Source organism: Shewanella septentrionalis, assembly GCF_025370265.1.
GTDB classification, from domain to species: domain Bacteria; phylum Pseudomonadota; class Gammaproteobacteria; order Enterobacterales; family Shewanellaceae; genus Shewanella; species Shewanella hafniensis.
This window is the reverse complement of record NZ_JAMTCC010000040.1, coordinates 1-42,869: the sequence shown is the minus strand read 5'-3', so window position 1 is coordinate 42,869 and position 42,869 is coordinate 1. Positions and strand designations below refer to the sequence as shown.

At 46.4% G+C, this 42,869-nt stretch carries 31 protein-coding genes; 12 read left to right on the top strand and 19 right to left on the bottom strand.

The features are described 5' to 3' along the window. Positions 1-196: 196 nt before the first annotated feature. The 4 genes from NE536_RS18870 to NE536_RS18855 all read right to left on the bottom strand — a co-directional run bounded on the left by NE536_RS18870 (position 197) and on the right by NE536_RS18855 (position 7,685). The gene (locus tag NE536_RS18870) at positions 197-2,317 is read right to left on the bottom strand and encodes a methyl-accepting chemotaxis protein (RefSeq protein WP_261273658.1); all 2,121 of its coding nucleotides are present in this window, start codon (positions 2,315-2,317) and stop codon (positions 197-199) included. A gap of 230 nt (positions 2,318-2,547) precedes the next feature. Beyond that, complete coding sequence (mak, locus tag NE536_RS18865) at positions 2,548-3,444, bottom strand: fructokinase (protein ID WP_261273657.1); 897 nt, start codon at positions 3,442-3,444, stop codon at positions 2,548-2,550. A gap of 202 nt (positions 3,445-3,646) precedes the next feature. After that, positions 3,647-6,307 (bottom strand): glycoside hydrolase family 3 protein, encoded by a 2,661-nt coding sequence (locus NE536_RS18860; RefSeq protein WP_261273656.1) that lies wholly within the window; start codon positions 6,305-6,307, stop codon positions 3,647-3,649. An 82-nt stretch (positions 6,308-6,389) separates the two neighbouring features. Continuing rightward, positions 6,390-7,685, bottom strand: a complete 1,296-nt coding sequence (locus NE536_RS18855; protein ID WP_261273655.1) for a sugar MFS transporter — start codon at positions 7,683-7,685, stop codon at positions 6,390-6,392. A 267-nt stretch (positions 7,686-7,952) separates the two neighbouring features. Here NE536_RS18855 and NE536_RS18850 point away from each other — a divergent pair, with 267 nt between their 5' ends. From NE536_RS18850 to NE536_RS18800, 11 genes are all read left to right on the top strand, one after another. Further along, positions 7,953-9,308 (top strand): GH1 family beta-glucosidase, encoded by a 1,356-nt coding sequence (locus NE536_RS18850; protein WP_261273654.1) that lies wholly within the window; start codon positions 7,953-7,955, stop codon positions 9,306-9,308. 10 nt (positions 9,309-9,318) lie between these two features. Then, on the top strand, positions 9,319-10,644 hold the full coding sequence (locus tag NE536_RS18845) for a glycoside-pentoside-hexuronide (GPH):cation symporter (protein WP_006080716.1): 1,326 nt from the start codon (positions 9,319-9,321) through the stop codon (positions 10,642-10,644). A gap of 58 nt (positions 10,645-10,702) precedes the next feature. Further along, entirely contained in the window at positions 10,703-11,707 is a 1,005-nt protein-coding gene (locus NE536_RS18840) for a LacI family DNA-binding transcriptional regulator (RefSeq protein ID WP_259504539.1), read from the top strand. A gap of 687 nt (positions 11,708-12,394) precedes the next feature. Continuing rightward, entirely contained in the window at positions 12,395-15,391 is a 2,997-nt protein-coding gene (locus NE536_RS18835) for a TonB-dependent receptor (protein ID WP_261273653.1), read from the top strand. A gap of 247 nt (positions 15,392-15,638) precedes the next feature. Beyond that, positions 15,639-17,270, top strand: coding sequence for a tryptophan halogenase family protein (locus NE536_RS18830; protein WP_261273652.1), 1,632 nt, complete (start codon positions 15,639-15,641; stop codon positions 17,268-17,270). Between the two features lie 58 nt (positions 17,271-17,328). Beyond that, positions 17,329-18,051, top strand: coding sequence for a SapC family protein (locus NE536_RS18825; RefSeq protein WP_261273651.1), 723 nt, complete (start codon positions 17,329-17,331; stop codon positions 18,049-18,051). Positions 18,052-18,064: 13 nt separating this feature from the next. Further along, on the top strand, positions 18,065-19,084 hold the full coding sequence (locus tag NE536_RS18820; protein ID WP_261273650.1) for a cupin-like domain-containing protein: 1,020 nt from the start codon (positions 18,065-18,067) through the stop codon (positions 19,082-19,084). A 20-nt stretch (positions 19,085-19,104) separates the two neighbouring features. Next, positions 19,105-20,616, top strand: a complete 1,512-nt coding sequence (locus NE536_RS18815; RefSeq protein WP_261273649.1) for a tryptophan halogenase family protein — start codon at positions 19,105-19,107, stop codon at positions 20,614-20,616. Between the two features lie 9 nt (positions 20,617-20,625). Then, positions 20,626-21,384 (top strand): DUF6445 family protein, encoded by a 759-nt coding sequence (locus NE536_RS18810; protein ID WP_261273648.1) that lies wholly within the window; start codon positions 20,626-20,628, stop codon positions 21,382-21,384. Positions 21,385-21,625: 241 nt separating this feature from the next. Further along, a complete protein-coding gene (locus NE536_RS18805; RefSeq protein ID WP_006080707.1) occupies positions 21,626-23,179 on the top strand; it encodes a peptide MFS transporter in 1,554 nt (517 codons plus the stop codon). Between the two features lie 532 nt (positions 23,180-23,711). Then, the gene (locus NE536_RS18800; RefSeq protein WP_261273647.1) at positions 23,712-24,719 is read left to right on the top strand and encodes an LLM class flavin-dependent oxidoreductase; all 1,008 of its coding nucleotides are present in this window, start codon (positions 23,712-23,714) and stop codon (positions 24,717-24,719) included. A 128-nt stretch (positions 24,720-24,847) separates the two neighbouring features. Here NE536_RS18800 and gabT read toward each other — a convergent pair whose 3' ends face one another. The 11 genes from gabT to NE536_RS18745 form a co-directional block, all read right to left on the bottom strand. Continuing rightward, entirely contained in the window at positions 24,848-26,125 is a 1,278-nt protein-coding gene (gene gabT / locus NE536_RS18795; protein WP_261273646.1) for a 4-aminobutyrate--2-oxoglutarate transaminase, read from the bottom strand. A 32-nt stretch (positions 26,126-26,157) separates the two neighbouring features. Further along, positions 26,158-27,606, bottom strand: coding sequence for an NADP-dependent succinate-semialdehyde dehydrogenase (gene gabD, locus NE536_RS18790; protein WP_261273645.1), 1,449 nt, complete (start codon positions 27,604-27,606; stop codon positions 26,158-26,160). 60 nt (positions 27,607-27,666) lie between these two features. After that, entirely contained in the window at positions 27,667-28,953 is a 1,287-nt protein-coding gene (locus tag NE536_RS18785) for an NAD(P)/FAD-dependent oxidoreductase (RefSeq protein WP_261273644.1), read from the bottom strand. 261 nt (positions 28,954-29,214) lie between these two features. After that, a complete protein-coding gene (locus tag NE536_RS18780; protein ID WP_006080702.1) occupies positions 29,215-30,030 on the bottom strand; it encodes an ABC transporter permease subunit in 816 nt (271 codons plus the stop codon). Beyond that, entirely contained in the window at positions 30,027-30,932 is a 906-nt protein-coding gene (locus tag NE536_RS18775; protein ID WP_006080701.1) for an ABC transporter permease subunit, read from the bottom strand. The genes NE536_RS18780 and NE536_RS18775 overlap by 4 nt, the downstream gene beginning before the upstream one ends. Beyond that, on the bottom strand, positions 30,929-32,065 hold the full coding sequence (potA, locus tag NE536_RS18770) for a polyamine ABC transporter ATP-binding protein (RefSeq protein ID WP_006080699.1): 1,137 nt from the start codon (positions 32,063-32,065) through the stop codon (positions 30,929-30,931). The genes NE536_RS18775 and potA overlap by 4 nt, the downstream gene beginning before the upstream one ends. Before the next feature lie 178 nt (positions 32,066-32,243). Continuing rightward, a complete protein-coding gene (locus tag NE536_RS18765) occupies positions 32,244-33,344 on the bottom strand; it encodes a polyamine ABC transporter substrate-binding protein (RefSeq protein ID WP_261273643.1) in 1,101 nt (366 codons plus the stop codon). 601 nt (positions 33,345-33,945) lie between these two features. Continuing rightward, positions 33,946-35,301: a glutamine synthetase family protein gene (locus NE536_RS18760; protein WP_006080696.1), complete on the bottom strand. Its 1,356-nt coding sequence runs from the start codon at positions 35,299-35,301 to the stop codon at positions 33,946-33,948. 2 nt (positions 35,302-35,303) lie between these two features. After that, complete coding sequence (locus tag NE536_RS18755) at positions 35,304-36,065, bottom strand: gamma-glutamyl-gamma-aminobutyrate hydrolase family protein (protein ID WP_261273642.1); 762 nt, start codon at positions 36,063-36,065, stop codon at positions 35,304-35,306. 286 nt (positions 36,066-36,351) lie between these two features. Continuing rightward, a complete protein-coding gene (locus tag NE536_RS18750; protein WP_261273659.1) occupies positions 36,352-36,564 on the bottom strand; it encodes a hypothetical protein in 213 nt (70 codons plus the stop codon). A gap of 200 nt (positions 36,565-36,764) precedes the next feature. Then, positions 36,765-37,313 carry a cupin domain-containing protein gene (locus NE536_RS18745; protein WP_006080693.1) on the bottom strand — a complete coding sequence of 183 codons (549 nt, stop codon included), beginning with the start codon at positions 37,311-37,313 and terminating at the stop codon, positions 36,765-36,767. 236 nt (positions 37,314-37,549) lie between these two features. On the opposite strand from NE536_RS18745, the gene NE536_RS18740 reads away from it, so the two are divergent. Then, positions 37,550-38,857 carry an NAD(P)/FAD-dependent oxidoreductase gene (locus tag NE536_RS18740; protein WP_261273641.1) on the top strand — a complete coding sequence of 436 codons (1,308 nt, stop codon included), beginning with the start codon at positions 37,550-37,552 and terminating at the stop codon, positions 38,855-38,857. A gap of 255 nt (positions 38,858-39,112) precedes the next feature. On the opposite strand, the gene NE536_RS18735 is transcribed toward NE536_RS18740, so the two are convergent. The 4 genes from NE536_RS18735 to NE536_RS18720 all read right to left on the bottom strand — a co-directional run. Next, entirely contained in the window at positions 39,113-39,625 is a 513-nt protein-coding gene (locus NE536_RS18735; protein WP_261273640.1) for a DUF2937 family protein, read from the bottom strand. A gap of 99 nt (positions 39,626-39,724) precedes the next feature. Continuing rightward, positions 39,725-40,582: a sulfurtransferase gene (locus tag NE536_RS18730; RefSeq protein WP_261273639.1), complete on the bottom strand. Its 858-nt coding sequence runs from the start codon at positions 40,580-40,582 to the stop codon at positions 39,725-39,727. 213 nt (positions 40,583-40,795) lie between these two features. Further along, a complete protein-coding gene (locus NE536_RS18725) occupies positions 40,796-41,209 on the bottom strand; it encodes a septal ring lytic transglycosylase RlpA family protein (protein ID WP_107946778.1) in 414 nt (137 codons plus the stop codon). A gap of 650 nt (positions 41,210-41,859) precedes the next feature. Next, positions 41,860-42,869 (bottom strand): DUF4238 domain-containing protein (locus tag NE536_RS18720; protein WP_261273638.1); only part of this gene is annotated, 1,010 nt, incomplete at its 5' end.

Genomic DNA, 42,869 nt, shown 5'->3' with positions numbered 1-42,869 from the left:
AAAAACTGTTCTCCGCTAGTTATCACACAATATCCGTGTATTTACACATTCCCCCTCGCTGAACTGTTTTAAATTTTTAGCCTATTCGATGTTATTTAAATATCCATAAAAATAGGCTCTTTGATAAGTGTTAAGCAGCAACACAATCAAAGAGCCTATTTAAAATCAATGAGCTAATTCCACAAATATCTGAGTGCTAGGTTTTTAACTTGCCTAACTGCTCATGTTGCTGCTTCACTAAGTTTGCTAAAACTACACTGCTTTGCTGTGCTTCGCCCGCAAGACGTGCAAGTTCGGAAGCCGAATCAGAAATCCCTGTGATATTACGATTAACCTCTTCAGTCACTGCGCTCTGCTCTTCTGCGGCGGCGGCAATATGGGTCACTTGACCTGAAATTTCCCCAATCTGACTCACCATTGAGTTCAATGAGTTTAACGCTTGCTCTGTTTGAGAGACGGCCATTTGTGCCCGTTCAGCGCCTTTATCTATGATGCCAGAAGCACTTTGAACTTCTTTTTGCAGTGCATCGATAAGAGTACTAATATCATTCGTCGAGCTTTGAGTCTTAGATGCCAGTGCACGGACTTCATCAGCCACCACAGCAAAGCCCCGTCCCTGCTCGCCCGCCCTTGCCGCTTCAATTGCCGCATTGAGCGCTAACAGGTTAGTTTGCGCAGCAATGGAGCTAATCACCTCAAGAATACGGCTGATGTTCATGCTGCTGTCGGCGACTTTACTCACCGCTAGCTTAGCCTCCATTGACTCCTGAGACATAGTCGCGACGAAATCCATTGCCTTTGTCAGGCTCTCTTCACTGTGACGAATATTGCGCGACATGGCTTCAGTTTCTGCAGCCGTTTGCTCTGATGCCTTAGCAACCTCAAGTGCGGTGGCACTCATTTGGTTCACAGCCGTTACTACACTCTCAATTTCACCGTACTGGCGATTCACGCTGTCACGGGTGAGCTGGGCAATTTTAGCAGAGGCTTGGCTTTCCTCCTGAGAGCGGCTCGCAAGCGTTTTCAGTTCGGCAATCAAATTTTTAAGTTTATAAATAAAGGAATTGAAACCTTTCGCTAGCGCAATCAATTCAGCATGGGAATCAACCTCAATCGATTGCGTTAAATCGCCATCGGCACTCGCAAGATGTTCCACTCGGCCTTGGATCAGCTTCAAAGGTGAGATAATGCTACGGATCACTAAGCTAATGGTAATTACAGCGGCAATCGATACCACAATCCCCACTATCAGCAGCAAACTGCCTAAGGAAGTCGCCATTTCATCCATATCATTATTAAGCTCAATCGAGCTTTTATACGCCTGTGCTGTCGGCACTTGGATAACCAAGGACCACTCGGCATTTGCTAGCGGGATCTTAATGGGGTAGGCAACAATAATTTCATCATCGTTAACCATGTAGCCGGAATTCTTGTGCAACGAGATAATTTGCGAGGCGAGAGTTGGATTTATCGACTCAGCTAATGGACGCGCCTTTTTACTGTAATGACTTGCCGCGACCACTAAACCACGGGTACTCAGCAAAGTGACTTTTGCTTGTCCATCGTAGAGGCTTTTGGATAACTTATCGATAAGGGTTTGAAACACTGGCAAGTTTACATCTACACCGACTATGCCGATAAATTGCTTATGTTTAAGCACGGGCACAGTCAACGAGGTCATTAATGCTTTGTTGCCTGGAGTGATCTCGTATAAGTACGGCTCCATTAAACAGGGCTTTAAGGTTTCTTTACCACATAAATACCATTCAGCATCACGGATCCCAAACTCATTTAAGCTAGTGAGGTACTTTTCTGCCGAATCTTCAACTTGGTTATGCTCCACAGTGCCATCGTCGTTACGGGTGTAATAGACCTCTAGCGCACCCGATGTCGCCACACTGTGACTGACATTAACATTCAAAAACTCACTGTCGAGCCCATCATAACCATTAGGTTCGAACTGGGCATACATGGAAGAGACTTGCGCATTCTTCTTCAGCACTGCCGCCACTGCGAGTTCTAAGCGGTCGCGCTTTAAAGGTAATTCGTCAGCGGTACTTTCTAGCATACCCGCAAAAGAGAAAGGAATACGGTATGCTTCATTGATAAATCCGGCGACCATTTCACCATATTCACCGGCGCGGGCTTCGAGTTTATCCCGCGTTTCCGTTTGTAGGGTATTTTGAACTTGATCCGACAATTGTGCGTTTTGAGCCGACAGCGTCCACCATAAACTGATAGATAAAATAGCCACTATCGATAAAAATAATGCTGATGTAATCCACAACAACTTAGTACTGATGGACAAATGCTTCATCTAGTAAACTCCCAAGAGAACGACAATAGCGTAATTATTATGATCTAATTCATTTTTATACTTTCTACCCAGCATTAAAAATAGCACTTAGCGTAAGAATTACCAGCACTTAAGATAAAGAGTTGCTAATGAAATGTAAAACTTTAGAATGACAAAATCAAAAAAAGGCCAAATTCAAATAAATGAATTCGGCCTTAAATATCAAACACTATTTCAAATTAAGGTTAAAGTTAGCGTCCCCACAACCAAGCGGCGCCACGCACGCCCGATGAAGCGCCATAACAGTTTTTAACAACCGGAGTTTGACACTCACGGCCAACCACATATAAGGGTAAAACTTTTGGCAATTCAGTGTAAATGGCATCGATGTTGGACACTCCGCCGCCAAGGACGATTACATCAGGATCCATCATATTGATCACATGGGCCAATGAGCGGGCTAAACGGTCAATAAAGCGATCGAATGCTTGAGTCGCCAGCGGATCGCCCGCTTGCATCATTTGAGCGATTTCAATACCGCTGTCAGCAACGCCACCTGCTGCGCGAAAATCGCGTACAAAACCCGTCCCTGAGATAAACGTCTCGATGCAGTCTCTGTTACCACAAAAACACGTCGTGGTATTAAATTCATCGGCTTTCATCCAAGGTAAAGGATTATGACCCCACTCACCGCCGATGCCATTACCACCATCATGCACTTGGCCTTTGATGGCGATACCTGCACCACATCCAGTACCAATAATGGCGCCAAAGACCACTGACTTGCCAGCAGCTGCGCCATCGACCGCTTCTGATACGGCAAAACAGTTAGCATCATTAGCGATTTTCACCTTACGGTTTAATCGAGCGCCTAGATCCACATCGAGGGGATGGCCATTGATCCACGTTGAATTAGCATTTTTAACTAGGCCAGTAAAAGGAGAAATCACCCCAGGAATACCTATGCCTATTGTGGCGGTTTGTTGCAGGCTCTCTTCGACTTCTGTCACGAGTGCGACTAATGCATCGACTGTTGCAACATATTCTCTTGGCGTTGGGATGCGTTTACGAAACACTTCTTTACCATCGTCATCCAATGCGACTAACTCGATTTTTGTGCCGCCAAGATCGATACCAATTCGTAACATCAACTTACTCCATCTCAATATATTTAACGCAAAGCGGCTCAGTGAAGCTCGGCTCTACTGCCTGATGCCATACACTGTAATTGAAAACTGCCTCAGGTCAAAAACAACATTAGCCCCTGTCAAAGTAAAGGCTGTTTATTACAACAAACAATGAAGGCGCAGTCGTCATGTAAACGAGCCAACTGCGCCTTGGGATTTTACATTACGGACACTCGACTGACGCCATACTCGCCGTTTTTGGCTTTAAGGTGATATCGCTAAAACTGATATCCACAGCGCCCGATGATGACAATATGAAAGGCGAGATAATTTTACCAAAATCAATCCCCTGCCCCTGATAGCAAGTGAGATCTATGTTTAGTTCACTCCAAGTATCAAGGCTTAACGCGCTTAGCTGAGTGCTGATGTCCACATTGGCTCGACAATCGCCTTCGCAGGTCATGCCAACATTAACAGGCGCTTTAATCGATGAACCGACTTTGACCTGCATACTCAACACTGACTCGCTCGCCAGATAAGCCCGTAAGTCTTCAGGGAAGTTCCCCTGCAAACTCACAAAACCAAGCGCCTTACCGTTGAAGCTGACATGGCGAGCATCTTCTTGTACTTGTTTATCAAAGGTTTTTATGGTCACAACCTCATTAGTCTGCACGCTACTGGCGATAGGTTCCATCGAAACCTTGTCACCATCAATACTGCCAATCAGCATTTTCCAAGGCGCCTTAACGGCACGCTCGAATAACGGCTTCTGGCTGAGTTGCACTTGTTCACTGAAATTATCTTCAGACAAACTATTCGATAATATCGCAGGCGCAGTACTATTTGCCTTATCCGCATAGCTCAGGCCATAGCCATAGGGAAGTAATGGCGAATAATCACTGTCGTGAACATTCACTTGAGTTTGCTGCGGTGTCGACGGCCATGAGAAAGACAATTTACCAGTAAAGTCATACTGAACATCACCATTAGCTTGAGTGAATAACACTTCACTAATACCTGCACCTTCTGTACCTGGCAGCCAAGCGGCGACAAAGGCGTCAGAGTCATTAAGCTCAGGATTGACCCACAAAGGTCTGCCGCTAATAAACACAGAGACCACAGGAACCCCTGCGGCTTTGAGCTTTTGTAATAAAGCTAAGTCACGCTTATTCCCCCTTTGATATTCAAGATTATCGATATCTCCATTGCCCTCGGCATAGGGCTCTTCACCAAATACCACAATCGCCACATCGGGTTTATTCGCAGTATCAAACTGACCATCAATACTCAGCACAGCGTTACCACCACTGGCAGAAACCGCTTTTGCTATGCCGGCATAAATCGATGTCGCTCCAGGGAAATCTGCATTTTGATTATCTGTACCCTGCCAAGTAATAGACCAACCACCCGATTGCTTGCCAATATTATCGGCGGCATCACCCGCGACGAGTACTTTAGCTTTGGGCGATAGCGGCAGTAAATGCTGATTATTTTTCAATAATACCAATGATTCACGCACCGCTTGGCGCGCAACGTCTCTGTGGCTAGCTTGTCCAATTAACTCGGTTTTACCCGATAAAGGACGCTTAGCTGGACTTGGCTTTTCAAATAATCCCGCCCGAATTTTAACGCGCAGGATACGACTCACGGCATCATCAATCCGCGCTTGGCTGATCAAACCCGACTTAACTTGCGCGATAGTGTTTTCATATAAGGGTTTCCATGCGGCCGTAGGCACCATAAATACATCTAAGCCCGCATTAACGGCCTGAGGACAGGATTCGTTACTGCAACCTTCAACCTGCCCATGACCATTCCAATCGCCAACGACAAAGCCATCAAAGCCCATGCGAGTCTTAAGTACATCGGTCAATAAATAAGGATTACCGTGATTTTTAGCGCCGTGCCAACTATTAAATGAGGCCATTACCGTTTGCGCGCCCGCAGTTAAGCCGCCGACATAACCTTGGGCATGAATGTCAAACAAGGCTTGTTCGGATGCGATATTATCGCCCTGATCATCCCCGCCTTCGGTCCCACCATCCCCTAAGAAATGTTTTACCGTAGCGATAACATGCTGATCTGATAAAAAGTCTTTATCATTGCCACCTTGTAATCCCTCGACAATCGCGTGCGAATAGGATTTAACGATGGCAGGATCCTCTGAATACCCCTCGTAGGTTCGTCCCCAGCGGTCATCACGCACCACAGCGACAGTCGGTGCAAATACCCAATCAATCCCCGTCACCATGACTTCTTTGGCAGTGATTGCTGCAATTTGCTGAATAAGCTCAGGATGATGGGCCGCACCTAACCCTATATTATGCGGGAACAGCGTTGCGCCAATCACATTGTTGTGACCATGAACCGCATCCGTGCCCCACATGGTTGGAATACTGATGCCATCGAGCGAGTCATCCATTGAAGCTTGAAACATAGCGTCGGCTAAGGCAATCCAGTCTGCTGGCGTCGCATGTTTATCTTGGTTCGGGTAAGAACCGCCACCATTCAAATAAGAGCCAAAACCGTATTTACGCATATCTTCGACCGTGATATCGCGGATCTCAGGTTGGATCATCTGCGCAACTTTCTGCTCTAGCGTCATTTTGCCTAATAAATCTGCAACTCGCTTTTCAACATCTGGCTGATTTTTATGGGGGATAGTTAACTGCGGCCAAATATTAATATCGGTAGACTTACCATCGATGCTGTAGCCATTGGGGCTATTGGGTGAGCTAGATGCGGCAACATCTTTGGGCTTAACTGACTGACTATCATCGGCTTTTATCTGATCTGTTTTACTGCATCCACTTAAGCTGGCGCAGGTCAGCACTGCCAATAAACTCAAGCTAAAGGTTTTGGGTTTCAATGCGATAACGCTCATAATTCTAGCCCTTAAAAATAAAATGTCTTAATACACACGCCGTGTGCGCATCCATGTGTTTAATCGTCGTGTTTTAATTGATTTAAAATCTTGGTCTTGGGGCATCACAGCCCTTGGCGCCGTAATAGGCGATAAAGCCATAACACAGCAGCGGTAAGATAAAGGCCAATTGAATACCAAAATGATCGGCTAACAAACCTTGAAATAAAGGCACAATCGCGCCGCCCACAATCGCCAAACATAAAATGCCTGAACCTTGGCTGGTGTGTTGCTCAAGATCTTGTAATGCCAAGCTGAAAATCGTCGGAAACATAATAGAGTTACACAACCCTACTAACAGTAAGGCCCACATCGCCATTGCCCCGGTACTGAACATGGCTAAGGCCACCAGCAGGCAAGCACAAATCGCATTGAAGGCTAACACTTTGCCGGCTTTGATTTTTTGCATCACAGCGGCACCAAAAAACCGCCCAACCATAGCGCCACCAAAATAATAGGCTATGTAATGCGCGGCTTCGGCATGGGTGTAACCGCCAATATCAGGCTGAACTAAAAAGCTAATCAGAAAACTGCCAATGGCGACTTCTGCGCCCACATACACAAAAATTCCCACGCTACCGAGAACAAGATGCGGAAATTGCCATGCACTGCCTAGCACTTTAGCACTGCTCGCTGGCAATTTTTGCCCCAAAAAAGGCAGCTTTAACAGCATAAAAATCACCGCCAACACAAATAAACTGGCCGCTAAAATCAAATAGGGAACTTGGACTGTGCTCGCTTGAGCCGCAGCGCTGACCATAAGGTCAGGAGCTGCCTTTCCCGTCATTTGATGTGAAGTCGATAAAATCAACCAACTGCCGAAAAACGGGGCGACTGTGGTGCCAAAGGAATTAAACGCTTGGGTCAGAGTGAGTCTCGATGACGCGGTTTTCGCGGGTCCCAGCACACTGACGTAAGGATTAGCCGCCACTTGCAGAATGGTAATGCCAGAGGCTAAAACAAAAAAAGCGCCTAGGAACATCCAATACGAAGCGAAACTCGCCGAAGGATAGAACAATAAGCAGCCTAAACACGCAATACCAAGCCCAGTGACTATGCCTTTTTGATAACCAATCTTACCCACAAGTGCACCCGCTGGGATTGAGACAATAAAGTAAGCCCCAAAAAAACAAAACTGCACCAACATGGCTTGGGCGTAATTCAGCTCAAACATGTTTTTTAAATAAGGTATTAAGATATCGTTAAGACAAGTAATGAATCCCCACATGAAAAACAACGATGTTAATGCCACTAAAGCGAACTTAAAGTTGCCACTCTGGTGCACACTCCTTGTTGCCTCACTCACCGCACTCGCCTCAGTTTCATTTGCAATAGCCATGTTTGCCCTATTCTCCCCAACCGATTATCTAGATAAAAACGTTTAATCTTCTTAGTCAAAATGGCGTGATTAATTTATCCAAATCACATATTGACCTTTTTATGATTAGTCACTAACCTCGATGTAAGCGCTTTCATTGTTAACATGTCGATAACCAAAGTCAATATTTTTAGTGACAGTCGGCAAGCATCTTTACTCTCTTTATCTTGAACTCTGTGTTTTAAATCGCAGGCATGAATTCAAAAATATAATTAAGTGACTGAATATATGAAAATATCTTTACCAAAAAACTCAAGACTCCAAAGCAAAGCGTTTACTTTTGGTGTGGCGACCGCTTCATTTCAAATCGAAGGTGGCGTGGACTCTCGCCAGACCTGTATTTGGGATACCTTTTGTGCAACACCAGATAAAATCCGTGATGCCTCCAATGGCGATGTCGCCTGCAACCACCTGAATCTATGGCAAGAAGATATCGCCTTAATCGCGTCACTCAGGGTTGATGCCTATCGTTTTTCCATCGCATGGGGACGCGTCTTAAATCAAGATGGCAGCATTAATCAGCAGGGAGTTGATTTCTACATTGGCATTCTAGACGAACTAAAACGTAGAAATATCAAAGCATTTGTCACGCTTTACCATTGGGATCTTCCTCAACATATTGAGGACCAAGGCGGCTGGTTAAACCGAGATACCGCTTACCTTTTCAAAGACTATGCCGACAAAATAAGCCAAGCCTTCGGCGACCGAGTGTATTCCTACGCCACCTTAAACGAACCCTTTTGCAGCTCATATTTAGGCTATGAGGCTGGCATTCACGCCCCCGGCTTAATGAAAAAAGCCTATGGCCGTCAATCGGCTCACCACCTGTTACTCGCCCACGGTTTAGCGATGCAAGTACTGCAAAGGAACAGCCCAAACAGCATGAATGGCATAGTGCTTAACTTCACGCCCTGCTACGCATTAACCCAAAATGCTGCCGATATTCAAGCCGCAAAACAAGCCGATGATTACTTTAACCAGTGGTATATCAAGCCCATTTTCGATGCGGCATACCCAGAGCTTCTCGCGACATTAGCGCCAGAAGATAGACCGGAAATTCACGACGGCGACCTTGAGATTATCAGTCAACCCATTGACTTTTTAGGGGTCAACTTTTATACCCGCGCCGTATATCAGGCCGATGCCGAACAAGGATTTGTGCAAGTTGATTTACCTGGGGTACCCAAAACCGACATAGGCTGGGAGATCTATCCACTGGCCTTTACCGATTTATTGGTTTCTTTAGATCAAATCTATGATTTACCGCCTATTTTCATCACAGAAAATGGCGCCGCCATGGACGATAAATGTATTGATGGGCGTGTCGATGACTTCGATAGGCTCAGCTATTACCAGCACCATTTAACCGCAGTAGACAATGCCATAGTACAAGGTGTTAACATTCAGGGTTACTTTGCCTGGAGCTTGATGGATAATTTTGAGTGGGCCGAAGGCTACTTAAAACGTTTTGGCATTGTCTATGTGGATTATGCCAGCCAAACCCGAACGATAAAGGCCAGTGGTCACGCCTACAGTGACTTGATTCGCTCAAGGGCCCACTTAACCAATAACAATAATAAATAAGGCTAAAGCCATGATTAGCATAAAAGAAAAAATAGCCTATGGGCTTGGCGACACCGCCAGCAACATCGTTTTTCAAACCGTTATGCTGTTCCTTACCTTTTTTTACACCGACATCTTTGGCATTTCACCCGCCTTTGTCGGCACCATGTTTCTACTGGTACGGTTGATTGATGCCGTCACCGATCCTTTAATGGGCGCATTGGCAGACCGCACGAACACGCGCTGGGGTAAATTCAGACCCTATTTACTCTGGTTTGCCCTGCCCTTTGGGATTATCAGTGTATTGGCATTTACGACCCCAGATTTATCTGAAGATGGGAAAATGATTTATGCCTTCGTGACTTACACGGCATTGATGATGGTATATACCGCCATTAATATCCCCTATTGCGCCTTAGGGGGAGTACTGACGGCCGATCCCAAAGAGCGGGTTTCGGTGCAATCCTATCGGTTTGTATTCGCTATGCTCGGTGGCTTACTGGTCTCAGGACTTACCCTTCCTTTAGTCGAGTTTCTCGGTAAGGGGGACCAAGCAAAGGGCTATCAGCTTACAATTCTCGCCATGAGCATCTTAGGTGTTGCCATGTTTTTGGCCTGCTTCTGGGGCACAAAAGAGCGCTTACATCCGCCAGTGGATCAAAACTCCAGCTTTAAACAGGACTTTACCTACCTATTAAAGAATGACCAATGGCGAGTGCTATCCGCCGCCGCAGTTTGCCTATTATCCGGCATGGTGTTACGCACTAGCCTCGCCATTTACTATGTGAAATATTTTCTTAACCTGCCGGATATGATCACTCTTTTCATCACCTTAGGTATGGTTGGCAATATTTTTGGCTGCATTCTCGCAGAGCCATTAGCCAAACGCGTTTGTAAGGTCAAAGCCTATATTGTGTTGCAACTCATCGCCGCAGCCCTGTGCGTATTGCACTTTTTTGTCCCTAAAGATCAAGTCGTTCTCGCCTTCACTCTTTATATTGTCTGGGGCTTTACCTTCAATATGGCCACGCCATTACTCTGGGCGAAAATGGCGGATACAGTCGATTATGGTCAATACAAAACCGGCGTGCGTATCACAGGCATGATTTACTCCTCGGTGATTTTCTTTATCAAACTTGGAGTCGCAATTGGCGGTGCAGCGGCAGGATGGTTACTGGCAAGTTATGGTTATCAAGCCGATGTGGTTCAGAGTGAAACGACACTCAATGGCATCTTAATTTCATTTACCCTTTATCCCGCTATCGGCTCAATTTTGGTCGCATTTATCATGCGTCGTTATACGCTAAATAACCAGAAAGTGGATGAAATCCATCTGGAATTAAATAGAGCCACCTAATAAAATTATGCTAATCTTCAAGGCATTGTACTTTTCAGTACCTCTAATTTGAGATGATATGGCCACTATTTACGACGTTTCGGTACTTGCAGGCGTTTCACTTGCGACTGTGTCACGGGTGATGAATAAAAACACCAATGTCAGTGAGAAAACCAAACAAAAGGTATTAGACGCTATGGCTCAGTTGGACTATCGTCCCAATGCGATAGCCCAATCATTAGCGTCCAACTGCTCAAATAGTGTGGGCGTCCTGGTATCACAACTCGATGGCCCATTTTATGGACCTATGATGACTGAAATTGAAGATGCCCTGCGTGATGCGGGTAAACACGTCATTATTGCCGCGGGTAAAAGCAATGAATCCCTAGAAAAGGATGCGGTGCAGTTTTTACTGGATCGCGGCTGTGATGCCTTGATTATCGATGTGGAAGCGGTTTCAGATGACTATCTTATCGATCTCTGTAAGCGCAGCACGCCAATCGTACTGATTAACCGCTATGTTGCCGCCATACGTGAGCGCTGTATTTATCTCGATAACGAGCTTGGCGGTTACCTCGCGACTCAGCATATGTTGTCGTTAGGGCATGAGCATATTGCTTATATATCAGGACCTTTATTCAAACTAGACGCTAGGCAGCGCCTGATGGGCCATAAAAAAGCGCTCACTGAATCAGCCATTCCCTATGAAAGCGAGCTGTTCTACGAAGGGACGTTTAAAGAGTCGAGCGGTTGCGATGGCATGCGACATTTACTCAGCCTGCAACGGCCGTTTACTGCGGTGATTTGCGCCAATGACCAAATGGCATCGGGAGCGATTTCAACCTGCCTTGAACAAGGGCTTAAGGTGCCCGAAGATTTGTCCTTCATGGGTTATGATAATATCCCGTTTCCCCAGTATATTTCCCCTAAGCTCACCTCAGTCAGTAACCCCATCCATGAAATGGGTAAAATGGCGGCGTTCTGGGTGCTAAAACACGTTTACAATAAAACCGATGTGGAAATCGTTAGCCATTTTACGCCTTCATTATTTGTAAGAGATTCAGCAATTAAGCGAGAAAAATAGCGAATAAATGAAGGCTAGCACTGCTCTAGCCTGACCATGTTGAACTGCAAGAATAAGCACTGCATTGCGCCTTCTTGTTAGATTTTTCGGGCCTAAGTGAACAAGCGCGGCTCAAATGACAGTATAAAAAACGACCTACAAACCCAAGTGCAACTCGCTCATAACGTACTTATTAAAGGGCATTTAATGAGTGTTAACGATGCTTTTCAGCATCTTTAAAACCCGTATTTATCGCCTTTGAACACCTACATTCTGCCCCAACGAAAGCCTTAATAATTCCCCTTTTAGGCGTGAAAACCACTGCCGAAATGGTCAATCATCCCCGCTCGCGCGAAATAACCCTCAAATTTTGGCATTCCCCCTAGCGTAAAAACACCATTTCAAACGTCATAAAGTGAATTTAGCACACCCTTCCTCACCAATTTCATCATAAATGTGTAACAAAATATAAAACTGGTTTCATTTTAAAACAATGATTTAGAATATAACCACAAACAAAAAACGCATTATATTGCAACAATAAAGTAACTTACCGTTGACTCTGTTGATAATTTAAACTAGCTTTATGTAAGCGCTTACATAAACCTAACTCGAACAAGAATATGAGCAAGCTGTACATAATTTGTTCTACCCAAAAACAAAATCAGAGAGTTGTAGCCTGAATATCTACTCAACGGGGAGATGTAGATGGAACTTAGAACATTTAAAAAAACCAGATTGGCCACTAGCCTTTCGCTAGTCTTAGGCGTGGGCGCTATCATGCCCGCCTATGCCGCCGATACTGACAAAAAAGAAGAAAATATTGAAGTTATTCAAGTAACAGGGATCCGCGGTAGTTTAGTCCGTTCGATGGACGTAAAACGCGGCTCAGAAGGCATTGTTGATGCCATTAACGCCGAAGATATCGGTAAATTCCCCGACAGTAACTTAGCTGAGTCGCTACAACGTATTTCTGGCGTATCTATCGACCGTCAAAACGGTGAAGGTAGCCGAGTGTCGGTCCGTGGTTTTGGTGCCGATCAAAACTTAGTACTGTTAAACGGACGTCAAATGCCAGTCACCACTGGCTCTCGTTCATTCGACTTTGCCAACATAGCGTCAGAAGCCATCAGTGCGGTTGAAGTGGAGAAAACCGCTAAGGCTGAAAATCCAACGGGCGGTATTGGCGCAACGATCAATGTGCTCACCCATAGACCGCTAAGCTCGCCAGGCATGAAGGCCACTTTCGGTGCAAAGGCCGTTGATGACTCATCCACGGATAAAGGATCTACCACACCTGAGCTTTCTGGCTTGTACTCAAATACCTTTGCCGATGATAAATTTGGGATTTCTATTTCAGGTAGCTATCAAGAAAGGGAGAGTGGTAATCAACAAGCCCAAGTCGGTACCGGTTGGCGCAGTTTTCCAGGTATTGTTGACCAAGATTACAGCGGCCCCAACGCAGAATGGGGCGGCGTTCCTAAAAACGACAATCAAGTCAATCGCCCTGGCGATGATGACGTGTATAGCGTGCCACAAACCACGATTTACCGTTTTGAGGAACAGCAACGTAAACGCACCAACGGTCAATTAGTGCTGCAATACGAACCAATTGACTCGCTGCGCGCAACGCTTGATTACACTTACATGCGTAACGACATCGATACTCAAACGCACGACGTCTCAGCATGGTTTAACTTTGTGCCGTCCCAAGAAAATATTTGGAGTGATGGCCCAGTTTCATCACCACTCGTTTATTCAGAAACCTACGATGCACCCGCCGACCTTTCAATGGCTGCTGGCGATTTCGGCACCCGCGACCAAAGTGGTTCACTGGGTTTTAACTTAGCTTGGGAAGCCAGTGATAATCTGACCTTACACTTGGATTACCATAACTCCTACGCCGAACGTACGCCTAACAATGTCAATGGCAGTACGAGCAACCTCAGTACCGCCGCCTTTATTCGTACCAGTGCCGCGACCGATTTTAGCGGTGATGTCCCAGTACTCGCAGTTGGGGGGGGAAATGCGGTTCGCCCAGAAGATATGCGCGTGACTGGTTCAACCTTTACCAATGCCGTCAATCGCTCCGAAATCGAACAGCTGCAAATGTCGGGTAAATATGATTTAGCCGAAGCAGGCAGTATCGATTTTGGTATTGCGATGTCAGACGTGAATAACCACTCCCAACAGGTTGATATTCAACGTAACGACTGGGGTGGTGTTGGTGCAGCGGGCGATTTAGATGCTGCTTGGTTTCCAACCAGTTCGGTTATCGATAAATTTGATGGTTCAAAAGGTAATTTTGCAGGTTATAACGGTAATGCTTCGACAGATCCACTAAACACTATGTTTCTATGGGACTTTGAAGCGGTTCGCGCCCGTGCTGCAGAACTCTATGCAACCAACATAGTGGGTGATTGTGGTAATGGCTTCTGCCCTTCTACCGACTACTCCAAAGGCACAGACCGTTTCACTGAAGAAAAATCTCAATCTGCCTATATCCAATACAACTTCGCCAGCGAAATTGCCAACATGCCCTATGACGTGCATTTCGGCTTACGCTACGAAAAAACAGATGTTGAATCGACTTCTGTTGTTTCCTCCTATGATACAGCTACTTGGATTGCAGAATCTGAAATCGCGCTAACGAGTTCTGTGGATAATAATCGCGTTTATCAAACTCAAAAGGGTGATTACGATTACCTACTACCTAGCTTCAATTTTAATATTGAAATGCTGGAAGATGTGTTCGTCCGCGCCGCCTTTAGCCAAACAATTGGTCGTCCTGATTACACCTCGATTCAAGGTGGCACCACAGTAGGAACGCTTGCCTATCGCAACGGTGGTAGCGGCTCTGCGGGTAACCCAAGTTTGTTACCACTTGAGTCAACAAACTACGACCTATCGACAGAATGGTATTACAACGATGCCAGTTACGTCTCAATCGGTTATTTCCGTAAAGATGTGACTAACTTTATCAGTAGTAATCCTGAAAACTCAGACATCTACAACATTCCGGATCCAGCACACGGTAAATATGTTGATGAAGCCATTGCGGCAGGTGCCACCACTGCGATTCAACAACGCCAATGGATTTATGACAAATACGGTGCAACCGATCCAAATGTGAAGATCAATCCTGATAACGGCAATATCGAGATTACCGGTAACCCAGGTGATCCATCGTTAAACTTCCTCATTACTAACCCCACTAACAGTGATTTAAGTAATGTGATTGATGGTTGGGAGTTTTCTATCCAGCACTTCTTTGGTGAGTCAGGATTTGGTATCCAAGCCAACTACACTATGGTGGATGCGGGGGACAGCTATGATAACACTAACTTAGGTCGCCCTGGTGATGCGACTCAGAACGTGATTTTAGGGATCAGCGATACCGCAAACTTGGTCGGTATCTATGAAAACTATGGTTTCTCGGCCCGTATCGCCTACAACTGGCGTGATGAGTTCTTAAACTCAACAGGTCAGGATACTGGCTCTAACCCTAAATACACCGAAGCTTATTCGCAGGTGGACTTTAACATAGGCTACGACGTTGAAGCGGTTGAAGGTTTAACCATCTTCATCGAAGGCTTAAACATCACCAATGAAGCCACGCGTGTACACGGCCGTGCGACGGAACAAGTCCTTAACTACACCCAGACGGGTGCGCGTTACAGTATAGGTGCACGTTACACTTTCTAGTCGTACCGATTTAAGAGCAACAGATCTTTACCCTAAGGTCGTATGAGGTATGCCATAGATGCCTCATTTTTATCAGGATGACAGCAGGCTACACGGACGTAGCCGCTCTTTTTAGTCAATATGAGTAAAATAAATACTGGAAATCGCAGTAAAACTATTCAATGCTAGCGCAATAGTTAACCGCGTTAGTGATAACGAAAAAAATAAAAGCCTTTTATAAACAACAATAAAAGATTAGGCACTCGATATGCAGCAAGCAACTCACACAGCCATTAATAACATTGTCATTGTCGGTGGCGGCACAGCCGGTTGGCTAACCGCTGCCCTTTTGGCCGCCGAGCATAATGTCGATAAAGGCCAGCTTGCGCACTCGCCTAAACTCAATATCACATTAATAGAATCCCCCGATGTGGCCACTATTGGCGTCGGCGAAGGCACTTGGCCTTCGATGCGTAACACCTTAGATAAAATCGGCATCAGCGAAACCGAATTTATCCGCCAATGCGACGCGAGTTTCAAGCAAGGCTCACGCTTTATTCGCTGGCAGTACGATGATACTGAACATACTAAACCATTCGGTTCTAACCAATATTTACATCCCTTTAGCCTACCCCATGGTCATCAAGAGTTAGACTTGTGTCCCTTTTGGTTACCTCACAGTGACAAGGTCAGTTTTGCTCAGGCGGTATCCAACCAAGATGCGCTGACTCAGCTAGGGCTGGCGCCTAAAACCATTGCGACGCCGGAATATCATTTTCAAAACAATTACGGCTATCACTTAGATGCGGGGAAATTTAGCCAGCTGTTAATGCAGCATTGCACCGAAAAACTGGGGATAAAGTATGTTCGAGATCATGTCACTCAGGTTCACAGTCATGCCAATGGCGATATCGAAAGCCTTGCGACCAAAGAACATGGCGTGATCTTAGGTGATATGTTTGTCGATTGTTCCGGCACTAAATCATTGCTGCTGGGCGAGCATTTTAACGTGCCTTTCCTCTGCCAAAAAGCTGTGCTGTTTAACGACAGCGCTTTAGCGATTCAAGTCCCCTATGCCGAAGAAAACAGCCCTATCGCCTCATGCACACTCTCGACGGCGCAGCCCAGTGGCTGGATCTGGGATATAGGTTTACCGACTCGCAAAGGCGTGGGTTATGTCTATTCATCGGCACATTGTAGCGATGACGAGGCAGAACAAACCTTAAGAGCCTATTTAACCAATGACACATCAACTAAGCCTCAATCGGCATCCAGCAACGCGCTTGATAGTCGTAAACAAGAATGCCGAAAGCTGAATATCAACCCCGGCTACCATGCAAAATGCTGGCAAAACAACTGTATTGCCATCGGCATGGCGGCAGGCTTTATTGAACCTTTAGAAGCATCAGCATTGGCTTTAGTGGAATGGACGGCAAATACCTTAGCCACACAACTGCCAACGCATCGCGGCGTAATGGACACGATTGCCCAGCGAGTGAATGAACGCTACGAGCGCCACTGGCAGCAAATCATCGACTTTTTAAAACTGCATTATGTCGTGAGTCGACGCGAAGTGGATGGCTACTGGCGCGACCACAGGGACGCTACATCCATTCCTGAAAGATTACAGCAGCAGCTCGACCTATGGCGTTATCAAGCGCCAAGCAGCCACGACATTAGCTACAAAGACCCCTTATTTCCGGCGGCGAGTTTCCAATATGTGCTTTATGGTATGGGCTTTAATACTGCCCTGCCCACCCATATCAAGCCGTCGCAACAGCAAGTTGCCCAGAGACTTTTTAGCGAGAATCAGCAAAAGGTCCATGCATTGAGCCAAAGCCTTCCGAGCAATCGCGACCTATTAAACAAGGTAAGGCAATTTGGTTTCCCTAAGATTTAGCAAAAATAACAAGAATAACTCGCGGCAGTGAGAACTAACAAAGGACAAAGGTAACCCTATGAGCCAACACGTATTACTTAACAGCGTAGATCATAAAGATATTAAAATTATCACTGAGCGTAGTGCTAAGTACGGCGATAATGTCTGGTTCAGTGTCACCTTTCCAGCGGAGTTTCGCAGCGTACAAGCGTACTATCCGATTTTTTTCCAAAAGGATCAGACCACAGGCCAGTTCTTTGCGGTGGCGCTTTATGGTTTTCAAAATAATGAGAATCTGTTTTTAAATAATGGCACTTGGCAGGCTTCTTATATCCCTCTCACCCTACGTCGTCAGCCGTTTCTTATTGGTCAGCAAAGCGTGCGTGAAGACGGTGTCGAGCGCAAACAAAGGGTCATACATATCGATATGGCGAGCCCAAAAGTCAGCACAACCGAAGGCGAAGCTTTGTTCCATCCCTATGGTGGGAATACACAATATCTGGATGACATTGGGGATATGTTAGAAGGTATCCACCACGGGCTTATCGACAGTAAGCACTTTATCGATTTGCTTATCGAACATAAGTTGCTGGAATCCTTTACCTTAGATATCAAGCTCGACAATGGCCACCAGCATCAAATGATGGGTTTCTATACTATTAATGAAGAAACACTAGCGGCCCTCTCGGCAGAAGTGCTCGCTCAATTACATGCTAAAAGTTATCTAGAGGCGATTTACATGACCTTGGCCTCACAGGCAAGAGTACGTGACTTGCTTAACCTTAAAAATGCGCAAGGTTAACTAGGTCGCAGCCATGAGTCTTGATGTGATTAAACCTAAAACTAATGTCGTCAAACACCTTGAAAACTGCTCAACCGAGGAGATGCTCGCGCTGATTAAAGATGCTGAGCAGCCTTTGGTATTTAAAGGACTTTGCGCAAACTGGCCTTTAGTGAAAGCAGGGCTTGAGTCCAGCGATAGCGCGATGAAGTATCTGGCCCAGTTTTACCAAGGCATGCCCGTCACCGCCTATTATCTAGCGCCTGAACATCAAGGCCGCGTATTTTATAACGACACTTTAGATGGGTTTAATTATCAGGCGGGTAAGTTAGATTTGCGGCAAATCTTCACGCAGCTCACTGCGCCGCAAGCCGCCAGTATTTATATGGGCTCAACCGATATTAATCAGTGCTTACCCGGACTTGGCGACGACAATAGTTTCAATCTTGCACCTTTGTCACCGCTCACCAATATCTGGCTTGGCAATCAAACTCGTATCGCTGCGCATTTCGACTTTCCCCATAACTTAGCCTGCAATGTCGTCGGTAGACGTACTTTTACCCTGTTTCCGCCGGAGCAAATCAGCAATCTGTATATTGGCCCAATGGAGTTTGCCCCAGGCGGCCAAGACATTAGCTTAGTCGATATGGATAATCCCGATTTTGACCGCTTTCCTAAATTTACCAAGGCGATGGAAGCTGCGCAGGTCGCCGCACTGGAACCCGGTGATGTGTTATTCATCCCCAGTATGTGGTGGCACCATGTGCGCGGAATGGATGACTTTAATGTTCTCATTACCCATTGGTGGCGAGATACGCCCGGTTATCTTGGTCGCCCCAATAATGCGTTACTGCACGCGATGTTAAGTTTACGCTCCTTACCCAAGGCCCAGCGTCAGGCGTGGAAAGCCCTGTTCGATCACTATATTTTTGACCATGAAGATGGCGATCTAGAGCATATTCCTAGTGCAGCCCAAGGCATGCTGACCACCCCACTCGATGAAATCAACGCCCGAAAACTGCGGGCAGATTTAACCAATAAGCTCAAACGTTAGCCCAGTTGAGGATATAAACGATGACAACAGCCATAAAAAGAGTCGTGATTGCGGGTGGCGGAACAGCCGGATGGATGGCTGCTGCGGCGCTGACTAAGTTGATGGGCAAACACTTAGAAATTGTGCTGGTCGAATCCGATGAAATAGGTACGGTCGGTGTGGGCGAAGCGACGATCCCCACATTACATATTTTCCATCGATTACTCGGCCTCAAAGAACAAGAGGTCATGGCAGCGACAAATGCGACCTTTAAACTCGGGATCTCCTTTGAAAATTGGCAGAATATCAATAAAAACTACCTGCATTCCTTTGGTTTTTTAGGTAAAGATTGTTGGGCCTGTGGTTTTCAACATTTTTGGCTGAAAGGTAAGCAGCTTGGCATGGTGAGTGAAATAGGCGACTACTGCGCCGAACATCTCGCCGCCCGCCAAGGACGCTTTGCTGTATTGCCAAACCAAGATTACAACCATGCTTACCACATGGACGCCAGTCTCTATGTCAAGTACCTTCGAAAAATAGCCGAACAACACGGCATTCACCGTATTGAAGGAAAAATAAAACAGGTATTACAGCATCATGATAGCGGCAATATAAAAGCGCTCGTCTTAGAGAATGACGAAACAATCGAAGGAGATTTGTTTATCGATTGCACAGGCTTTCGCGCACTGCTGATTGAGCAAACGCTTAATACTGGCTTTGAAGATTGGAGCCATTATCTCCCCTGCGACAGTGCGATTGCGGTGCAAACGCAGTCAGTGGGTGCCCCTATTCCCTATACTCGCTCGATTGCCCGCGACTCGGGTTGGCAGTGGCGTATTCCACTGCAAAATCGCACGGGCAATGGCCTGGTCTTTTGCAGCAAATTTATCTCCGATGAGGATGCCACTGAATTGCTCCTCGCGAATCTTGAAGGGGAACCGCTGAATAAGCCTAGGGTCATTAAGTTTAAAACCGGCACCCGTCGCCTGCATTGGCATAAAAACTGTGTTGCCGTCGGGCTATCCGGCGGCTTTTTAGAGCCACTCGAATCCACCAGCATTCATTTGATCCAACGTAGTATTATCAGATTGATGCAATTATTCCCGTCAGCGGGCATAGTGCAATCCGATATTGATGAGTTTAATCAACAAACTAAACTCGAAATGGACAATATTCGTGACTTCATTATCTTGCATTACAAAGCTACTGAACGCGAAGACAGCAGCTTCTGGCGTTATTGCAAAAACATGGACATTCCAGCGTCACTCAAACATCGTATCGAAATGTTTGCCGACAGTGGTAAAGTCTATAAATACGGTAGTGAACTCTTTGGCGAAAGCTCATGGATCCAAGTGATGATGGGCCAAGGCATAATGCCAAAACAATATCACCCCATAGTCGATGTGATGGAAGAGCCTGAACTCGAAGCCTTCTTAAACAACATTAAATCAACCGTTAAGCGTAAGGTAGAAAGCCTACCTGCCCACATCGATTTTATTCAGCACTATTGCCCCGCTGAGGTTCTAGCCAACACTAAAACTATGGCAATGTGAGGTACAGGGATGCAAACCTTAGATCGCAACACGAATACGGCTAAGCAACAGGCAACTATGCAACAGACAGTCAAGCTCACGCCTCAGCTAGTCTATCTTGGCAATGAAAAGACGCCCTTGATTATTATTGATGATGTTGCGGCGGATCTGTTGCCAATACGTGAGTGTGCCTACACCCAAGCGCACTTTTCTGCCGATAACGGGTCTTTTTACCCTGGCGTGCGTGCCCCCTTGCCGCAGGCCTATGTCACCGATGTACTCAATCTTGTGTACCAACTGATTTATGATGTTTATCAAATCCCTTCGAGCTTAAGCATCAAATTACAGGCGTTGTATTTCTCGCTGATCAGCACCCCCGCGTGTGAGCTTAAACCGCTGCAATGCCTGCCGCATTTTGATACTCCATCACCTCACTATTTCGCGCTGTTGCACTATTTAAACGACGGCCCCCATGGCAATACGGCGTTTTTCCGCCATATTCCGACGGGCTTTGAGCGGATAAATGAAGAACGTATGCCAGACTACTTTAAGTCTGCTCAACCTTTAGTCGATGACATTACTCGCCATCCTTCGGGCTATTGTGTTGAAAGCGACAGTCATTATGAGATTTATCATCAAGTAGAATATCGCCCGAATCGTTTAGTGATTTATCCCGGTAATTTGCTGCATTCCACCTTAGTGAACCCACAAACCGATATTGATGCCAACCCAAGAACCGGCCGGCTAACGAGCAATATTTTTATCGAGTTTAAACCCTCAGTCCGCTAACCCATCGATTCACAAAGTGTTATCTCACAGTGACTGACTCTGACGACTTTAGGTTTAGCTGGGTTTATTGACGTCCCCAAAATCGTTGTTAACACCGCCCAAAGCCTTAAACACACATTAAAATTCATCAATTCATTTGTAACAAAGTCTGTTTTGCCAGTCTCTGCCATTGGTTTGCTTGGGTTATCGCCTTATACTTTTGAGCTCAAATATTAAAACAACAATGTTGGAAGCAAGCGATATGACTATTGGGACTGCTCCGGTAAGTAAAACACATTCATTTATGACTGTGTCTCTTATCGAATTATGGGAACGCTTTGGTTATTACGGCATGCAAGCGCTGATTGTGTACTTTATGGTGCAGCGCCTTGGCTTTGATGACTCACGTGCAAACTTAGTATGGAGTGCCTGTGCGGCGCTCATTTATGTATCACCGGCGATTGGTGGTTGGGTTGGGGATAAGATCCTCGGCACTAAACGCACTATGCTGCTCGGCGCGGGGATTTTGTCTCTGGGTTATGCGCTGATGGCCGTACCCACTGAAAATACGTGGTTTATGTTTTCGGCGCTCGGTGTGATTGTGGTCGGTAACGGCCTGTTCAAACCCAATGCCGGTAACTTAGTTCGTAAAATTTACGAAGGTGACGATTCTAAAATCGACAGTGCGTTTACCATCTATTATATGGCGGTCAACGTTGGCTCGACCTTCTCTATGTTGCTGACGCCTTGGATTAAAGATTATGTCAACGCCCAGTATGGCAACGAGTTTGGCTGGCATGCCGCCTTTGCCGTGTGTTGTGTCGGTATATTGGTGGGGTTAGGCAACTATGCACTAATGCGTAAGAGTTTAGTCCATTACGGTTCTGAGCCAGATACTCGCCCAGTGAACAAGAAAAGCCTCGCGATAGTATTAGCTCTGGCCGCGTTGTCAGTAGTCGCTTCGGCCATTATTCTGGAATATGAAGCGGTTGCCCGTGTCTTTGTTTACGCCGCTGGCATAGCCGTATTGGCCATTTTCTTCCACTTGATCCGCACCAGCGAAACCAGTGAACGAGCGGGACTGATTGCGGCGCTGATCCTCACAGTGCAAACCGTGTTCTTCTTTATCTTCTATCAGCAAATGTCGACTTCATTGGCGCTGTTTGCCCTGCGTAACGTGGACTGGGATTTCCAAATCTTTGGTACCCATTTGTGGACTTGGTCACCGGCTCAGTTCCAAGCATTGAATCCATTATGGATTATGGTGTTAAGTCCAATCTTGGCGTGGAGTTATTCGTGGGCGGGTCGTAATGATAAAGACTTCTCTATTGCGGCGAAATTTGCCCTCGGTTTTGCCGTTGTAGCGATTGGCTTCTTTATCTATGGCTTTGCCGGACAATTCGCCGTCAACGGTAAAACCTCTTCATGGATCATGATCTGGGGCTATGCCTCTTACTCTTTAGGCGAATTGCTGGTGAGTGGTCTTGGTCTTGCTATGATTGCCCGCTACGTACCTGCGCGTATGGGCGGCTTTATGATGGGAGCCTATTTCGTCGCCTCAGGTATTTCACAGTATCTGGGCGGTGTGGTCGCTAACTTCGCCAGTGTACCGAAAGATTTAGTCGATCCACTGCAAACCTTACCCGTATACACCAGTCTATTTAATAAGTTGGGTATCGCGGCTGTGGTCTGTACCTTTATCGCACTTGCGGTATTACCGCTAATGCGTCGCCTAACTGAGACTCACCATTCACATAATAATACTGAGAATGAAAGTGCTGCGGCATCGCTACGGGATGTGAAAGCCGAACAGTAATGCTCGACTGACAATAGCGATTTATCTATTGCATAACATCAACTGCCGATAGCCCTGCTATCGGCAGTTTTTTATCACTTAACTTAGTTATACCCTTGTGTTGCAACTCATAACCAAATGAGCTGTAGCAAACCTCACCCAATCCCGTAGTGACAGGCCTAGCGCTGAGTTGCTGAGAATAAGATCTTCAGTTCCACATTATCGTCCCTCACGCTGGGATGACTTCACCGTCTCGATTTGTTACAAAGCAAGTATGAACCCAGACGCACTCGGTTTAATAGCGCTGCTCAAGTGCAAACTCAAATTGACATGACTAATGAAATAACGAAGGGGAAAAGAGTTAACCGTTCAAGCTTGAGAAGCGCGGTACTTAGCCCCATATCAATAACACTGAATACCTTTTTATTCATCAAGACTGAGCCGTTAACGCTTGTTCTTCGCTATGCGCCTAACAATGCCACTAGCAATGCGACTAACACTGTTAGCGCCGCTTGTTTTCGCTAGCAAAAAACGGCAGTCACTTGGAGACACTATGTCACAACAGACATCAATATTGGCCGATATTCCCTTCTCGCTATTGGAACTCGCGCCCATGCGCCAAGGTTCGACTGTGGGTGAAACGCTGCACAGCAGTTTGCAGTATGCCAAGGAAGCCGATCGCCTCGGCTTTAATCGTTTTTGGTTTGCCGAACACCACAATATGCCCGGTATCGCCAGCGCGGCGACCTCAGTATTAATTGGTTATATTGCTGGCAATACGCAGCGTATTCGCGTCGGCGCGGGTGGCATTATGCTGCCAAACCATGCGCCGTTAGTGGTTGCCGAACAGTTCGGTACCCTTGAAAGTCTCTATCCTGGTCGCATCGATTTAGGACTGGGACGCGCACCGGGCAGCGATCAAATTACCAGCCGAGCACTGAACCGCGATACCAGTCGCGCCGAACAATTCCCTGAAGAAGTCAGTGAATTACAAACCTTACTCGGCCCTTACAATGGTCGCCATGCGGTGCGAGCGATTCCAGGGGAAGGCACTAATGTGCCGATTTGGTTATTGGGCTCGAGTCTCTTTAGCGCACAATTAGCGGCGCAGCGCGGTTTGCCCTATGTGTTTGCGGGCCACTTTGCACCACGTTTTCTCTACGATGCGATTGAAATCTATCGCCGCGACTTTAGACCTTCTCAAGTGCTTGATAAGCCCTATGTGATGTTAGGTTTACCGCTCGTTGCCGCCGACACTGATGAAGAGGCGCAATTTCTGGGCACGACCTCGAAACAGCGCGTACTGGCGCTTATCCGTGGTCACGAGTTATGGTTAAAACCTCCAGTTGAAACAATGGATGGCATGTGGAGTGCGCAAGAAGAAACCTATGTCGATAATTTCTTAGGTTTATCTGTCATTGGCGGCCCAGCGACGATTAAGCATCGTTTGGAAATGATCGTCAAAGAACTTGGCGTGAATGAGTTTATCTTCACCAATGACTTGTACGATCTTGATAAACGCAAAAAAGCGCTGCAGATCCTAATGGAGATTAAACAGTAGCGATTCAGTAAACTGACTGGTGCTGAAAGTCATCGACAGTCAAAACGACTGCCATAAAAAATCCCGCCGAAGCGGGATTTTTATTATGTAAGACTGTCATCTAAAACAGCTTTTATATCAAAGCAATATTAGCTTTTCAGCACGGCATCGAAGCTGGCTTTGAGGATACCAAGGCCTGCATCAATTTGTGCATCCGGCGCGGTTAATGGCACCAAAATACGCAGCACATTACCGTAAGTGCCGCAGGATAATAAAATCAATCCTCGGTCACGGGCATCACTCAACACTTGCGCGCAATAATGCGGAGCAGGCTTGCCATCTTCCATTAATTCGATAGCGATCATCGCGCCTAAACCACGCACATCGGCGATTTGGGCATGTTCAACTTGCATCACGTTTAATGCAGACTTAATGCGCTCACCTATGGTATTGGCGCGGTCTAACAGCTTTTCTTCTTCAAACACTTCAATAACAGCAAGCGCTGCCGCGCACGCTAACGGGCTGCCACCATACGTACCGCCAAGACCACCCGGACCAATCGCATCCATCACTTGCGCGCGGCCAGTAATGCCAGAAAGTGGGAAACCACCCGCGATAGATTTAGCAAAAGTAGTGATATCTGCACTCACGCCCATTTGCTCCATGGCAAAGAAAGTGCCAGTACGGCCAGCACCCGTTTGCACTTCATCGGCGATCAGCATAATGCCCTCACGATCGCATAATGCGCGCAACCGCTGCATAAAGGCAGGTGATGCAGCGTAGAAACCACCCTCGCCCTGTACTGGCTCTAAAATAATGGCGGCAATATCACTTGGCTCGGCATCATTTTTAAAGATACGTTCAATCGAAGCCATAGCATCATCATCGGACACGCCGTGAATCTCGCAGGGGAACTCGGCGCGGAACACATTCGCCGACATCAGACCCATACCTTTACTGTAAGGCGCGACTTTTCCGGTCAGTGCTAAGGCTGCGATAGTGCGACCATGGTAGCCAGAGGTAAACGCAATCACGCCAGCACGTTTGGTATAGGCACGCGCCACTTTAACTGCGTTTTCAACCGCTTCAGAACCACTAGTGAATAATGCCGTCTTCTTGGCAAAATCCCCAGGCACCAATTGATTGAGCTTTTCACACACTTGGATATAGCTCTCATAACCGAGTACCATAAAACAAGTGTGGGAGAAATTATCCAGCTGAGCCGCAACCGCCGCCTTCACTTTAGGGTGAAGATGACCGGTATTAAGCACAGCAATGCCGCCCGCAAAATCGATAAACTCGCGCCCTTCAACATCCCACACGGTCGCGTTTTCGGCGCGCGCGGTAAAGATTGGGTGAATTTGCCCGACACCACCCGCAACTGCGGCTTGGCGACGTGCCATCAATGAATCATTGGTTGTTGTCATTTAGTGTTCCTCACACGCCAAATCGGACCGTATTAAACGGACATGCAGATGTACTTCATTTCTAAATATTCTTCGATGCCGTACTTAGAACCTTCGCGGCCCAGTCCAGAGGATTTCATCCCACCAAAGGGGGCCACTTCCGTCGAAATCAAGCCAGTGTTGACCCCAACCATGCCGTATTCCAAGGCTTCGGCGACTTTCCACACCAGTGAAATATCGCGACCATAGAAATAGGCGGCGAGGCCAAATTCCGTATCGTTAGCTTGTTTAATCACATCGTCGACATCGCTGAATTTAAACAGCGGCGCGAGTGGACCAAAGGTTTCTTCACGGGCGACACGCATGCTTTTATCAACATTAGTGAGCACGGTTGGCTCGAAAAAATTACCGCCAAGGTCATGGACTTTGCCGCCAGCGACCACAGATGCGCCTTTGGCAATGGCATCGACAAGGTGACTTTGCACTTTTTCGACCGCGGCGGCATTGATCAGCGGGCCCGTTGTAACGCCCTCCTTGATGCCCTCTCCTACTTTGAGCTTGCCCACAGCTGTGCTGAGTTTTAAGGCGAACTCGTCGTATACACCGTCTTGCACATAAATGCGGTTTGCGCAGACGCAGGTTTGGCCGGCATTACGGTACTTAGCGATCATGGCGCCTTCGACAGCGGCATCGATATTGGCATCGTTAAACACGATAAATGGCGCATTACCGCCTAATTCTAAAGATAATTTTTTAAGAGTTGGCGCACATTGCTCCATCAGCTTAATGCCGACATTGGTCGAGCCAGTGAACGACAGCTTACGCACTATCGGGTTGCTGCACATTTCATTACCAATCGCGACGGCATCGCCTGTGACCACACTGAACACCCCTGCCGGAATGCCCGCACGCTCGGCAAGTTCGGCCAAGGCTAATGCGGTAAACGGCGTTTGCGGCGCAGGCTTAACCACCATAGTACAACCCGCAGCGAGAGCCGGAGCCGCTTTGCGAGTGATCATAGCCGCAGGGAAGTTCCACGGCGTAATCGCCGCCGTTACGCCAACGGGCTGCTTAATCACCATCAAGCGTTTATCCCCTTGATGCCCGGGAATGGTATCGCCATAGATACGTTTCGCTTCTTCGGCAAACCACTCGATAAACGAAGCGGCATAGGTTACTTCACCTTTAGCTTCTGCCAGCGGTTTGCCCTGCTCAGTCGTCATGAGCAATGCTAAGTCATCACTGTTTTCATTGAGTAATTCAAACCAACGCCTTAACTTAGCGCCGCGCTCTTTGGCTGTGAGCGCTCGCCAAGCTGGCAGCGCCGCTTCCGCCGCTTTAATCGCAGCTTGGGTTTCGACTTGCCCCATTACAGGGACGCTTGCAATCACAGCGCCCGTAGCAGGATTGGCGATGGCGACAGTCTCTTTCGACTCGGCATCACACCACTGGCCGTTGATATAACATTGTTGACGTAGCAAACTCGGATCTTTTAGCAACACAAGGACGTCCTCGCATTAGTGAGGCAATCACTTGCCTCGAATGAAAATAAATGAAACAGACTAGATACCTAATTTGTCTCTCAAAGTGTAATACCAAGCTCCGATAGCACTAAAAGGGACGCGAAGTGCGTGACCACCGGGGAAGGGATAATGTGGCAATGCGGCAAAGGCATCGAAGCGCGTGGCTTGGCCATTGAGCATTTCGGCCAGTAACTTGCCCGCCAGATGGGTATAAGTGACACCGTGGCCACTGCAACCCTGTGAATAATAGATGTTCTTACCGATACGACCGACCTGTGGCAGGCGCGATAGCGTCAGTAGGAAGTTACCTGTCCAGGCATAATCAATCTTCACATCTTTTAATTGCGGAAAGGTTTTGAGCATGTTCGGAATAATGATCGACTTGATATCCGCCGGATCACGGGCACCATACACTACGCCGCCGCCGTAAATCATCCGCTTGTCGCCAGACAGGCGGAAATAATCGAGCAAATAGTTACAGTCTTCGACGCAGTAATCCTGCGGTAATAAGCTCGCCGCTAGATCGTCACTCAAGGGCTCAGTGGTTATCACTTGCGTGCCGCAGGGCATAGATTTCGCCTGCAGTTCTGGTAATAACTTGCCTAAATAAGCATTACCCGCCACGACCACAAACTTGGCTTTAACACTGCCCTGCGCCGTATGCACAACTGGGCTATCGCCTTCATCGACACTCAGCACTGCAGAGTCTTCATAAATCTTGCCACCGAGGGATTCGACCGCGCGCGCTTCGCCAAGAGCTAAGTTAAGCGGGTGAATATGGCCGCCGCTTTTATCAAGCAGACCACCGACATAGCGCTCAGTATTTACTACACCGCGAATACCTTTGGCATCGAGGAGTTCAAGCTGATTAACATGACCGTGGCTTTCCCACAGTTGCTTTTGATGGCGCAGATGACCCATTTGCTTTTCGTTCATCGCGGCAAACACGCCGCCATCTTTTAGATCGCATTGAATGTTGTACTTAGCAATCCGATCGCGGATGATTTTTCCGCCCTCAAAGGCCATTTGGCCAAAGAGTTTACCTTGTTCTTTGCCGACTGTTTTTTCAATAGTATCAATGTCACGGCTAAAACTATTGACGATTTGTCCGCCATTACGGCCCGAGGCGCCCCAGCCAATGCGAGCGGCTTCTAACACCACCACACTAAAGCCAGATTCTAATAAATGTAGCGCAGCAGAAAGGCCCGTATAACCCGCGCCAATCACACAAACATCGGCTTCAATCGATTCCTCTAGGCGCGGACGTTCAACCTTATCGTTGGCCGATGCCGCATAATATGATCCAGCGTGAGCTATGGCAGACATGTTGTTCCCTTGAATTCTAATGTTCATTATTTTAAACAGCCATCACATCCTACACCTTCAGAAAACGAAACACTAGCCAGATACGCGCAATAATTTACATTTTGTTTGATATTTCAAACACACAATAATATTAAGCGCAGCGATGTCATGCTAATGGTGTCGAGTCGCAGAACTGGCCTGCAAAGCGAAGCGGATGATGGGAGCGGTGACAATTAACAAGGGTGGCTTTGGCGATACCAAAGCCACCTTATATTAAGCTAACTAGTTCATCGGTGTGCGGTCGCGTTTCTCTGCCCGCCTTGCCATATACCAAGACAAGAAGGCGATTAACGAAACACACAAAATGATCAGTGTCGCTAAAGCGTTGATCTTAGGCGAAACCCCTAAACGTACCGAGGAGAACACCACCATAGGCAGCGTCGTTGCACCTGGGCCCGAGGCAAAACTTGCGATCACTAAATCGTCTAAGGACAAACTGAATGACAACAACCAACCCGCTACCAGCGCCGGCGAAATCATAGGCACTGTGATCAGGAAGAAAGTCTTCAGCGGTGTTGCCCCTAAGTCCATTGCCGCTTCTTCGATAGACATGTCCAGCTCGCGCAATCTTGACGACACAACCACAGCCACATAGGCGGCACAGAAGGTCGAATGCGCAATCCACACAGTTAACATGCCGCGCTCTTTAGGCCAACCAAACAAGTCGGCCATGTGCACAAATAGCAGTAGCAAAGACAGACCCGTGATCACCTCTGGCATAACCAGTGGTGCTGTGATCATGTTCGATAATGTCAGCTTCGCCCATGAACGCTTAAAGCGCGTCATCACAAAAGCCGCCATAGTGCCAATAATCACCGCCATGGTTGAGCTATAAAAGGCAATCCGTAGACTGGTCCATACCGCATCTAAAATCTGTTGGTCTTGAAATAACTCGCCATACCATTTTGGTGAAAATCCGCCCCATACCGTCACTAATTTAGAGTCGTTAAAGGAGTAAATCACCAGCACTAACATAGGTGCATAGAGGAAGAACAAGCCAAACCACAACATCGCTGAAGAAAAACTTAACTTTTTCATAGGTCTTTCTCCAAACTACGTGCCTGATAGCGATGGAATAAGGTAATAGGAATAATCAATAAGCCCAGCATTACAATCGCCAGTGACGAAGCCACAGGCCAGTCGCGGTTATTGAAGAATTCTTGCCATAAGACTCGACCTATCATTAAGGAATCTGGACCACCGAGTAGCTCAGGGATCACAAACTCACCCACAGCAGGAATAAACACCAACATAGAACCGGCAATCACACCGCTTTTTGATAGCGGGAAAGTGATTTTCCAGAAGGTATTTAAACGGCTTGAGCCTAAGTCAGACGCGGCTTCAATCAAACTCATATCGAGTTTCACTAAGGTGGCGTACAAGGGCAAAATCATAAAAGGTAAATACGCATAGATGATGCCGATATACACGGCAATATTGGTATTGAGGATTTGTAACGGCTCAGAGATGATTCCCAGCCACATCAGCGAATGGTTGATGATCCCTGTGTTACTTAAGATCCCCATCCAAGCGTAAACTCGGATTAAAAATGAGGTCCAAGAAGGCAACATGACTAACAGCAGCAATACGGTTTGCAAACGCGCTGGTGCACGGGCAATCGCATAGGCCATTGGATAGCCAATAATCAAACAGCCGATGGTCGAAATTAACGCCATTTTCAATGAGCTGAGATACGCCATGTAATACAGCGAATCATCAAGCAACATCAAATAGTTACCAAAATGCAGGAAGATATTTAACACATCATCGGCATATTGGAACGTGGCCTCATAGGGCGGGATCGCAATCGCCGCCGTCGAAAAACTCAGTTTAAGGACAATCGCAAATGGCAAGGCAAAGAACAATAACAGCCAAGCATAGGGTATGCCTATGGTCCAAATGCGGCCTTTGAGCCACTTTAATTTAGTTGGTATCTTCATGATCTCAACACCACGCCACTGGTGTCCTCCCAACTGATGAACACTTCGTCATCCCACGTGGCATGATCGGCGCGGCGTTCACGGTTAGTCATACTGCACTGGACGATTTGACCATTCTCTAAACGAATGTAATACACTGAAATACCGCCTAAATACGCGATATCGTGTACGATTCCTTTCGCCCAGTTGTACTGACCTTCAGGCTGTTCGCGGCTAATAATGGTCTTTTCAGGACGCACAGCGAGCCACACATTTTTGTCTTCTACGTTGGTCGACACCCCGTAACCGACATAGAAAGATTGAGCCAACTCATTAGGCTTAATGATCAAATGGTCGACTTCATCCACTTCAATCGCGCCACCAAACAAGTTCACTGTACCGATAAATTCGGCAATCATGCGGCTGTTCGGGCTTTCGTAAATATCCATTGGCGAGCCTGTTTGGGCAATCCAACCGTCGCTCATAATGGAAATGCGTCCAGCCATTGTCATGGCTTCTTCCTGATCGTGGGTCACCATCACGCAGGTCACACCGACACGCTCAAGAATTTCCACCACTTCGAGTTGCATCTGGGTACGCAGTTTTTTGTCTAATGCGCCCATAGGCTCATCGAGCAGTAATAATTTCGGCCTTTTTGCCAGTGAACGAGCCAAGGCTACACGCTGACGTTGACCACCGGATAACTGATGCGGCTTACGTTTACCGTATTGCTCCATGTGTACTAGCTTGAGCATATCTTGTACGCGCTGCTCAATTTCGGCCTTAGGTAACTTGTCTTGCTTCAAACCAAAGGCAATGTTTTGCGCCACTGTCATGTGGGGAAACAGAGCATAGGATTGGAACATCATATTGATCGGACGTTCGTATGGGGGTAAATCTGTGATGTCTTCGCCATCGAGGAAAATACGGCCAGAGGTGGGCTTTTCAAATCCCGCTAACATGCGCAATAACGTCGACTTACCCGAGCCTGAGCCGCCGAGTAAGGCAAAGATTTCGCCTTTATTGATGGTTAATGACACGTCGTCGACAGCCCGTACGTCATCGAATAACTTGCTTACCCGCTCAATTCTGAGCAGTACTTTTTCTTGCGTCTTTGTTGTCGGTTTATTGGTGACGCCCGAGGTGATTGCCATAGTACTTCTCCACCCGAAAATGATGCGTCGATACGCTCAAACTCTGGGTTCAACACGATTAATGAATGAAAAGAGGTTAACCAAACTGTGTCAAATCCTATACGTGGATGAACTATGCATAGGATTGGACATAGCCAGTCTGCCAAGCTAGGGGCAAGCTAGGCTTGCCCCTTATCGACTATTGTCCTGACTTCACTTTGGTCCAAACACGGGTTAATACGCGTTGGATTTTCAAAGGACGGATTTCACCAATATAAAGTTTATCTAATACTTCTTGTGGTGGATAAATCGCGGGATCGGTGCGGATAGCCTCACCAACCAGAGGTTGGGCAGGATCGTTCGGGTTAGCATAGGCGACATAGTTAGAGATAGGCGCTATGACTTCTGGACGGAGGAAATAGTTAATCAGCGTCAGTGCATTATCTGCGTTAGTCGAATCGGCTGGGATAGCTAACATATCAAACCACAGGTTGGCGCCTTCTTTTGGAATCGAGTAACCAATCTTATTGCCATTACCCGCCTCTTCAGCACGTGCTTTAGCTTGGAATACGTCGCCAGAGAAACCAAAGGCCACACAAATGTCACCGTTTGCTAAATCAGAAATATAGCGAGATGAGTGGAAATAGGTCACGTAAGGACGGATTTTTTCCAGTAACTCACCAGCTTTTTCATAATCGCTTGGGTTGGAACTGTTAGGATCTAAACCTAAATAAATCAGTGCTTGGGGCACCATATCGTCGGCAGAGTCCAGCATAGCAAAGCCACACTTAGAGATTTTTTCAGCATATTTAGGATTAAAGATCAGTTCCATTGAGTTGAATGGCGCATCTTCACCCACAGCCGCTTTCACTTTATCTATGTTGTAACCAATACCATTGGTTCCCCATAAATAAGGCACGGCATACTGGTTACCCGGATCGGCTTTCTCAAGTAGCTTCATCAGGGCAGGATTTAAATTTTTGAAGTTAGGTAGCTTAGCGCGGTCTAAAGGTTTGAAAGCACCCGCTTTGATTTGCTTAGCGAGAAAATGGTTAGAAGGGACAACGATATCGTAGCCACTACGACCAGACAGTAATTTAGCCTCAAGCACTTCGTTACTATCGAACACATCGTAAATTACCCGAATGCCCGTTTCTTTCTTGAAGTTTTCTAAGGTATCTTCCGCGATATAATCTGACCAGTTATACACGCGAACCACTTCTTCCGCCTGGGCCGCTGCGCTCGCTAATACGCTCGCAGTGACCAGAGCTAGAGTGGTCATCTTATTAAATAGCTTCATGCTTTCTCCTTTCTCGGGTAGCAGAATTGCTTAAGCAAATTCTGACATTGTGTCACCGGGCTATCCGGATATTGTTGTTATTTTCGACCAATGCTACACCTTACAAACCGCATCGGCAGTCTCTACGGCACGGGATCCATGCCAGCTTTATATCTTGCTGCAATTTGTTAAGTATCAGGTTTCGTGCCAAATTTTCGAGGCATCGGTATTGCATTAACACTCAAAAAATTAGACTAGATATGACACTGCTTGTACATATTGCAACATTAAGGCAAATGCCTCAAGTCCCTAAGTAATCGCAAAAACCACTAAGATAAAACACATTTTAAATATGACTAACAATTAGTTAGCGACTCTATCAAACGAGCGACTTAAAACAGTTAGGCCTATTTCACTTTTCTAGCGGACACACATCTGAATTGAATAATCACTTTAATCAACAAGCCATTAAAAACCATCAGATTATTTAACAAGTGAGTTGCACCAGTTGGGTGCAACGTCACTAAAACAGTGCAAACCTCCATCTTGTTATTACCGACGCTAACCTTAGATTTGTCTGGGTTAACGCGGTAACACAGCTAGTGCACTTAATCCAAAAACATTACACAGTGAGCAATAGGAATTCACGTTCCCATGAACTGACCACACGGCGGAAGTTTTCAAGTTCGGCCTGTTTCACCGCCACAAAACCTGTGGTGAAGGCTTCACCTAAATACTGCTTACAGGCATCACTTTCTTCCATCGCCGCTAACGCTTCTTCTAAGGTTAAAGGCAAACAATGGGTGTTGTTACTGCGGCTTTCGTTAGCTTTACCCTGCACTGGCGTCGAAGGTTTTAGCTGCTCAACCATGCCGATATAACCACACAATAAGCTCGCGGCAATTGCCAAATAACAGTTAGCATCGGCGCCGGGAATACGGTTTTCGATACGACGGTTTTGTGGTGAAGACTCTGGAATACGTAATCCACAGGTGCGGTTTTCATCGCCCCACTCTAAGTTCACTGGCGCTGAAGTGCCGGGTAGGAAACGACGGAAAGAGTTAGCATTGGGCGCCATCAGCGGCAGCAACTCAGGGATGAATTTTTGCAGACCGGCGATATATCCCAAGAATAACTGGCTCTTAGTGCCATCTTCATTGGTGAAAATATTTTTGCCTGTCTCTTTATTGATCACACTCTGGTGAATGTGCATTGCACTACCAGGTTCGTCAGTCACAGGTTTGGCCATAAAGGTAGCGCAAACATCGTGCTTCAGTGCCGCTTCGCGCAAGGTGCGTTTAAAGATAAACACTTGATCAGCAAGGGACAATGGATTGCCGTGGCTGAAGTTAATCTCCATCTGCGCTGGGCCGTCTTCATGGATTAAGGTATCGATATCTAAACCTTGAAGCTCACACCAATCGTACATGTCTTCAAACATAGGATCGTATTCGTTGGCAGCATCGATAGAGAAAGACTGGCGACCCGCTTCGGGGCGACCTGAACGGCCAATTGGTGGCTTTAGGGGTAAATCGTGGTCGTCACTACGACGGGTTAAATAGAACTCCATTTCAGGAGCGATAACCGGTTCCCAGCCCTGTTCGTCATAGAGAGACAAGACTTTTTTTAATACGTTACGTGGTGACAGCTCAATCGGATTACCCATTCTGTCATAGCAATCGTGGATCACCTGCGCCGTGGCTTCGATGGTCCAAGGCAACATAAAGACAGCGTTTTCATCGGGAACACAGACAAAATCGATGTCTGCTGCATCGAGCAAGCTGTAGTAAACATCTTCATTCACAAAATCGCCGGTGACGGTTTGTAACAGCACGCTTTCGGGCAAACGCATGCCTTTTTCATCGAGAAACTTATCGACTGGTGCAATCTTGCCGCGGGCGATGCCAGTCATGTCACTGATAACACATTCGACTTCTGTGATTTTTCGTTCTTTTAAAAAAGCGATTAGCTTATTCATTATTATTTCACTCGAGTTGTAGCCCTACGTCGGCATGCATCACCGAAGGCCTTGAAAAGGGAGAGGTAAAACGGATTTTCGCTCACCTTCCACTCTGGATGCCATTGCACACCGAGGGCAAATTCTTTAGTACCTATTACGGAGAAAGCCTCCACTAACCCATCTGGAGCATAAGCTTCTGGCCGCAACCCAACACCCAGACGCTCCACGCCTTGAGTATGCACAGAGTTGACCTCTGCAGAGTTACGGCCCCAGGCCTCGTAAATAAGCCCCCCGGGCTCAACAGTAATACTGTGAGAAGCCCCATATTGCACATCTAAGGATGCGGTTTTATCTTCTCTATGTTCAATAAAGCCACCCACCTCATATAACTTCTGGTGCAAACTGCCACCAAAGGCCACATTCATTTCTTGAAAACCGCGACAAATACCTAATACAGGTACCCCAGCAGCAATAGCAGCATGGATCAGCGGCAAAGTCGTCGCATCACGTTTAGGATCATGGTGTGTACCAAGCTCGCTCGGTTGGCCTGCATAAAGATGGGGTTCTACATTAGAAGGAGAGCCAGTAAACAAAATACCGTCAAGACGTTCTAAAATCGCGTCTATCGGTAAATCGCCGCCTAACGATGGGATCACTAGCGGCCAGCCTTTCGCGCCATTCACGACACCTAAAAGGTATTTTTCACCAACAATATTAAAGGGATGTGAACCCAGTTGTTGATTACAAGCAATAACACCTATGAGGGGCAAATCGGCTGACATATCTCACCTTTAGAATTCGTTTTACTAGCATAACGAACACTTTGTCTTTAAATGTTCATTTTTTCACACAGTACACCGAAATTTCACACTAGGCAAGAGGTTAAGCACTTGTTAAAGGTTATTTAATCCACTTGTGTTTAATAAGCATAAATAACATGTAGTTAAACCTATATTGTGGTTATTCAATGTTATTTCATGTGAATAAAATAGTGCTTAAGCTGGCAAAAAGCTCACTTTTAGCAGCGTAAATTAAACCGTATTCGCGCTAAATTTGAACCAATATTATTTACACAAAGAAGAGGATATATAACAAATATGACAGGATTAGAAAGGAGGTAATACCAATCGTATTAAATATCTGTTCATTCAGCGGGAGTTCAACGCGCTTTAGACAAGGCGAAGGCTTGAAGGCATAGTGGTGCTCTGTCGAAAGCCTTAAACGCAGTATAAAGTGCGTTGAAACCCGCCCTTCGGGAGCCTCACAGGCATCCCACTCCAGTGTTGCATTGACTTAAAAGGGAATGACCATTTCTGCGTCAATGCGCCTTGGATTGAAATGCCTGTGAGGCTCTGAACTGATTAGATATTTAATGTGATTGGTATAAATCCGCAGTTGTGTTGAATAACAGCATTACGCCACTCACTTCTAGCGAATAAGTGGCCTAATATGTTGAATAATAGGGTAAGTTGATGACTTAACTAGAAGTTCGCAGGCGTAGTCGCACTCACCAGACGGCAAGGTTCATCAAAGGGATTGCGGAATCTATGGGGCACTTCACTGTTAAAGTAGTAACTGTCACCCGCTTCCAAAATATACACTTCATCACCCACAGTGAGTTCGAATTTACCTTCGATCACCATGGCAGCCTCTTCACCTTCGTGCTTCAGCATTTCTTCACCCGTATCTGAACCGGGCGGATAAATTTCACTCATCACTGACATAGCGCGATTCGGATAATCACGGCCGATCAGTTTAAATTCAAGTGGTCCAGTGCCGATATCCAGTAATTCATTGGATCGATAGACGACCTTTTGCTCACTATCCGCAGAGGCTTCAATGGAGAAAAAATCCACTAAAGACATCGGGATACCCGACAGCACTTTTTTTAGAGAGCTGACTGACGGGCTAACACTGTTTTTCTCGATCATTGAAATCGTACTGTTAGTCACACCAGCACGTTTGGCCAATTCTCGTTGAGATAAGCCTTTCATTTTTCGAACAGTTTTGAGGCTGGCTCCAATATCCAAATTTCACATCCCCCTGAAGGCTCGGGTCAACCCCGATAGATGACGAACAGGTTGTTCAGGATAAACACCATCCAGAACGCATTTTCGCCCAAAAAGCGCGTGTTTTACTGCTTTCATTGTATTCTACATAAAAAGCGTGTTAAATAAAACGAACACTTTTTTGCGTCATGTTAAAAGTGTGATGAGTATACTGAGACAAGTCCAATTTACAATAAAAACAATTTTTTGGAGCCATAATGGCAAGCAAACCTCCAGTGCACAGCGAACAGTACCCACACTCTTATTATGTTGATACTGCTAAAGAAATTTACGCGCACCCACAACTCGAAGGCAATATCAGTGCTGATGTCTGCATAGTCGGCGGCGGCTTTAGCGGTATCAATACCGCCATAGAACTCGCACAGCGCGGCATGAGTGTCGTCCTATTAGAAGCCAAGCGCATTGGCTGGGGCGCATCGGGGCGAAACGGCGGCGAACTCATTCGCGGAATAGGCCATGACCCCTCGCAATTTCACAGTGAAATCGGCACAGAAGGTGTTCAAGCAATCCAACAGATGGGCTTTGAAGCTGTCGAAATTGTACGAAATCGCATACAAGAACACAGTATCGACTGCGATCTGCAAATGGGTTATTGCGACTTAGCAGTTAAACCTCGTCACATGGATGAGCTTGAAGAAGAATTTAGCGCACTCAAGGCCATGGGTTATCAGCAAGAAATCAAGCTGTTAACTAAGGGACAATTAGGTGAAGTCATAGGCTCAGATTTTTATCAAGGTGCGCTGGTTGATATAGGCAGCGGCCATTTACACCCGCTGAACCTTGCTCTGGGTGAGGCACGCGTCGCCCGTAATCTGGGCGCGCAGTTGTTTGAATACAGCGCCGCCGAAAAAATCATTCAAGGCGCTAAACCTAAGGTCATGACCGCCAAGGGCGAAGTCACTTGCCAATACTTAGTACTGGCTGGCAATGCCTATATTGGCCACAAACTTAATAGTTTTGTTGGGGGCAAAGTGTTACCCGCTGGCAGTTATTTATTGGCGACCGAGCCCTTAACTGCGGCCCAATGTGCGAGCATTATCCCGCAGAATATGGCCTTCGCCGATATGCGAATTGCCTTAGATTACTTTCACTTATCCGCAGATCGTCGACTGCTGTTTGGTGGTCTTTGCACTTACTCAGGTAAAGACCCCAGAGATATTGAAGCGGCGCTGAGACCGAATCTGGAGAAGGTGTTCCCGCAGTTAAAAGGCGTGCGCATCGATTATGAATGGGGCGGCATGATAGGTATTGGGGCGAACCGTATGCCACAAATTGGTCGCCTGCCCGATGCCAATAATATTTTCTACGCCCAAGCCTATGCAGGACATGGCGTGAATGCCACTCACATGGCGGCAAAACTACTGGCCGAGGCTATTTGCCAACAGGCGGGTTATTTCGATGTGTTCGCTAAAATCAAACACATGACCTTCCCCGGAGGCCCGACATTCCGCTCGCCTATGCTCGCGGCTGGCATGCTGTATCACAGATTTAAAGACTTGTTTTAAAGGCTTATTTTAAGCACTTTTTAAGAACAGATTTTAAGGGCTGGTTTTAAGAACTGGTTTTAAGCCATAACGCATGATGCCCATCGGATAAACAATCCGATGGGCATCATTGTTATAAGCACGAGCCATTTCACCACTCGTCATTTAGATACGAGTCATTCAACTGCAAGTCATTCTTTACAATTAGGGCTGCAACAACGCTAAGCCTCGTCTAAGAGATCGCCGCGTTCTAACAAGCATAACGGCTTTTAAAAGCTAATTTGCTCTCGCTAATCTCTGGCGCTTTCGACGCCTTGCCCACAGGATAAAAGGGATTGACCCGAGATAATGCACGACTAACGCCACCACAACGCCAAAGCCAATCCCACTGGTGGTTAAAGGTATTCCAGGCTTAAAGTTACTGACGGTTTTCTCAAGATAATCAAAGCGAACGGGGTTAAACATATAAGCAGTTTTTTCAAACAAATTTCCCGTGTTAAACATCGCCAAGCCCTGTGTTAGCTCTTTATAAAGCGCCAATGTCTGCACCTTTTGCTCGGCGTCGGCACGCACGCTAGGCTCCTCATTTTGCTGGTGACGGGCAATCATGGCCTCAGCATCGGCATAATGATATTCCTTAGCCGTTGCCTCGTAGCCTTCTACCTGCCATTGGGTCGATGCATAGAGTCCAGCGAGAAATTGCTGATAATGATCAGCAAGTTGCGGCAACTGCAAGGCAATCACAAGAATCAACCCAAAAACCAACTTATCAATCAATCTGCCTATCAAGGGATCCTCCTTGGTGATCTAGCCAAACAACGCAGCGGTTACGACACCGCAATGACATAATGCTCAAAACTGAACTGACTCAATCAATGCACAGCACTATTAGCACTCAATCGGCAGATCGGTACGACTGCCCCAATCCGCCCACGAGCCATCATAGAGGATGGGATGCGTATGCCCTGCCGCAACCGAAGCTAAGATTAAAATACACGCCGTAATCCCAGAGCCACAGCTAAATATCCGTGCGGACTTGTCCGCTGCTAATCCTTGATAAATAGCCTGTAACTCACTGGTATTTTTGATTTTATTGCCATCTAGCACTTGAGCGAAGGGTAAGTTAACCGAGCGAGGAATATGTCCTGAGCGCACACCGGGGCGCGGCTCACTCACTTGGCCTAAAAAGCGTGGCGCACCACGGGCATCGACAATCGCGGTTTCGGCATCTTCGATACGTGATAACACGGCCTCGGCATCCATCACCCGCTCGGGGTGGTATTGCAGCACATCAGCTAATGTATCGATATCCGTCGGGCCATAATCGACGCCTTCGGCTTGATAACGCGATGAGGTGATGCGGTCTTCTTCAATCCACTGAGGCAAGCCACCATCGAGTACATAGACTCGATTAAAACCCATGACTTTAAAGGTCCACCACGCCCGTGGGGCTGAATAAATGCCTTGATTATCATAGATAACGATAACACTGTCGGCCTCTATCCCAAGTTGCGCTATCCCTTGGATGAATTGCTCAAACGTCGGCAAGGTATGGATTTGAGTTGAAGTTTTATCGCAAAACACATTTTCCAAGTCGAATCGACGTGAGCGCGGAATGCAAATAGGCTCATCGTAAACCAGGGGTTCTTTACCAATAACGGTTTCCATACTGGCATCGAGCAATACTAAATGGGGATCGGTGAGGTGTGCTTCGAGCCACTGCGTACTTACTAGTGGGTATTCCATAGCGGGTCCTTTTACTGTTATCCAAATCTGCCGCTAGTCTCTCACCAAATGCCGTAAAGCCCAAATATCGGCTTAACAAATTGTCTGCTTTGGGATTTTATTTAAAAGCGTCGACTCGGTTTAATACACTCAATCATTAAATTGCGGCGAAGCAGTGTTTCAAGATAGCTTTTCGAGACAGCCCTTTCGAAATAATCCTTTTCAATATAGCCGCTATTTAATCACTTCAATTTTCACGTCAATCAAACCAGAGGAAGTGTTGCCTATGCTACTGAACGCCGATTTAGACAGATCAATAATGCGGCCACGCACGAAAGGCCCTCTATCATTGATTCTTACAATCACACTTTTGCCATTATTGACATTGGTGACCTTAACGCTCGAACCAAAGGGTAACTTTTTATGCGCCGCCGTCTTTAACTTATGTTTGTAAAGTTCACCACTAGCCGTCTGCTTATTTTGATGTTTATCCCCATAAAAGGAAGCCTGACCCGATTCAGTGAATCCCACCCAGTTACCATTCTCCCCCGTCTGCATTGAAGAACAGCCAGCCAAAAAGCTTAGCAATGCCAGCACAGCTAGTTTCACGAAATTGAACTGCCTAATTGGGTTTTGAAGTGCATTCATTTGAAGTGCATTCACATGACACCCTCTCTAATGAGTGAACGCTTTGCTAACGAGCAATAGACTCAGCAAAAGTCACGGGGAAAATAACCAACAACCTTAGATGGCAAAGCTCTAAGCTTGCATCCTAAAAGATCAGAACAAGAAACAATAAATTTCCACGAGGCTACAGCAGTTGCACGCTAAAATCACGTATTTACAGGTGAATACTCTCGGTTTGAAGTCAAAAGGTTGCGGACATACTGACTTAAAAAACAGACAGAATAGCGTTAAAAATAGAGGCCTAGTACGACTAAATAACTTGTTTGGTAACTTAAATGCTGGCCCCTACTAATGGGCAAGCCATGGTGTTCACTCACCGACACGCTGCAAGTCCCTCCCTGGATGCTCGACCGCCCCATCCATGGGGCGGACGGTCGTCTCGCTAATCACCCTGGCTCACCTTTTTAGCATTAGTGTAACCTGCAGATTTAAAAGCCTTACGCAGCAAGCTTTTGGACAGAAACGTGTTAGATTTTTTACTCGAATCCGTTAGTTCTGGATTAATATTTCTATGGATTAACGCCCGATCAACGGGTTAAAAATTGTGGGATAAAATTGAGCGAAGCGAATAGCCCACAAGTTTCCAATCCCTGTTTAATCACTTGTTATATTTATGATTTCTCATTATCCACAAACAATCTTTCTTCAGTGACGCCAAAAACCGAGAACGGATTTATACCCATTGAAAACTCTACGCCATAAAACGGACTAAATGGATAATCTCGATAATCTCGATAATCTCGATAATCTCGATAATCAGGATAATGAACTCCATCGACTTCTGACATTAGCTTAGTTAGGGACTCAATCACCATAGATTCGTCTATTGGATTTTTTGCTGAAGACAACATAAAAGGGAGTTGAGGGAATGAGCCCAACATATCAAGTGTCATCTGGCTAACTACCTTATTGTTATTTTTTTTCGCTAAGATCACCGAATTATTTGCTGACTTTAACAATTCAAAATTTATATGGTACGCATCACCTTTTTCTAACGGCAAGAAGTCTTGTTGAGGAAAAGGAAGCTCCATACCTTTTGGCAACAAAACAGTTTCAACAAATGAGCAAGCGACAAAACATAACTCTGGGGTCAATGGATAGAAAATAACAGTTGTAGAGTTATCAAGGCAACCCGTCATATAGACAGGGTTATCCGTCCTGATAAAGAAGTCACTCTCATGAGCCTTAAGTATCAGCCAGTTTCTGGACGCAATGTATTTATTTTCCTCGCAACCAGCACATCCCAAAATAGTATGTTTGTACGAATAGTCACCACCACTCATTTTTTCAAGATGATCACGATACTTAAAAAAACTTGGTGTTCTTACAGCCTGTGTAATTATGAACTGTCCCCATTTCATTCGCTGTTCTGCATTAAGCTTTTCACCGGAAATTAGCTTTTCATAAAGTACCGCACTTTCATTCTCTAAATCTGAGTCAAGACAATCCTCTACCTCTTGAGGGTACAGGTTAAGCTCATAGCCCCATGCTGTCTTACCAATATCCTTATGGGAGTCAATTACTTGTTTCCGGTGCTTGCAGAAATAATAGTATTTATAACTCCAACCTGACTCTTCGTCCGTCCAATACTTGTTCGCTAAAACGGGACTGAAATGATTCT

What these genes read in the sequence shown, in the direction of transcription:
- NE536_RS18820 (WP_261273650.1), top strand. Translation starts at nt 18,065, where the DNA reads ATGAGTCTTGATGTGATTAAACCTAAAACTAATGTCGTCAAACACCTT.
- NE536_RS18780 (WP_006080702.1), bottom strand. Translation starts at nt 30,030, where the DNA reads ATGAAAAAGTTAAGTTTTTCTTCAGCGATGTTGTGGTTTGGCTTGTTC.
- NE536_RS18810 (WP_261273648.1), top strand. Translation starts at nt 20,626, where the DNA reads ATGCAAACCTTAGATCGCAACACGAATACGGCTAAGCAACAGGCAACT.
- NE536_RS18815 (WP_261273649.1), top strand. Translation starts at nt 19,105, where the DNA reads ATGACAACAGCCATAAAAAGAGTCGTGATTGCGGGTGGCGGAACAGCC.
- NE536_RS18825 (WP_261273651.1), top strand. Translation starts at nt 17,329, where the DNA reads ATGAGCCAACACGTATTACTTAACAGCGTAGATCATAAAGATATTAAA.
- NE536_RS18860 (WP_261273656.1), bottom strand. Translation starts at nt 6,307, where the DNA reads ATGAGCGTTATCGCATTGAAACCCAAAACCTTTAGCTTGAGTTTATTG.
- NE536_RS18805 (WP_006080707.1), top strand. Translation starts at nt 21,626, where the DNA reads ATGACTATTGGGACTGCTCCGGTAAGTAAAACACATTCATTTATGACT.
- NE536_RS18730 (WP_261273639.1), bottom strand. Translation starts at nt 40,582, where the DNA reads ATGGAATACCCACTAGTAAGTACGCAGTGGCTCGAAGCACACCTCACC.
- NE536_RS18855 (WP_261273655.1), bottom strand. Translation starts at nt 7,685, where the DNA reads ATGGCTATTGCAAATGAAACTGAGGCGAGTGCGGTGAGTGAGGCAACA.
- NE536_RS18725 (WP_107946778.1), bottom strand. Translation starts at nt 41,209, where the DNA reads ATGAATGCACTTCAAAACCCAATTAGGCAGTTCAATTTCGTGAAACTA.
- potA (WP_006080699.1), bottom strand. Translation starts at nt 32,065, where the DNA reads ATGGCAATCACCTCGGGCGTCACCAATAAACCGACAACAAAGACGCAA.
- NE536_RS18785 (WP_261273644.1), bottom strand. Translation starts at nt 28,953, where the DNA reads ATGTCTGCCATAGCTCACGCTGGATCATATTATGCGGCATCGGCCAAC.
- gabT (WP_261273646.1), bottom strand. Translation starts at nt 26,125, where the DNA reads ATGACAACAACCAATGATTCATTGATGGCACGTCGCCAAGCCGCAGTT.
- NE536_RS18870 (WP_261273658.1), bottom strand. Translation starts at nt 2,317, where the DNA reads ATGAAGCATTTGTCCATCAGTACTAAGTTGTTGTGGATTACATCAGCA.
- NE536_RS18835 (WP_261273653.1), top strand. Translation starts at nt 12,395, where the DNA reads ATGGAACTTAGAACATTTAAAAAAACCAGATTGGCCACTAGCCTTTCG.
- NE536_RS18840 (WP_259504539.1), top strand. Translation starts at nt 10,703, where the DNA reads ATGGCCACTATTTACGACGTTTCGGTACTTGCAGGCGTTTCACTTGCG.
- NE536_RS18760 (WP_006080696.1), bottom strand. Translation starts at nt 35,301, where the DNA reads ATGAATAAGCTAATCGCTTTTTTAAAAGAACGAAAAATCACAGAAGTC.
- NE536_RS18765 (WP_261273643.1), bottom strand. Translation starts at nt 33,344, where the DNA reads ATGAAGCTATTTAATAAGATGACCACTCTAGCTCTGGTCACTGCGAGC.
- NE536_RS18845 (WP_006080716.1), top strand. Translation starts at nt 9,319, where the DNA reads ATGATTAGCATAAAAGAAAAAATAGCCTATGGGCTTGGCGACACCGCC.
- NE536_RS18775 (WP_006080701.1), bottom strand. Translation starts at nt 30,932, where the DNA reads ATGAAGATACCAACTAAATTAAAGTGGCTCAAAGGCCGCATTTGGACC.
- NE536_RS18755 (WP_261273642.1), bottom strand. Translation starts at nt 36,065, where the DNA reads ATGTCAGCCGATTTGCCCCTCATAGGTGTTATTGCTTGTAATCAACAA.
- NE536_RS18740 (WP_261273641.1), top strand. Translation starts at nt 37,550, where the DNA reads ATGGCAAGCAAACCTCCAGTGCACAGCGAACAGTACCCACACTCTTAT.
- NE536_RS18830 (WP_261273652.1), top strand. Translation starts at nt 15,639, where the DNA reads ATGCAGCAAGCAACTCACACAGCCATTAATAACATTGTCATTGTCGGT.
- NE536_RS18800 (WP_261273647.1), top strand. Translation starts at nt 23,712, where the DNA reads ATGTCACAACAGACATCAATATTGGCCGATATTCCCTTCTCGCTATTG.
- mak (WP_261273657.1), bottom strand. Translation starts at nt 3,444, where the DNA reads ATGTTACGAATTGGTATCGATCTTGGCGGCACAAAAATCGAGTTAGTC.
- NE536_RS18850 (WP_261273654.1), top strand. Translation starts at nt 7,953, where the DNA reads ATGAAAATATCTTTACCAAAAAACTCAAGACTCCAAAGCAAAGCGTTT.